We start from the raw sequence: 55,659 nt of genomic DNA on the forward strand, positions 1-55,659 counted from the left end.
CCCACCGGAAAATTGGTGCGGATAGCGGTCGCCCGCGTCTCCGCCCAAGCCCACCAGTTCCAGCAATTCACGCGCATCGCGCAGCGCGGTCTTGCGGCTTGCGCCAAAGGCGATGGGGCCTTGCGCCACCGCCTCGATCACGCGGTGGCGCGGGTTCAGCGATGCGTAGGGGTCCTGGAACACCATCTGGATCTGGCGGCGATAGGGGCGGAAGTCGCGCGGCCTCATGCCGACGAGTTCCTGGCCCTCCATACGCACGCTGCCGCTGTCAGGCGAGATCAAGCCGATCAGCGTGCGGCCCAAGGTGGACTTGCCCGAGCCGGACTCGCCCACCAGGCCCAGCGTTTCGCCCTGCCGGATTTCCAGCGAGATATCGCGCAGTGCGTCGACCCGGCGCCCGCCGGTGGCGAAGGTCTTGCACAGCTTGTCCACCACCATCAGCGCGGGCGCCGCGCCGGCCTCTTCCTTGCCCTGGGGTTTGTGCGGCACGGCGGCGATCAACTGACGCGTATAGGGATGCTGCGGGCGGTTCAGGATGTCTTGGGCGGCGCCCGCCTCCACCACCGCGCCCTTGCGCATGACGACAATACGGTCGGCAATGTCGGCCACCACGCCAAAGTCGTGGGTGATGAAGATGACGCCGATGCCCATGCGCCGCTGGATGTCCTTGATCAGCCCGAGGATCTGCGCCTGCGTCGTGACATCCAGCGCGGTCGTGGGTTCATCCGCGATCAGCACGTCCGGCTCCAGGGCCAGCGCCATCGCGATCACCACGCGCTGCCGCTGCCCGCCCGACAACTGGAACGGAAAGGCGTCGATCATGGCGGCGGGATCCGGCAGCAGCACCTGTTCGAACAATTCCAGCACGCGCTGCTTGCGCGCCGAGGCGCTCAGCGTGGTGTGGCGTTCGAGCACTTCGTCCACCTGTCGGCCCACGCGCATGATGGGATTCAGCGCGGTCATGGGTTCCTGGAACACCATGCCGAACGACTTGCCGCGCAAGCCGTACCAGTCGGTGGCCGACAAGCCGACCAGGTCGCGCCCGCCGTACAGAATTTTCCCTTGCGTGATACTGAGTTGATCGTCCGGAAGCAGACCCATAATGGCGTGCGCCGTCACGGATTTTCCCGAACCCGATTCGCCGACCACGCACATGATTTCATTGCGGTTGACGGTGTACGACACGCCTTGCACGACCGTGGGTCCCCCATGGGCAGCGGTGACGCTAAGGTCGCGGATGTCAAGCAGCACGCTGTTCTGGTCGGCACTCATTGCGTTGCCCTCCTGCGGGCCAATTTGGGATTCAGGGCATCGTTGAGCGCTTCCCCGATCAGGTTCAGCGACAACACTGTCACCAAGATTGCCACGCCAGGGAACACGCTCATCCACCACGCATCCCGCAACACGCTGCGCGACATCCCGATGATGTAACCCCACGTTATGGCATTAGGGTCGCCCAGACCCAAGAAACTGAGGGCCGATTCCAGCAGGATTGCACTTGCGATCATCAGCGAGCCCGAAACAATCACGGGCGACAAACTGTTGGGTAGGATCTGCGTCAGAATAATGCGAATGTTGGACTGCCCTGCCAGCATCGCGGCTTGCACGAATTCGCGGTTCTTCAGGCTCATGAATTCCGCCCGTACCAACCGCGCGAGCGGCGGCCACGACACCACCGCAATCGCGAAGATCACAGTCGCCATATTGGGGATCAGAATGGCGACCAGCACCACCGCCAAGAAGAAGCTGGGAATGGTCTGGAACAGCTCGATAAAACCCACAATGGCTTGGTCCACGCGACCGCCATAAAAGCCGGCCAACGCCCCCACCGTGATGCCCACCAAGATGGACACAACGGTGGACACTGCAGCCAGTAGCAGGGTCACGCGGGACCCGTAAGCGATGCCAGTGGCAATATCGCGGCCCAAGGTATCAGTGCCCAGCAGCGCACCGTCGGACAGCGGCGGCATAAAGGGGCCGTTGACGATGTCCCACGGGCTGTCAGGAAAGATCCAACCAGCGGTAATGGCCATCAAGGTGACCAGCCCCAGCACGATCAGGCCGATGATGCCGCCCTTGTTGCGGCAGAAAGATTGTATGAACGCATTCATTTCAGTTCGATTCTGGGGTCCGCCACCGTGTAAAGAATGTCGGTGACAATGTTGACTACGACCACGATTAACGAGGCCACGAAAAACACGCCCAATAGCACGCTGTAGTCGCGCTGCACCAACGCGTCAAAGGCCAGTCGCCCGATACCAGGCCACGCGAACACCGTTTCGACCAATAGCGACCCGCCGATGAGCCCGCCCGCCTGAATACCCGCGTAGGTGATGACGGGCAGCAGCGCGTTGCGCAACACGTGCCGTACGATGACCGTGCGTTCTGACAAGCCCTTGGCGCGTGCTGTCTTGACGAAGTCAAGTTGGCTGATTTCGAGAATGGACGCGCGCGTTAGCCGGGCGTAGACGGCCATGTAAAACATGCCCAACGTCAACGCTGGCAGCAGCAAATGCTTGGCCACGTCGGCCATGCGCGCCATTCCCGTCAAGTCGGCACCGACACTTTCATAGCCGAAGGCGGGCAGCCACTCTAGATTGACCGAGAACAGCAGCACTAGCATCAGTCCCACCCAGAACAGCGGCGTGGCGTAAGCCAGCATGGACAGCGTGGTGATGACAGTGTCGCCCCATTTGCCCACCCGCAATGCGGCCTGTGTACCGAGGCTGATCCCGGCCAGCAACGCAAAGGCAAACGCCGACAACGTTAGCAACAGCGTCGCTGGCAGATGCTGCAAGATCAAGCTGGAAACAGACGCCTGTTGGCGGTAGGAATAGCCTAGATCAAACGTGGCGACGTTCTTCAGGTAATGTCCCAGTTGCACGGGGATGGGCTTGTCCAACCCGAACTCCTGACGCAGCTTTTCGATGAACTCGGCGTCCACCGCACCCGATTGCCCGGCAAGAATTTCAGCCGGATCACCCGGCGCCGCGCGAACCAGGAAGAAGTTAAAGAGCGCGATCATCAGCAGAACCAGGGCGCTCTTGACCACCCGATTCGCCAGGAATTTACTGACCGCCTTCATTCTTTGGACAGCCAAGTGTCGCTTTGCGTATCAACTACGCCAAGCGCGGTTGTCACCGCGTCATGCACGCGCTTGTTCAGCAGCGTGGAGGATTTGGTGTCGGCCAGCCACAGGACCGGCACGTCGTCTACCAGAATGCGTTGGACTTCGCTGTACAACTTCTGACGCTCTTCGTCGGTAGGGGCGGTGGCGGCGGCGTTGAAGAGTTCGTCGACCTTGGGGTTGTCGTACTGCGAGGTGTTGCTGAACATCAGCCCCTTCTTAATGTTGCTGCCCAGATAGGTGCGCGCCACGCCTATGGCCGGGTCGCCGTACTGAAACACGCCGTTGGCGGCCATATCGAAATCCCAGTTGCCCACGCGGCTGGTCCACCCGCCAACGTCGGTGCTTTCGATATTGACGGTCACGCCGATCTTGGACAGATTCTGCTTGATGTATTCCGCAGTGCGGCGTGGCGTTTCGCCGTAAGGCAGCGGTATCAGGCCGATGGTGGCGCGCACGCCCTTGGCGTCGGGCTTCAGACCCATTTCATCTAGCAACGCAATGGCTCGCTTCGGGTCGTACGGATACTTTTTGACGTTGGCGTCATAGAAACGCGTGTTGTGGTGAATGGGACCAGTGGCCACCGTACCCGACCCGAACATGATCTTGTCAACGATGAACTGACGGTTGATGCCATACATCAGCGCCTGACGGAATCGTTTGTCCGAGAAGGGATAACGGCTGCCGTTGAGCTCGAGCCAGTGCATGGTCGACCAATACTCATATCCCTTGTGGGTTTGATTAATGGTCGGCAGCTTGGCCACGCGCGCCACATCGACGGGCTCGATGTCTTGCTGCCATGCTTGCAGCACCGTGCCTTGTTCCAAAGCCACGCGACGCGAAGCCGAATCGGGAATCACGCGGTACGTGATGCCGTCCAGATAAGGCCGGCCTTCCTTCCAGTATTGCTCGTTCTTGACCAGTTCAATATATGACCCGCGTTCCCAGCGCTTGAACTTAAACGGGCCGGTACCGATCGGCGCGTTGTTGTTCGGATTCCGGCCAATTGGCGTGTCCACGTCGTACAGGTGCTTGGGCAGGATGGCGCCGCCGCCGATATCAAACGCGTACAGAAACGCCGAGTACGGCTGCTTTAATTTGAAAACGACCGTATGTGCGTCCGGTGCCGACACTTCTTGCACGTTGGCCATCAGCGTGCGTGTGCGTGGAGTGCTAGCCAGCACTTTGGTGTACGTAAACAGCACGTCGTCAGATGAGAACGGCTTACCGTCATGCCACTGCACCTTGGGCTGCAAGTGGAAGGTATAGGTCAGGCGGTCGGCGGACACGTCCCAAGACTTGGCCAGCCCAGGTTGCGGCTTCAGGTCGAAGGAATAGGTCAACAGGCTTTCGAAGATCTTGCCGGCAACCAATTGTGTACTCGCGACTTGCTGCACGGCCACGTTTAAAGTCGGCGGCTCGGGGCTCAGGATGGCGGTCAAGACGCCGCCATACTGGGGCGTTTCAGCCGCTTGCAAGACGGGAACAGACAGCGTTAACAGGCTCGCGGTGGCGAGGGTAATGCGCGCTAAGGCGCACCGGGCGACAGGGAACGTCATGGCAGGAATTCCGTATGAAATGGAAAGCGGCGGAAGACGGCGGCGGAAGGCCCGCCACCATCAGGCTGAGGTTTGCAGCGGCTCCACGCCGCACCAGTCGTGCATAAACAGCGCCAGCGATGTCGCGACGCGCACCATGCTGTCTACCGAGACGCATTCGTTGAAGCCGTGCACGTTCTGCACCTTTGGGCCGTAGCAGGTGACCGGCACGTCCATCATCAGGCGGAAGTGGCGACCGTCGGTGGTGGCGGTCATCGCAGTGGGCTGCGGCGCTTCTCCAGCGACGCGGCGGTGGGCGTCGGCCAGCAGTTGCATGGCAGGCACGTCTAGGTCGTACTCGCAGCCGGGAGCGTGGAAGCCCTCGTAGCGGATGTCGATGCGCACGTCGCTCTCCCTCAATGCGTCTTCAACGGCGCGAATACGCTTCTCGACCAACTCCTTGGCGGCGTCAATGCTCATGTCCGGGTAGCAAGCGATCCGCATGCCCAACGTGCAGACACTAGGCACCGACGAATTCCAGTCCCCGGCGTGGATTTGACCCAAATTGAAATTGATCGGGTGCGCGTGTTCTCGATAAGCCGGATGCCGGTTTTCCGGCATGTTCCATTCGTGCTCCACCTTTTTCATTTCGTCGACAATACGCAGGCCGATTTCGACAGGGTTGACGCCCGAGGTCATGTTGGCCGCGTGCGCCGGACGACCCACGACATCCACGTACATCCAGTACACGCCTAATTGCGCGCTCATCATGCGTTCGTTCGTGGGTTCGGGAATAACTACCGCGTCGAACGCGCTAAGTTTGGCCGCAGCGATGGCGCTTTGCAGCGCAGATACGGTGGCCAGCGTGCCGTTGCCGGTGTTTTCTTCTTCCAGCACGCCGTTAAAACCCACTGCGCCCGCAGGCTGCACGCCCAATTCCCGCAGGGCCTTGAAAGCGGCAAGCGCGCAGATGATCCCGGCCTTCATGTCGCCCGCGCCGCGGCCATACAGCCAGCCTTCCCGCACTTCGCCGCTGAATGGCTTCGGATCCCAAAGTTCTTGCGGGCCGGTCGGTACCACATCAAGGTGGCCGTTGAAGAGCACGGCGCGGCCACCGGCGCTGCGCGGCTCGTGGCGTGCCAACACGTTGTAGCGGCCACCGTCCGGGCAGCAGGCGGGGGAATACAGCGGCAGGTTCTTGAGCTCTTCGGTGCGCAGCGCTATCCGCTCGGAAACGAGGCCCAGGTCCGCCAGCGCGGATTCCAGGAATTCCGCTGCGGGCATCTCTTGACCGGGCAGGCTGCGGCATTGCACGAATCCGGCCAGCGTGTCGATCATGTATGGGCGAAGCCGGTTGACTGCTTCTGCGATACGGGCCAGATCCAGCCTGGCTGCTACGGCACTGCTCATTGCACTCTCCTTGTCCACCACGGACTAAATCGCCTCTTAAGTATCATTTATTGATACTTCGATATCTATATGTGGAATGATAGGGGCCGTACAATTGCGAGGCAAGACGGAAAGCATGGGTGATTTCCCTAGCCCGGAAGAAAGCGAATTACTTCTATAGCGCGTATCCACGTACGGATATCGCCCGCCGAACCAACAGCAAAGACAAGAAGAAACTGGAGTACATCAACATGGCGACAACCGAGACCCGGTTCAACCAATCCCTGGCTAAAGGCTTCGGCATCTTGGAGGCGTTCTCCAATCACCCCGGCCCGCTGAGCCTGAACGAACTCGCGCAGTTATCGGGCCTCGACCGCAGCTCGACCCAGCGCATGTTGCATACGCTTGTGGCCCTTGGGTATCTGGAGCGCGGTAGTAACCAGCGCGGTTATGTGCTGGGGAAGAAGATCCTGGACCGAACGTTTGATTTCCTGCGCGGGCACCCCCTGCTGGAGCGCGCGACCCCCATCCTTGAGCAACTGCAGCAGGAATGCGGCGAGCGCGTGGATCTGAGCCTGTTTGACGACCTGACCATCGTGTATGCGCTACGTCGCCAGACCAAGCGCCAGACCTTCTACGCCACCCTGGTGGGTCGGCGCATGCCCACGTTCTCGTCCTCAGGCGGTCGCGCCATCATGTCGCATCTGCCCGATGACGAAGTCGACGACATCCTGGCACGCAGCCACTTGCGCCCGCTGACGCCTAAGACCATCACCGACCCCGACCTGATCCGGCAGCGCGTGCGCGAAGCGCGGGTGCAGGGCTACGCCATCTGCCAGGAAGAAAGCATGGTGGGCGAGATCGTGCTGGGCAGCGCGGTCGTCGACCACACCGGCCGCCCGATTGGGGCCATACATATCGCCGGCCTGCTGGCCGAATGGACGCTGGATTCCTTCTCGCAGCGCTTCAGTTCATTGGCGATTTCCGCCGCGCGGGCGCTCAGCGGCCGCCCCAACCGCAACTGAATGGGACGTCAAGGATCCGTAGGGTCCTTGACGTGCGCCCTCTTCAACCGCATCAAGGCCGACCCGCGTGCGGCACGTCCACCCGGGTCGTCAGGATGCAGCCTTCGGGCTTGGCGCGACGGTTGGCCTCGATGAAATCCGGGGCGGCGGCCATGAATAGCGTGCAGCCGTCCGGCCCGCCCAGGGCCGCCGCGAAGATGCCGAATTCGCCGGTGTCGATCTGCTCCAGGATCTGGCCGCCGCGCGCCAGCCGCACGATCCGCTTGCCGATGGCGTCAGCCACCCATAGCGCGCCTTCCGCGTCCAGCGCCCCGCCGTCCGGGCCGATGGCCGATGCGGCGATCAGCACCGACAGGGCGTCGCTATCGGGCAATGGCCCGAAGTTGGCCCAGTCGCGGCGCGGGCCCAGCGCGCCCGTGGGCAGGATGTCGAATTCCGAGATCCGGTTGCCGAAGGTTTCGTTGACGATCAGCGTCTTGCCGTCCGGCGTGATGAACGAACCGTTGGGAAAGCACAGCCCTTCGGCCACTGCCTGCGCCACGCCGTCCGTGTCCACGCGCACCAGCGTCGTCGTCGCGACCGGCTCGCCGGCCATCAGGTCAAACCCGAAATTACCCACGTAGGCCCGGCCCTGGTCATCCACCACCATGTCGTTGATGGGGCCGCCCGTAAGCGCCGACAGGTCGGCATGCACGGCCAGGGTGCCGTCGGCCTCGCGGCGCAGCACCTTGCGGTCTTTCATGGATGAGATCAGCAGGCGCCCATCGGGCAGCCAGCCCAGGCCCGAGGGCTGCTCTGGCACTCGGCAGATCTGTTCGATCTTGCCGGCCAGGTCCACGGCGATGACCTGCTCGGTGTAGAAGTCTGACGCCCACAGGCGGTCCTCGTGCCACCGCAGGCCTTCCAGATAGGTGTATCCGGACGCCAGCACGGACAGTTCGCGTTTCGGCATTGCTTGGTCTCCTTTTATGTTCCCGGTCGGGGCCGGTTCTTTATGTTCCCGGTCGGGCCGGTTTTTATTGATACGCCGTTTGGCGGCGGGCCCATTCTGGCACGCCGGAAGGTGTTACTGATACGTCCCCAGCATGACAACTGCGTGTCAGGAGTGCAGCGTTAACATCGCGCCCCAAGGGAAAACCCGCAGTTTGCAGGGTGCCCTGGCATACCCGTCACCGGACCGCTTTCCCGCCCCGTGCCGGCGGGCGCAGCCCCATTCCCCGGGGTCTTGCAGCGGCGGGCTCCTCGTTTTCCGTTTTGATCATGAATACAAAGAAGCTGACGCGCGCCATCGGCATCGCCATGGTGTTGGGCGTCGTGGTGGGCTACCTCTGCAACAAGACCGCGCAGGACGCCACAGAGGCCGCGCACATTGCCTCGTACTTCAGTCTGGTCACGGATATTTTCCTGCGCATGATCAAGATGATCATTGCCCCGCTGGTGTTCGCCACCCTGGTATCGGGTCTGGCCAGCATGAGCGACGCCAACGCCGTGGGCCGCATCGGCTTGCGCGCCATGGTCTGGTTCATTGCTGCTTCCGCCGTATCGCTGCTGCTGGGCCTGCTGCTGGTCAATCTGTTCCAGCCGGGCGCGCACATGAATCTGGCGATACCCGACGCGGGCTTCACCTCGGGCTTGAAGACGGGCGACTTCACGCTCAAGGCCTTCATTGCGCACGTGTTCCCCAAGAGCATCGCCGAGGCCATGGCCAACAACGAGATCTTGCAGATCCTGGTGTTCTCGCTGTTCTTCGGAGCCGCGCTGTCATTCATACGCGGCAAGGGCCACAACACGATATACACGATGATCGACGAGCTGGCCAAGATCATGTTCCGCGTCACCGACTACGTGATGCGCTTTGCGCCGCTGGGCGTGTTTGCCGCCATGGCCGCCGCCATCACCACCGAAGGCCTGGGCGTGCTGGTCAGCTACGGCAAGTTGATCGGTGAGTTCTACCTGGGTCTGGCGCTGCTGTGGGCCATTCTGTTCGGCGTCGGTTATCTGTTTTTGGGCAAGTCCACGCGCCGCCTGGGCGGGCTGATCAAGGAACCGACCCTGCTGGCCTTTTCCACCGCCAGCAGCGAATCGGCCTACCCGAAAACCATTGAAGCACTGGAACGCTTTGGCGTGTCCAAGCGCATTTCGGGCTTTGTGTTGCCGCTGGGGTATTCGTTCAACCTGGATGGCTCGATGATGTACCAGTCGTTCGCGGTGCTGTTCATCGCGCAGGCCTACAACATCGAGATGAGCTTTGCTCAGCAACTGACCTTGCTGCTGGTGCTGATGGTGACCAGCAAGGGCATGGCGGGCGTGGCCCGCGCGTCGCTGGTGGTGGTGGCAGCGACGCTGCCGATGTTCCATTTGCCCGAGGCCGGCCTGCTGCTGATCATGGGCATCGACCAGTTCTTCGACATGGGTCGCACGGCGACGAACGTGGTGGGCAACAGCCTGGCCACCGCCGTTATCGCCAAGCTGGAAGATAAGCGGGAAGACAACCCCGGCGACGCGGCCGCCGATGCGCCGGCGCGGCCGGCAACCGGCACGCCAGCGGTCGTGCGCGAAAACCAGGGGTAGTCGATTGGGTGGGGTCGACTGAACCGGGGCGACCCGATTCAGTCGACTGTATTCAGTCGTTCACCGAGCAGGACACCGGCGTGCCGTCTTCGAATTCAACGTCGTAGGTGTGGACCGGGTCCCAGGGCAGCGTGAACCAGAGTTCGTAGCCGTCGCCGTCTTCGTCGAACAGCCACAAGGCGCGCAGCACGGCTTTTTCGGCCATGGCTTCGGCGGTTTCTTCCTGCAGCAACTGGTCGTCTTCCAGACCCAGCTTCTTGTAGTGCTCGTAGGAATAGTTATCCAGCAGGAACTCGGCCGCTGCCAGGATGTGATCGTCCAGATTGTCGATGATGGCCTTGACCACCTTGGACGCGCCGCTGTCGGGCTCTTCGCCATCTGTCTGGATCATGACGTGGATGGGGGGACGGCCATCGCCGACGGGCACGTTTTCGGCCGCCCACAGATCGGGTTCTTCGGGGTCTTGGTTGAAATTGAATCGTGCCATCGCGCGCTCCGGAAAATTGGATGACGAGCCGGAGAAGGGCCGGCTGCGCCTTAGGCCGTTACGCCCTTCGCCATTTAACCAGATGCCGGGCGACCCGTCTTTGACCCGCAACGATGTTTTTGCCCCTACACCCGTTCCAGCGGAAAATGCGGCAGTGCGGGAAGCTCGGCCCGGATGGCGTCGCCGGGGCTGACCGCCCCGCCCTCCACCACGATCCCCATGACGCCGGCGCGGCGTTGCAGGCTGCCGTCGGGGTTGCGGCCCAGCACGGCGCCTGTCAAGCCCTTCTGATACTGGTCCAACTGCACGCAGGGGTTGCGCAGCCCGGTGATCTCGACCACCGCGTCGGCGCCGATGCGCAGGCGCGCGCCACGCGGCAAGGCCAGTAGATCGATACCCCGGGTGGTGATGTTTTCGCCCATCGTGCCTTCGGCGACGTTGAAACCGGCCAGTTGCAGCTCGTCATGCAGCTCGGCCTGAATCAAATGCACCTGGCGCAGGTTCGGCTGCGTGGGGTCGGCGCGCACGCGCGAGCGATGCTTGACGGTCACCCCCTGATGCGCGTCACCCTCCACCCCCAGCCCGCGCAACAACATGATCGTGGGCACTACAGGCTTGCTGAACGTGTGCGTGGCGCTGAGCGCAACGGCAATCACGATCGGATTCATCGCGGTTCTCCTGGAAGACATCGCCAGCGGCTCAGGCCGCCGCCCGTTGAGGCTGGGGCGCCGCCGCCACGTGGGTACGCGACGGCTGATAGTGCGTGGAGAATACCAGCCGGCCGGCCGACCAAGTGTGACTGATCAATGGCAAGGCGCCCACCTGCGCCACCGCCACCAGATCGGCCCGCAGGCCCACGGCGATGCGGCCCCGGTCCGACAGGCCGCAGGCATCCGCGGGGTTCGCCGTCACCAGCGCAATCGCCTGCGGCCAGCTCAGGTCGGTCTGCGCCGCCACCGCGTAGGCCGCGGCGATCAGCGTGGACGGCTGGTAGTCCGAACACAGGCAACTGGCCACGCCCGCGCGGATGGCGTCGATGGCCCGCATCGACCCGCTTTGGCTTTGGCCACGCAGCACGTTCGGCGCGCCCAGAATGGTGGGCAGGCCGCAAGACACCGCCGCGCGGGCGGTATCCAGCGTGATCGGAAATTCGCTCATTGCCACGCCCAGGTTGCGCATGGTGGCAATGCGTTGAACGGAGTCGTCGTCATGGCTGGCGGTGGGGATGCCCAGGGACTTCGCGTGCGCCAACAGCGTCTCTACCCGCGTCACCGCGCCATCTTTCGCGCGCGTCTTGGCGTGGGCGGCTTCTTCGGCCTGTTCCCGGCTCATTGCGTGGTTGCCCATCATGTATTGCAGATAGGACTCCAGCGTTTTGAACTGGCCCTGCCCCGGCGAATGATCCATGACGGACAACAGGTCCACCGCGCCCTCTTCCATCAGCGCGCGCAGCACCGGCACCGAGGTGTCGTCGGTGACTTCGTAGCGGCAATGCACGCGGTTATCCACCAGGCTGTGCGGGCGGAATGCGCGCAGCGTGCGCACCACTTCGGCCGCCGTCTGGTTGTTGCGCACCCCTAAATCCTTGTTCGCGAACGACAGCGCATGGTAGGGCGTGGTGATGCCGGCCGCGGCATTGCGGCGGTCGACCTGGGCCACGGCGAAGTCCAGGGGAAACAGCACGCGCGAGCGGGGCTCGGCTTCTTTTTCGATGGCGTCGCAATGCAGGTCGATCAGCCCGGGCAACAAGGTCTGGCCCTGTAGATCGACCACGCGATCCGCGCGCGCGCCGTCGGGCTCGATGGCGACGATGCGGCCGTCATCGATCAGCACCGCGCTGTTGTCCAGCACGCGATCGGGCAGCACCACGCGGGCGTGGGTCAGATAGGTGCTTTGCATGATTCCTCCGGTTGGGTCGACTCTGCCGTCTCAGCCGGCTCGGCCAACGCCGGCCGCAGCGCCAACGTTTTCGTGGCGACGGCGTCACGTACCTCGGCATCGTGAAAAATGCCCAGCAGGCAGCGGCCCGCCGCCAGGGCTTCGTGGATCAGCGCGATCACCACGCGGCGGTTGTCGGCGTCCAGCGATGCCGTGGGTTCATCCAGCAGCAAGATGGGATGGCGCGCGATGAAGCCACGCGCGATGTTCACACGCTGCTGCTCGCCGCCCGAAAACGTGGCGGGCGCCAGGCCCCACAGGCGCGGCGGCACGTTCAGGCGTTGCAACAAGGCGCCGGCCTGATCACGCGCGTCGTCTGCATCCACGCCCGCCATGCGCAGCGGCTCGGCCACCACATCCAGCGCGGACACGCGCGGAATCACCCGCAGGAACTGGCTGACATAACCGATGACGTCGCGGCGCAAGGCCAGAATGCGTTGTTCGGGCGCGCCCACCAGCTCGACCCATTCGTCGTTTGCGCGCACACGGATGCTGCCTTCGGTGGCCAGATAGTTGCCGTACAGGCAGCGCAGCAAGGTGCTTTTACCGGTGCCTGACGGGCCGGCCAACACCAGGCAATCGCCCGCGGCAGCATCGAAGTCCACCGCGTCCAGCACGGGCAGGCGGATGCCGCCCTGGTTATGCAGGGTGAACATCTTTCCGAGGCCCCGCACCTCGATCATGGGAGTAGTTGCGCGCATGTTCAGCTCTGCAAAATGGAAGACACCAGCAACTGGGTGTAGGGGTGTTGGGGGTCGTCAAGAATCTGGTCGGTCAGCCCGCTTTCGACCACCACGCCGCCGCGCATCACCAGCGTGCGATGCGCCAGCAGGCGTGCCACCGCCAGATCGTGCGTGACCACGATGGCGGCCAGGCCCAGGTCCGTGACCAACTGGCGCAGCAGGTCCAACAAGCGCGCCTGCACCGACACATCCAGCGACGCGGTCGGTTCGTCCATGAACACCAGGCGCGGATGCGTGACCAGATTGCGCGCGATCTGCAAGCGCTGCTGCATGCCGCCGGAAAACGACACCGGCGTATCGTCCAGGCGGCCCGCGTCGATCTCCATCTTTTGCAGCCAGTTGCCCGCCACGGCGCGCAGGTCACCGTAATGTCGGTCGCCCACGGCCATCAGTCGCTCGGCGATGTTGGCGCCCGCGCTGACCTGCATGCGCAGGCCGTCGCGCGCGTTCTGCCGCACAAAGCCCCAGTCGGTGCGCGACAACAGGCGCAGCCGCGCGCCGGGCAGCGCGGCCAGGTCGATGAAGCCCTGGTCTCGCGTGTCGTACCAGACGCTGCCGGCGTCTGGCTGGGTTTGGTATGACACGGCCGACAGCAAGGTGCTCTTGCCCGAGCCGGACTCACCGACCACGCACAGGACTTCGCCGGGAAACAGGTCAAAGCTGACGTCGCGGCAGCCATGCACGCCGTCCCAGGTGCGCGTCATGTTGCGCACGGAAAGCAAGGGTTGCGGGTGGGGTTGGGGGTTCATGCCGTGGCCTCGTCGTTGCGTTGTTGCGCTTGGCGGTGGTTGCAGTATTCCGTGTCTGAACACACGAAGCGGCGCGTGCCCGCGTCGTCCAGGATGATTTCATCCAGATAACTGTCGCGCGATCCGCACAGGTCGCAGCATTCGGTCCAGGTTTCCACGGTGAAGGGGTGATCGTCGAAGTCCAGGCTTTTGACGCGGGTGTACGGCGGCACGGCATAGACGCGCTTTTCGCGGCCGGCGCCGAACAGCATCAGCGCGGGGTTGCCGTCCAGCTTGGGGTTGTCGAACTTCGGGATGGGCGACGGGCGCATCATGTAGCGGTCGTTCACGATGACGGGGTAGTCGTAGGTGGTGGCGATGTGGCCGTGCTGCGCGATGTCTTCGTACAGCTTGACGTGCATGCCGCCGTATTCGGCCAGCGCGTGCATCGTGCGCGTTTCGGTTTCACTGGGTTCAAGCCAGCGCAACGGTTCCGGAATCGGCACCTGGTAGACCATCACCTGCCCTTCGCGCAGCGGCGTTTCAGGAATGCGATGGCGCGTCTGCACAATGGTGGCGTCCGGCGTGGATTCCGTCGTGGCCACGCCCGTGACGCGGCCAAAGAAACGGCGGATGTTGATGGCGTTGGTGGTGTCGTCCGAGCCTTGGTCGATGACCTTCAGCACATCGTCCTGGCCGATGATGGCCGCCGTCACCTGGATGCCGCCCGTGCCCCAGCCATAAGGCAGCGGCATCTCGCGGCTGCCGAACGGCACCTGGTAGCCGGGTATGGCCACCGCCTTGAGCAGCGCGCGGCGCAGCATGCGCTTGGTGGATTCGTCGAGATACGCAAAGTTGTAGTGGTCGTCGCGTTCGACCGTGGCGTGTTGGGCGCTCATTGGGAAACAGCCTCGTCGATCAGATCGTTGGGAGCGGCTTGGACGGTGGGTTGCAACGCGGCTTGGGTTGTGTCAAGCGGCTCGGCTTTTTTCGCAGCCCCGTCCGAGCGCAAGCGGCGCAGCAATTCCAGGTTCGCCTGGAAGTCCACGTAATGCGGCAGCTTCAAGTGCTGCACAAAGCCGGACGCCTCGACGTTGTCGCTGTGATACAGCACGAACTCGTGGTCGTTGGCGGGCGAATCGGCGCGTTCGCCCAGGTCCTTGGCCTTCAACGCGCGGTCCACCAGCGCCATCGACATGGCTTTGCGTTCGCCGTAACCGAAGGTCAGGCCGTAGCCGCGCGTGAACTTCGGGCCGGCTTCGGCGTTGCCCGCGAACTGGCTCACCATCTGGCATTCGGTGATTTCAATTTCGCCCACCGTGACGGCAAAGCCCAGCTCTTCGATGTGCATCTCCACTTCCAGCGTGCCGTAGCGGATCTCGGCCGCGAACGGATGGGTGTTGCCGTAGCCGCGCTGCGTGGAATAGCCCATGGACAACAAGAATCCTTCGTCGGCGCGCGCCAGGTTCTGCAGGCGGGCCGCGCGCGAGGCCGGAAAGTCCAGCGGCTGGCGCGTCAGGTCAAAGGGTTCGGGGTCGCCTTCGGGCACGGGTTTGGCGTCGATCAATTCATCGTGCGCCAACAGATCCGTCACGCGCGGCATGGCGCTGTCCAGCGCCTCACCGCCGGCGGGCAGCGCGTCGGCCTCGCGCTGCGCTTCCAGCGTGAAATCCAGCAAGCGTTGCGTGTAGTCGTAGGTGGGGCCCAGGATCTGGCCGCCCGGCACGTCCTTGAAGGTGGACGAGATACGGCGCTGCAAGCGCATGGCGCCCGTGTCGATCGGCTGCGTGTAGCCATAGCGCGACAAGGTCGTGCGATAGGCGCGCAGCAGGAACACCGCTTCGATCACATCACCCGCCGCCTGCTTGAGCGCCAGCGAGGCCAGTTGCGGGTCGTAGAGCGAACCCTCGGCCATCACGCGCGACACCGCCAGCGGCATCTGTTCGCGAATCTGGTCCAGGCTTAGCTCGGGCACCGCGCGGTCGCCGCGCCGGTAGGCGTCCAGCATGCGGTAGGAATTCAGGATGGCGCGTTCGCCCCCTTTGACGGCTACGTACATGTCAGTTCTCCACCCGCGTCGTGCGCGGCAGTCCACACATCCGCCGGTCTTGCGTCAGGAACACGTCGACGCCAAGCGGAAACAGTTGATGGTTCAGGCGCCAGTCGCGCCAGAAGCCCTCGGGCAGGCCCGTCACCGACAGCGCTTGCCGCGTCTGGATACCCGGGCCGGTCAGGCTGACCGCGTGGCCGTCGGCAAGCGAGCCCACTTCAAGCAGCAAGGTCGTAGACAAGTCCGGATACGCCGGGTCGCCCGGATGGCAGGCGGACAGCGCGGGTGCATCGCAACCCATCGGCACGGCGGCAAAGCGCGCCAGCGACGGCGATGGCACGATGGGGCAGCCGCAATGAAAGCGCAGGAAGGCCAGCGCGTCGGCGCTCACTTCCGGGGGCAACCACAAGGGCGTATCGCCGTCCACCAACGTCAGCAGCAGCGCCGTCATGGCCGGCGACAAGCCGGTGGGCACGCCGCATTGGGCAGTGATTTCTTCCACGCGCCCGGGATGCGCCAGGGCTTTAAGCGCGGCGCGAAAGGTGGTTTGCGCATCGTTGACCGGGTCGGAAAACCCCGGGATGAGGCCGCCGCGCGCGGCGGGCAACGTGGTGCTTGTCTGTGCTTGCATGTCAGTCCTCGCCCCGCACCATCGTGAAGAATTCAACCTTGGTCTGCGCCGCGACACGCGCCTGGGCGTCGACCTTATCGGCATGCTGGCGCGCCAGCGGCCGGATCAATTGCGCTTGCACGGTGTCGTGCCATTCCGGCAATTGCAGCAGCGCGTCAGCCACTGCGGCCTGTTCGGCATGGCGCAGGGAACGCCCTTGCACGTAGGCCACGCCCACCACGCCCGCGCCGGCTGTGTCCAGCGTCACCGCGCAGCGTGTCACGGTCATTTCGCCAAGGTTGAAACGCGCGCCGGTACCGCCGCTGCGCGCCCGCACCATGGCCATACCGGTTTGGGCCGGCCGCAGCATCTGGTGCTGGGGCACGCCATCCAAGCCACTGAATGCCCCTTCCAAGGCGGCCGGGTCCGCCAGGGACAACACGCGCATCCAGGCGGCGCGCCGGGTGTCGGGCGCTTGCTGCCCCGCTTGTGAGTGATCCATAATTTCCTCTACACGTCTAGACGACTGGATGAAGTATGATCGCTTGGAAATTGAAGTTCAACAGGCTGGCGTGAATTTTTGATGACAGTTGCGGTGCGTGTGCGGCGCCTATCCGGCGCGGCCCGCATCGGGCACAATCACAGCCATTCTTCATGAAGCTGATATGACAGCACGAGCAGACCCCATGGTTGAAAGAGGTTCCGGCATCGCCGTCTGGCGGCAAATTGGTGAGTCCCTGGCGGACGATATCCGCAACAAGCTCTATCTGGCGGGCGAGCAGTTGCCCTCCGAACCCGAGCTGGCCGCCAAGTTTTCGGTCAACCGCCACACCATCCGGCGCGCCATGGGCGAGCTGGAGCAAAGTGGGCTGGTCCGCATCGAACAAGGCCGTGGCACATTCGTGCAAGAGCACGCCATTGACTACGCCATCGGCAAGCGCACGCGCTTTTCCGAAAACCTGCGCAGCCAGGGCATGCTGGGCCACCAGGAAGTCCTGGGCAGCCAAACCTTGCGCGCGGCCGATATCGCCAAGCACCTGGGGCTGACCCGCACGGCCCCGCTATTGCGCGTGCAAATCGTGGGCAAGGCGGAAAACCGCCCCATCAGCGCCTCTGAGCACTTTCTTGACGAAAAGCGGTTTCCGGATTTTGCCGACCGCCTGACCGCGTTGCGCTCGGTGTCCAAGGTGTACGCGCACTACGGCATTGGCGACTACACGCGCAAATGGTCGCGCATTACCGCCGCGCTGCCCACGCCGGAAGTCGCGCGGTTGCTGGGCCAGCCCAAGACCCGGCCCATTTTGCAGATCGAGGCCTTGAACGTGGATCAGGATGGCGCCCCGTTGCAATACAGCATCACCCGCTTTGTGGGCGATCTGGTGCAACTGATGGTGGCGGACGACAGTTAAGCGGTACGGCCCTTCCCCGGGCCGAAAAGCGATTTAACTCATCTAGACATCTGGTTGTCATGCAAAATCGATAACGTCACACCATGAACTCACACGCCCCTTCGCCCTTGGCCGGTGTTACAGGCCAACGCATCCTGACGCCGCGTGGCGTCGAACAAGCCAGCCTGCGCTTTCAGGGCGGACTCATCGACGACGGCGGCGGCTCGCCCGCGCGTGGCGCGCCCTGGTTCGACGCCGGCCAACTGCTGGTGCTGCCCGGCATCGTGGACCTGCACGGCGACGCCTTCGAACGCGCCATCATGCCGCGCCCCAGTGTCACCTTCCCGTATGACAGCGCCTTGTTCGACGTAGACCGCCAATTGCTCGCCAATGGCATCACCACCGAATTCCATGGGGTGACCTTGTCCTGGGAAGGCGGGCTGCGCGGCGAGGCCTATGCCGAACGCATGTTCGATGCGCTGGAGCGCATGCAGCCGATGATGGGCGCGCGGCACTATGTGCATCTGCGCTTTGAAACGCACCATGTGGGCGGCGTAGAGCTTGCCCAGCAGTGGATCCGCGACGGCCGTGTGCGCTTTCTGGCGCTGAACGACCACTTGCCCGGCATGGCCCGCCGCCTGGGCGACGACCGCAAGCTGATGCAGTACGCCAACCGCGCGGAATGCGATCTGGACACCTTCCAGCAACGCATCCGCGCCGCCATGTCGGCGGCGGATTCCGTGGCCGACGCCATGCGCGAACTGACGCTGTGCGCGCAAGCGGCCGGCTTGAAGGTCGCCTCGCATGATGACCCCGACGCCGCCACGCGCCGCTACTACCATCAACTGGGCTGCGGCGTGGCCGAGTTTCCGCTGACCCGCGACGCCGCCTGCGTGGCGCGCGAACTGGGCAACTCCGTGGTCTTCGGCGCGCCCAACGTGGTGCGCGGCGGCAGCCATACCGGCGCGCCCAGCGCCACCGAGATGGTGCAGGCTGGCCTGTGCGACATCCTGACGTCCGACTACTACTACCCGGCGCCGCTGGCGGCCGTGATGCGCCTGGTGCAAGACGGCGTGCTGCCGCTGGCGCAGGCCTGGAACCTGGTGTCGATGAACCCCGCGCGTGCCGCCGGCTTGAAAGACCGTGGCGCGCTGGCGCCGGGCCTGATCGCCGACGCCATCGTGGTGGACGACAACGTGCCGGGCTTGCCGCGCGTGGTGGCGGCCATTGTGGGCGGCGAGCTGCGCTACGCCACGCGCGTGTTCGGCGACGGCCACAGCCAACGCATGGCGGCTTGATCATGCCGCTTGCCCACCGCTACGCCTTGTACCTGTCGCCCAGTGGACCGTGGCGCGAATGCGGCAGCCGCTGGCTGGGCCGCTGCGCGGACACGGGCGAACTGCTGCCGCCCTTGCCTGGTCAGCCCGACGCCGCGCGCGGCTGGACCGACGCGCCACGCCATTACGGCCTGCACGCCACCCTGAAGCCGCCTTTCCGCCTGGCCTCCGGCGCCACGCCGCAAGCGCTGGACGCGGCGGTGCGAACGCTGGTCGACGGCATCAGCCCTTTCAACCTGACGCTGGAATGCGAAACGCTGCGCGGCTTTTTGGCCTGGCGCATTGCGGACGCGGACATCCAAGGCCAGGCCCGCATCCAGGCGTTGGCGGATGCCGCCGTGCAAACGCTGGACGCCTTTCGCGCCCCGCCCACGCCCGAGGAAATCGCGCGGCGCCAACCCCATGCATTGACGCCCGAACAACAGGCGATGCTGGCGCGTTGGGGCTACCCGTATGTCTTCGACACCTACACCTTTCACATCACGCTGACCGGCAAGCTTGAGGGCGATGCGCTGGAGCAGGCGCAACGCAGCATCGCCGCCTTTGCCGACCCGCTGCGCAACCAGGCGATGCCCGTGTCCAGCGTCAGCCTCTTCGTGCAGCCTGAACCCGGGGCCGATTTTGTGGCGGCGCGCCACTACCATTTCGACGGCACGCAGTCCGACGCCGTCGGCGCGCCTGCCCTGCAAGGCCCCGCCGCGCCATGACCACGCCCGCCCCACCCTTGCCGCCCGCCGACGGTGCGCGCCTGATCTACCTGATGGGTGCATCGGGCAGCGGCAAGGACACTTTGCTGCGCTGGCTGCGCGCGCATCTGCATGCAGAAGAACCCGTGTTGGTGGCGCACCGCTACATCACCCGCGATAGCGGCGGCACGGAAGACGCGCTGGCCTTGACGCCGGAAGAGTTTGCGCGGCGCGCGGCGCTGGGTTGCTTCGCCCTGCGTTGGGCCAGCCATGGCTTGCAATACGGCATCGGCATCGAGATCGATACCTGGCTGGCCTGCGGCGCGGCGGTGATCGTGAACGGTTCGCGCGAGCACCTGGAGGCGGCGCACCAGCGCTACCCGGCATTGACCGCCGTGGAAGTCACCGTGGACCCATCCGTGCTTGCGCAACGGCTAGCGGGCCGGGGCCGCGAAAGCGCGGCCCAGATTCAGGAGCGGCTGGCGCGCGCGGCACAGGCCTTTGCGATTCCGCCGCACTGCGCCTACACGCGGATCAGCAACGATGCCGCGCATGACGTCGCGGCGGCGGCCTTGCTGGGCATTGCGCGCCGGGCGTTGGCGGGATGACGGGGCTGGCGCGGCTAGCCTAGCCAAAAGCGCTATCCAGGGTTCAAGCCGCCGCAGGCGCCCCGAAGCCCGCGCCCTCGGGCAGCCCCGCGTCAACACACAGCGCCAGCAGGATTTCCGAAAAGCGTTCTTCCGCCGCCAGCACCTGTTCGCGCTTGCGGCGGATCAGGTTGATGGGCGGCAGCTCCCACCCGAAATCCCAGGGCAGCATGCCCAGCTTGCCGCGCTGGCAAAGCTCGCGCGCGATGTCTTCCGGCACCACTGAAATCAGCGCCTCGTTCATGGTCAGCATGCCTTCGATGACATCCGTGGAATAGGCCTCCAGCACCGGCGACGGCGGACGCAGACCCGCGCGGATGAAGTGTTCAACAATCAATTGCCGCGTGGGTGTGTTGGCGGCCGGCAGCACCCAGTCCATGGCGGCCACCGCCGCCCAATCGGGCCGGCGCCGCGCCAGGCGTTGGGCCAGGCGGCTATGCGCAATCAAGCGCGGCCTCTGGCGGTACAGCACGCGGTGGATCAGGTCGTCCAGCGCCACCGTGGACGTGGCGCGGCTGATGATGCAGTCCAGCTCATGGCGGCGCAGCATGGGCACCAAGTGGTCCGTGGTGGCGCGGTGCAGCGTCAGCGTGACGCCAAAACGCTGGTGCAAGCGGCTGATGGCCGTGGTCAGCAACGCGCTGGACACATAGGGCACCACGCCCACGTTCAGATGCGCCGAATGGCCCGCGTGCAGGGCTTCGACTTCGCGCGCCCACAGGTCCAGGTCGCTCTGCATGTGCCGCGCGCGGACCAGGGCCAGATTGCCCAGCGCCGTGGGCAGCAGCCCGCGCCCGCTGCGCAGGAACAAGGGCCCGCCGAAAATATCCTCAAGCTCGGCCAGCGCCTTGGTCACGGCGGGCTGGCTGATGCCGGTGGCCGCCGCCACGCGCGTCAGCGAACCGTGCTTGGCGATGTTGGTCAGCAAGACCAGGTGGCGGTGTTTCAGGCGGTTGGACAGACGGGCAGCATCCCAGCTCATGGTTTTCTCTATAACCAAACAGTTATTGAATTATGCCAACAAAGATGATTCCAGTTATTTCACAACCCTATACTTCTTCTCGTCCCTTACCCACAGCCGCCCCGCCACCATGAGCGCCTCTTTCACCACCCGTCCTGAAATACGCGGCACCTTCGGTGTCGTGTCGTCCACGCATTGGCTGGCATCGCAGGTGGCCATGGGGGTGCTGGAACGCGGCGGCAACGCCTATGACGCGGCCGTGGCCGGGGGCTTCACGCTACAGATCGTGGAGCCGCACCTGAACGGCCCGGGCGGCGAAGTGCCCATTCTGTTCTGGAGCGAAAACGAACAACGCATGCGCGCGCTGTGCGGCCAAGGCCCGGCGCCCGCGCTGGCCACGCCCGCCGCATTTCGCGCACTGGGCGTGGAAATGGTGCCCGGCATCGGCCTGTTGCCCGCCACGGTTCCCGGCGCGTTCGGCGCCTGGCTGACGCTGCTGCGCGACTACGGCACGTGGGAACTGGCCGACGTGCTGCGCCCCGCCATCGACTACGCCCGCCACGGTTTCCCGCTGGTGCCGCGCGTGTCGCAGGCGGTGCTGGCCGTGCAGGCGCTGTTTCGGGATGAATGGACCACGTCGCGCGACGTCTGGATGCCCGATGACCGCGTGCCCGCGCCCGATTCGCTGTTTCGCACGCCCGCCATCGCCGACACGTATACGCGCATCCTGAATGAAGCGCATGCCGCCAGCAGTGATCGGATCGGCCGCATCGATGCGGCCATGGACTGCTGGTATCGCGGCTTTGTCGCCGACGCCATCGACACCTATTACACCGAAGCCGAAGTGCGCGACACCACCGGCCAGCGCAATCGCGGACTGCTGCGCAAGGCCGACATGGCCGACTGGCGCGCCACCTACGATGAGCCCGTCACCACGCAGTACGGCCGCTATACCGTGGCCAAGTGCGGCGTATGGTCGCAAGGGCCGGTGCATTTGCAGCAATTGGCGATGCTGCGGCATCTGGGCATGGAAGGCCTGGACCCCACATCGCCCGAATTCGTGCACCGCATTGCCGAAGCGGCCAAGCTGGCGTTCGCGGACCGCGCCGCCTGGTATGGCGACCCCGACTTCACGCCCGTGCCCTTGGCCGCGCTGCTCAGCGACGGCTATGCGCGCGAGCGCGCTGCCCTCATCAAAGCCACGGCGTCCACCGTGCTCCGGCCCGGCAGCCCCGACGGGTTGGCCCCCCGCCTGCCCGACTTGGCCGCCGCCGACCGCACGCTGGCTGCTTCCGACACGCGCTTTGGCGTGGGCGAGCCCACGTTCGCCGCCTTGCCGCCCGTGGCCGAGTGGGCCGCGCGCGAAATCTTCGTGGGCGACACCTGCCAGATCGACGTCATCGACCGCGACGGCAACATGGTGGCGGCCACGCCCTCGGGCGGCTGGCTGTCGTCCAGCCCCGTCGTGCCCGGCCTGGGCTTTCCGCTGACGACCCGCCTGCAAATGACCTGGCTGGACGACGGCGTGCCCGGCCAACTGCAAGCCGGCAAGCGCCCTTGCACCACGCTGTCGCCCGGCCTGGTGTTGCGCGACGGGCAACCCTATATGGCGTTCGGCACGCCGGGCGGCGACCAGCAGGACCAATGGACCGTGGCGTTCTTCCTGCGGCACGCCATGGGCATGAATCTGCAAGAAGCCATCGACGCGCCGTCGTGGCACATCGATCATTTCCCGGGCTCGTTCTGGCCACGCACGCAAACGCTGAACCGGCTGACGGTGGAATCACGCTTGTCCGAGGCCACCCTCGACGCGCTGCGCGCCGCCGGCCATGACGTCAAGGTCGGACCGGCCTGGTCCGAAGGCCGCATCAGCGCCTGCACGCGCGAACCTATCGCGGGCGGCGGCCTGCTGCTGCGCGCGGGCGCCAATCCGCGCGGCATGCAGGGCTACGCGGTGGGGCGCTGAATTTTATCGACAGACCCACATCAACATTTCCATCCAGCCGGCGTCCAGACCGGCACTTTCACAGGGGTAAACACCATGAAGCTGAATTTCCAACGATTGCTGCGCGTGTGCGCGCTGGGCCTGGCCCTGGCCACGCCCGCCTTGTCCCAGGCCGCCTGGCCTGAAAAACCCATCACGCTGATCGTGCCGTGGGCCGCCGGCGGGTCCACCGACATCCTGGCGCGCGTGCTGTCTGAAGGGCTGACCCAATCGCTCGGCCAGCCGGTCATCGTGGAAAACCGCTCGGGCGCATCCGGCAACATCGGCACCACCTTCGTGGCGCGCGCCAAGCCCGATGGCTACACGCTGCTGGTGGGCTCGATGAGCACGCACACGATGAACCAGGCGCTGTATTCCAATATGCCCTTCGATGGCGTCAAGGACTTCACGCCCATCGCTGAACTGGCCTTGGTGACGAACACGATGGTGGTACACCCCTCGGTGCCCGCCAAGAACGTGAAGGAATTCATCGCCTACGTGAAAGAGCGCCCCGACACCGTGGCCTATGCCTCGGCGGGACAAGGTTCGACCAACCACCTGAGCGCCGCGCTGTTTGAAAAAGCCGCGGGCGTGAAGATGATGCACATCCCCTACCGTGGTGGCGCGCCCGCCGTGCTGGACACGGTGGCCGGCCGCACGCAGGTGCTGTTCAGCGCCGGCACGCAGACCCTGCCGCACGTGCGCACCGGCAAGCTGACGCTGCTGGGCGTCACCGAAGAGAAGCGTTCGCCGCTCTTGCCCGAGGTGCCCACGGTGGGCGAAACGCTGCCGGGCTATGAATTGTCGGTCTGGTACGGCGCCTTCGGCCCCGCCGGCATGCCGCCTGAACTTACCGCCCGCCTGAACCGCGAGATCAACCTGATCTTGAAGCGTCCCGAAGTCATCAAGAAGATGGGCGACATGGGCGTGCTGTTGACGGAAACCACGCCGGAGCAGTTCGGCCAGATTCTGGCGCGCGATGCCGACAAGTACGGCAAGCTGATCAAGGAACTGGGAATTACCGCTGAATGAACGGCAAGCCGACTTCCGTAACGCCGGCGCTGGCCGGCGTGCAAGCCATCGCCCTGGCCTATGCCGCCGCCGACTCGGCGGCGGCCTTGCAGGCCATCGACGCCTACGCCCACGCCTCGCTGGAACACACGCTGTGCACCGTCAACCGCTTTGACGCCGACGCCATGCGCGTGGTGCGCCTGTACAGCTCCAACCCGCAAGCCTATCCACCGGGCGGCAGCAAGGACAAGCGCGACACGCCCTGGGGCCGCCACGTGTTGCTGGAACAGCGCGTGTTCGTGGGCGAAGGGGAAGCCGCCATCCGCGAATTCTTCAACGACCACGACGCCATTCGCAAGCTGGGCCTGCAATCGGTGATCAACGTGCCCGTCGTGTACAACGACGTGTGCCTGGGCACGGTGAATTTCCTGATGCCGCGCCCCAAGGTGTCGGACGCCGACGTCGACAACGCCCGCCTGGCGGGCTTGCTGGCGTTGCCGGCGCTGTTGGCGCTGTCATCCGCACAGCAGGCCAGCTAGATCACACTAGATCAACGCCCGCCGGATCCGCGAGGACAGCATGTCGATGGCCACCACGAAGGCCACGATGATGATCATCACCGCGCAGGTTTCGGCGTAGCGGAAGCTGCGGATGATTTCCCACAGCACGGTGCCGATACCGCCGGCACCCACGATGCCCACCACCGACGCCGACCGCACGTTGGATTCAAAGCGGTACAGCGAATACGAAATCCACAGCGGCAGCACTTGCGGAATGACGCCGTAGACGATTTCTTCCAGCGCATTGGCGCCGGTGGCGCGCACGCCTTCGACAGGGCGCGGGTCGATGGCTTCAACGGCTTCCGAAAACAGCTTGGCCAGCACCCCGGTCGTGTGCACCCACAGCGCCAGCACGCCGGCGAACGGGCCCAGTCCCACGGCCACGATGAACAGCATCGCGAACACCATTTCGTTGATGGCGCGGCACGCATCCATCAGGCGCCGCATCGGCTGGTAGACCCAGGCCGGCACCATGTTCGACGAGCACAGCAGCCCCAGCGGCACAGCCACCACAATGGCCAGGAACGTGCCCCACACCGCGATCTGCACGGTGACGATCATCTCGTCCAGGTACATGCGCCAGTCACGGAAGTTCGGCGGAAAGAAGTCGGCGGCAAACTGGGCCATGTTGCCCGAGTCGCGCAACAGATCCATGGGCCGCATGTCCGCGCCCTGCCATGACATGACCAGCAGCGCGAGAACGACGGCCCACACAAGCAGCACGGGCAACGACGAGCGCGGCGCGGTGGGCAGGCGGGGGGAATGAGTGGCAAGGTTCATGGAAGGGGCGGTCCGCTTGAAGGCGTTCAAAAAAGGCAGGGCCGACGCATCATCGGGCGATGCGTCGGCCATTCGCCGTGCTTATTGCTTGGCGGTGGCAGGCTGGCCCAGGCCGGCCAGCTTCTTGTCCAGGTCAGCCAGTTGCTGCTGCTTTTCAGCCTGGCCCAGCGTGGTGTCGGATTCGACCTTGGCCTTTTCGCGGGCAAGCTCGATCTGACGGATGGGCACCAGCTGCTGGTTGTCGGACGCGCGGAAGCCCTGATAGGTCAGCGCCTTCAGGTTGGCCATTTCACGCTGCGCGTCCTTGCCCTTGCCGTAATTGACGAAGAAGTCGCGGATGCGGCCCTTCAGGTCGGCGGGCAGGTCGGAACGCATGACCAGCGGGTCGGCCGGAATCAACGGCGACTTCCACAGCACGCGCACGCTGTCGTTGGCGTCCTTGCCCGTGTTCAGGCGGTAGCGCTCCAGCGCTTCGGTGTTGTTGACGGCCACATCCACCTGCTTGTTGATGACCGACAGCAAGTTGGTTTCATGGTTGCTGGAACGCATGGTCTTGAAGAAGGTCTTGGGTTCGATCTTGTTGGCGGCCCACAGGTAGTAGCCGGGCACGGCGGTGCCGGACGTGGAGTTGGGATCGCCCGCGCCGTAGCTCAGCTTGCCAGGGCTCTTCAACACGTCATCCAGCGTCTTCAGGTTGCTGTCCTTGTTGACGATCAAGAGCGACCAATAGCCGGGGTTGCCGTCCTTGTCGATGACCGAGGCGAACACTTCGCCCTTGGCGCGGTCCACGGCTTCGATGGCCGACTTGTTGCCGAACCAGCCCAACTGCACCTTGTTGAAGCGCATGCCTTCGATGATGCCGGCGTAGTCCGAGGCGAAGAAGGGCTTGACCGGCACGCCGATGGCGCGGCTCAGGTCGTCAATGACGGGCTGCCAGACGGACTTCAGGTTGGTCGACGACTCGGTCGAGATGATGCCGAAGTTCAAGGGCTTGGCCTCTTCCGCGTGGGCTTGCGTGGACAGGGCCGCGGCGGCGATCAGGGTAACGAAGGTTCTGCGTAGCATGGGTGGCTCCGGGTAGGAAGGGGCAGAGAGGTCGCGAAGAGCGGAATAAAAAAGGGATCAGGCGGCTTGCGCCAAGGTGGATAGCGGCGCCAGGGCCGGCATGGCCGGGGCCTGCTGCGTGTACTCGGGCAGCAGTTCGCTCAGTTCCGAGCCATACAGGTCGCGCAGCATTTCGGGGGTCAGGTCGGTGGCGCGGCCGTCATACACGACCTTGCCGTGGCGCAGCGCCACCACGCGCGGGCAGTAGCGCAAGGCCACGTCCACCTGGTGCAGCGACACCACCACCGCCACCTTGCGGCTGCGGTTGATCTGGGCCAGCGTGTCCATCACGCGGCGCGACGACTCGGGGTCCAAGGACGCGATGGGTTCGTCGGCCAGGATCACGCGCGCGTTCTGCACCAGCGTGCGGGCGATGGCGGCGCGCTGCTGCTGGCCGCCGGACAGCGTCGAGGCGCGCTGAAATGCATAGTCGTCTATACCAACTTGGGCAAGCGCTTCCAGGCCCTGGCGCACTTCGTCGCGCAGGAACCAGCGCGTCAGGCTGCGCCACAGCGGCACGCGCGGCAACATGCCGGTCAAGACGTTGGTGATGACCGGCAGGCGGCCCACCAGGTTGAATTGCTGGAACACGAAGCCGATGCCGGCACGCGCCGCGCGCACGTCACGGCTAAGGCGGCCGTTGCGCTGGATAAGCTGGCCATTGACCGTGACGCTGCCCGCGCCCGAATTGCCTGCATCACCGGCGACAAAACCCGCCAGATGGCGCAGCAGTGTGGACTTGCCCGAACCCGACGCGCCCAGCAGCGCCACCATTTCGCCGTCGGCCACTTGCAGGCTGACGTTGTCCAGTGCCTTGGACCCGGCCTGGAACGTTTTGCTCAAGGCATGTACTTCGATGGCGGTTGTCATCGCTTGATCCCCCTTGGATGTGGTCATTGCGGCATTCTGTTTTCGCGGCATGACAGCGCGATGACCCGCCAACCCAATCGCCAGGGATAAAAAACGGGGCCAGCAAGCAACTGAAAGATCACCGTCATAAACGCCCAGGCAGACGGCTTGGGGCCGCTGGCGGCGGGCGACGGGCGACGGGCGGCGCGGGTATATTCGAGGTGTTATCCCAATGCCTGGCGCTCATCATGATCAAAGGTTCCTGCCTGTGCGGCCGCGTGGCTTACGAGATCGACGGCCCCCTCACCGACGCCCTGAACTGCCACTGCGTCATGTGCCGCAAGTCGCACGGCGCGGCTTTTCGAAGCCGCGCCTCGGTGCAAGCGGTTGATTTCAAATGGACCAAGGGCGAAAACCACGTCACGTGGTATGCCTCGTCGCCGGGCAACTACCGGGGCTTCTGCGAAGCCTGCGGCACGCCCTTGCTAAGCCGCTTCGACCAGGCGCCCGACGCCTACGGCCTGCCGCTGGGCGCGCTGGACGACGACCCCGGCGTCAAGCCCGCCGCCCACTGCCATGTGGCCAGCAAGGCGCCGTGGTTCGACATCACGGATGATTTGCCCCAGTACCCCGACGACTTTCCCGCCGAAATCGAATCCCGCCAGCAAACCGTTACATAAGCCCGCACCCTGAAGCCCCCTCGCCCGAGCCCGCGCAATGCGGGGGTCTCGGGGCCGCGCCCCCGAACGCGGAGTCGTTCAGCAGCAACTATCACGCCGCTTGCGCGGATAAATACTGGCTAAGCGGCGCGCTTTGCAGTAACATCAGTCCGTGATTTTTCCGCAAAAACCGGGCTTCGGTCACTCTGCGTGCCAACCTGTACTCCTTCGGGCAACCCCCCAAGATACCCAGGCTGCTCCCGGTTTGGTTGAGATAAGCCACTGGATTACCCCCACGGGATGGCCCGGGTGGACATCACCGGGGAACCTCACGGATCAACCCACCGAGCGACCTCACCCCTGCCCCACGCGCCGCAACACATTGCGCCGCAAGGCATTGCAGCAAACGCTCCAACCCGCTTCTTCCGGAACCATGCATTTGCATGGCGTCGCGACCAAGCCGCGCCCCGCGCGCACATTGCCCACGCTGCGCGAGTATCCGTCATTTCAGACATCCGCTTCGGATGCCGTGGCCTTTACCCGCGCTTGCCCGAACGTTTTACGTTCAACCGCTGGACCTGGTTATCTGTGTCCAACGCGCATGCCGCTTCGTGCGGCGCGTCATGCCGCCGGCCTGGCTGCGCGTATTGATCAAGGAGTAGAGAATGGCTAAAGAAGAACTCATCGAATTGGATGGCATTGTTGACGAAGTGCTGCCCGATAGCCGCTACCGCGTCAAACTGGACAACGGCATCGAAGTCGGCGCTTACGCCTCCGGCCGTATCCGCAAGCACCGCATCCGCATCCTGGCGGGTGACCGTGTCACCCTGGAAATGTCGCCCTATGACCTGACCAAGGGCCGCATCAATTTCCGCCACAAGGACGAGCGCGCTCCCGCGCCCCATCGTCCCCAGCAATACCGCCGTTAAGCCAGGGCCTCAGGGCCGGCCTGTTGGCCGGCTCCCCCTGGTTTTTCGTCGCCTGCCCCAGGGCCCACCGCCCTTAAGGCCCCGGCGCGACATGCCGTAATGCGTGGAACGTCCGTTCGTGAAAAAATGGCAACCCGATCAGGCGCAATGTCTGACGGGAAACGCATGAAGCAAGATGGATTTCAAAGAAGAGTTGCAAGCCGCTGCTGACCAGCTTTCCCTGGCGCGAAGAAAATTCGCGAAAGGGGAGGAAGGGCTGCGCCTGCTGCACCAGTCGCGCGAGGCGTTCATCAACAGCCTGCGCAATACCGGCCTGACCTACGCCGAAGCCAAGATCAAGTACGACAACTGCCTGGACGAGCAAGAGGCCGCGCAGCACCATGTGCGCCAGCAGATGGATTATGCCGAGCGCATGCACCAGTACGTGTTGAACAAGATCGCGCAGCAGACGGCCACGGCCTGATGCGTGCGCCGGGCACGCCGGCCCGGCATTGAATCAGCGGAATCAGGGCTTGAAGGCCCCGATGAAAATGGCGGGATCCACCCGCGCATCATTCAGGCTGATATTCCAGTGCAGATGTGGACCGGTCGCGCGCCCCGTGGCGCCCACCTTGCCCACCACCCCACCTCGCGGCACCTCGTCGCCCACCTTCACGTCAACCGCTGACATGTGGCAGAACATGCTGATGAAGCCTTGGCCATGGTCGATGAACACGGTCTTGCCGTTGAAGAAATAATCCCCCACCAGCACCACCACGCCCGCCGCCGGCGCCTTGATCGGCGTGCCCGAGGGCACGGCGAAGTCCAGCCCCGAATGCGGATTGCGTTCCTGGCCGTTGAAGAACCGGCGCAGTCCGAACGGGCTGGACAGGCGTCCGCCGTTGACCGGGCGGTCCAGCAGCACATTGCTGGGCGTGACCCCGGCGCGATACGTCCGATAGGCAGCGACCTGCTCGGCCAGCTCGCGCTCGATGCGCTTCATGTCGTCCGGGTTGGGATCCACCTGACGCCGATTCTTCAGGGTGATGTGCTGCGCCACGTAGTCCTTGGCGCCCACCTTGAACGACAGCTTGCGTTCACCGTTGGCGTCGCGCACCACGGCGTACTGCTCGCCCGGCTTCACGCTCAGCGGAATCCCCACCATGGCGATCCATTGCTTGCCCTCTTCGCGCAGGACCATCACGCGCCGGTCCTGGTACGTGACTTCGGGCGCAACGTCGGCATCGCCCAGCGACAAGACGGCCACGCCACCCGGCACGGGAGCATTCAGCTTGCGCGAAATGAAGCCTTGCTGAGCGGCCGCGCGGCGCGGCAGGCCCAAGGCCAGGGCGGCGGCCGCCAGGCCCAGCCCCAGAACGGCGCGGCGCGGGTACAGGTTGCTTACAGGCACAGGTTCGCCGGCTCGATGATGCTTTGGTCGCGACGAGCGATGCGCGTGGACAGGCGCGCTTCGGTCTTGCCCTGCCAGGTGGTGGTGGTCAGCACGGCTTCGACGCCCAAGCTGTCTTCCTGGATCAATTCAAACCCATTGCGCACCGCCTTCTGCTGAAAGTTGACGCCCATGTTCTTCCAGGCGCTGGCCACGCAGGTCGTGTAGGCCTCGGCCGTGCGCTGGGTGGAACCGTAGAACACGGGGTCGCGATCACGCACGTCTTTGACGTTGGCGCAGGCCGACAAGGCAGCCAGGACGGTAAGGGACAGGGCAATGCGAACCTTCATGACGGGCGGACTCTCAAGCAGAAAAGTGGATGGGCGGCCAAAACTATAACGCAGCGTTATCACCTATCACGCAGCGCTATCACACGGCAGGGACTCAGGACTGGGGCGCGCGGCGGGCCGATTTGGGGCGGAACGCATCGATGATCTCGGGGCGCGTCTCTGCGTAAGGCCCGCCAATAAGATCAATGCAATAGGGGATGGCGGCGAAGATGCCCGGCGCGATGACGGCCCCGTCGTCTCCCTTCAGCCCTTCCAGGGTTTCTCGGATGGACTTCGGCTGGCCGGGCAGGTTCACGATCAGGGCCGCATGCGAAGGGGTTTCACGGATAACCGCCACCTGGCGCGACAGAATGGCCGTGGGCACAAAGCGCAGGCTGATCTGGCGCATCTGTTCGCCGAAACCCGGCATCTCTTTCGTGCCCACGGCCAAGGTGGCTTCGGGCGTGACGTCGCGGCGGGCGGGACCCGTGCCACCGGTGGTCAGCACCAGATCGCAGCCACAGATGTCGACAAGCTCAATCAAGGTTTCGGAAATGCGTGCCGGCTCGTCGGGAATCAGCCGGTCGACCGCCTGCCAGGGCGACACCAGCGCCGAACCCAGCCATTCGCGCAAGGCAGGCAGGCCCAGGTCCTGGTAGGCGCCGCTGGAAGCGCGGTCAGAGACGGACACCAGGCCGATGATCAGGTCGTCGGGATGGCGGCGGGCGATTCGGGTCGTGGTGTTCATGGCGGAGGCGTCAGAGAGGAAAGGGGGCAGTACCGACGGCCAAGCATGGCGCGCGGCGCGGTCAATCATGGAAATCCAGAAGATGGCCGCGATGTCGATGCTATCGCATTCTTTCCCCGGAGAATGGCGGCCGGCCGGTCCGCCTGGCCCGTTCGGCCCTGTGGCAAAAAAGCGAATCGGCTCAGTGGCCCCGTTTACCGCGCTTGTTGGGGTCACGGACGCTGGATAACATCCGCTAACAAAAATATTCCTGGCTGGCGCGTCACCCCTCCCCCTCTTGGCTTTCATGTTCAAACGACCGTTACGCCAGCATGCCCTGGCCGCCGCGCTGGCCTTGTCGACCGCCACCGCCGTGGGCGGGCTTGCCTGGCATGCGCTGGCCTTGAAGACGGAGCCCGTGCCCGCCGCGGCGCCCGGCATCTACCTACCCAACCTGGGCAACACGCTGCATGAGCAGACGCGCAACCTGTCGCGGCTGAGCCAGGCGCTGCGCACGGGCGACCGGCTGGTGATCCTGGGCTCGTCCGAACTGACTAGCAACGATTTGCGCTTCGTCCCCTATCGCTATCTGGCCGACGAACTCCAGATGCCCGTGCTGGCCTATGGCCATTCGGGCTTTCAGTCCCTGGGCATGCAATTGGTGCTGGCCGCGCTGGCCGATGACTTGTCGCCGGCCTCGCGCGTGGTGGTGATGCTGTCGCCGGGCTGGTTCGACGGCGACGGCGGGCTGGGCGCCGATGAATTCAAGGAACACGCCAACCCGCTACTGCCGCGCCTGGTGAAGCAGCCGGAAGGCCGCGCCGAGCTGGCCCGCTGGCTGCGCGACAAGGGCGACGCGGGCGTGGCCTGGTCCATGATGACCGAGCAGGCCTATGTATTCCGCCAACGCCTGGTCGACCTGTGGACGCCCGCGCATGCCGCGCCGGCCCCGGAGCGCGAACGCGAAGGCCCCGCCGCCGCCGCCCGCGTGGTGGATTGGGACGCGCTGGCGCAAGAGGCCCAACGCGCGGAACAAGATCAGATGACCGGCAACCGCTACGCGGTGCGCGACGAGTTCTTCAATAAATACCTGCGCGGTATCCCGGAAGGCGGCAAGACCGCTTATCAGCCGCAGCCCTTGACGGGCCGCGTCGAACTGCGCGAACTCACCGCCTTGATGGCGCTGCTGCACCAGCGCGGCGTGAATGCGCTCTTCGTGATGCAGCCGCTGCACCCGATGGTGTTCAAGGACCTGGATCGCTTTGATCCCGTGCAAAAGGAAGTTGCCACGCTGTGCCAGCGCTATGCAATGACCTGCCTGGACCTGTATGACGCGCCATACGAAGTGGGCATGCTGCGTGACGTGCAGCATCTGGGTGAACTGGGCTGGTTGCGCGTGAACCGGAAGATTGCCGAGGTATTCCGCCCATGACGCCAGCCCCGGCCCGCGAAGACGGGTTTTGCCGCCCCCCACTGGATTGACGCCCTCATGAAAAGAACGCTTTGGCTGTGCCTGCTGTATCTGGGCGTGCTGGCCGTGTTGCTGATCCAGGCGGACACCGCCGCCAACCTGGGTAAACCCATGGAGATCGAGTTCCAATACTCGAAATTCTGACGGTCGCGCCCGTCGGCGGGGCGGGATTTGGTTTTTCGACGCAACCAGGGCCCGGTCACAAATCTGCAATAATCGGCTCCTCACGCCGGAACCTCGCCACCCGCCTCCATGTTCGACCTCTTCCATGGCCTAGACCTCTGGGTCGGCCTCAGCCTTGTGCTGGCCCTGACATTCGTCCTGGCCTTCGAATTCATCAATGGTTTCCACGACACGGCCAACGCCGTGGCCACGGTGATCTATACCAAGGCCATGCCGCCGCATCTTGCGGTGGTGTTGTCCGGCATCTTCAACTTCCTGGGCGTGCTGCTGGGCGGCGTGGGCGTGGCCTATGCCATCGTCCACCTGCTGCCGGTGGAGCTGCTGATCAACGTGGACACCGGCCGCGGCCTGGCCATGGTGTTCGCCATGCTGGCCGCCGCCATCGCCTGGAACCTGGGCACCTGGTACTTCGGCATCCCCGCCTCCAGCTCGCACACGCTGATCGGCTCGATCCTGGGCGTGGGCCTGGCCAATGCCCTGATCACCGACCTGCCGCTGGCCGATGGCGTGAACTGGGGCAAGGCGATCGACATCGGCATGTCGCTGGTGGCCTCGCCCATCGCCGGCTTCCTGGTGGCGGGCGGCCTGCTGCTGCTGCTCAAGCGCTGGCTGCCGCTGTCGAAAATGCACAAGACGCCCGAGCAGCGCCGCGCCATCGACAACAAAAAGCATCCGCCGTTCTGGAACCGCCTGGTGCTGGTGTTGTCGGCCATGGGCGTGAGCTTCGTGCACGGGTCCAACGACGGCCAGAAGGGCATTGGCCTGATCATGCTGGTGCTGATCGGTATCGTGCCCGCCAACTTCGTGCTGGATACCACCAGCACCACCTATCAGATTGAACGCACGCGCGACGCGGCCAACCACCTGAACGTGTTCTACCACCGCAACGAAGCGATGCTGGGCGACTTCCTGGCGCTAAATCGCCCGGACGTCACCACGGAATTGCCGCCCACCTTCCGCTGCGACCCCAAACTGACCGTGCCGACCATTGCCGCGCTGCAAACCGACCTGGCCGGGGTCAGCAACTACGCCGACCTGTCGCCCGAAAAGCGTATCGACGTGCGCCGCTACCTGCTCTGCCTGGATGACACGGCCAAGAAGGTATCGAGCATCGAAGGGCTGCCCGCCCGCGAACGCGCCGACCTGCAACGCCTGCGGTCCGACCTGACGGCCACCACGGAATACGCGCCCTTCTGGGTCATCGTGGCGGTGGCCCTGGCGCTGGGCGCCGGCACCATGGTCGGCTGGCGCCGCGTGGTGCTGACGGTGGGCGAAAAGATCGGCAAGCAAGGCATGACGTACGCGCAGGGCATGTCGGCGCAGGTGACGGCGGTGGCCGCCATCGGGCTGGCCAACGTGTTCAGCCTGCCGGTGTCCACCACCCACGTGCTGTCCTCGGGCGTGGCGGGCACGATGATCGCCAACAAGACCGGCCTGCAAGGCAACACAGTGCGCAACATCCTGCTGGCCTGGGTGCTGACCCTGCCCGCCTCGATGTCGTTGGCGGCCGCGCTGTTCTGGATCGGCGTACAAATCTCCGGCTAATTCCAGACGGCCGCGCGGGCAATCTGCGCGGCCGGTGCAACACAGTGGCGACCGCGTCAGGCTTTTCTCGGCACGCGGTCCGCGTCTACCATGGCGCCATGGCTACCCAGACTCCCACCCCCGCTCCCACCCTGCATTACATCTTTGACCCGCTCTGCGGCTGGTGCTATGGCGCCGCCCCGCTGGTGGACGCCGCGCGCGGCGTTGCCGGCCTGCATGTGGCGCCCCATGGCGGCGGCATGATGACAGGCAGCAACCGCCAGCCCGTCACCGACGCGCTGCGCCGCTACGTCATGGCGCATGACGAACGCATCGCCAGCATGACCGGCCAGGTCTTCGGCAAGGGCTACTTCGACGGCTTGCTGCGCGATACCGGCGCCGTCTTCGATTCCGAGCCTCCCACCACTGCCATCCTGGCCGCCGAACAACTCGCCGGCCGTGGGCTGGACCTGCTCAAGCGCCTGCAACGCGCGCACTATGAGGAAGGCCGCCGCATCGCCGACCCCGCCGTCCTGAAGGAACTGGCTCGCGAGATCGGCCTGGACGGCGTCGCGTTTGACGCCGCCTACGATGCCGCCCAGGGCGCGGACACCGCCGCGCATATCGCGGCCAGCCGTCGCCTGCTTGCGCAAGTGGGCGGCAGCGGTTTCCCCACGCTGGTGCTCGAACAAGACGGTGCCTACACCTTGCTGGAACCGGGCCGCTACCTGGGTCGCCCGGAGCAATGGCAGGCTGATCTGCGCAGCCGCATCCAGGCCGGCGGCTGACCCATCAGGATTCTTCGATGTCGCCGTCGCGCTGCAAGGCCCGGTGCATGGCCGGGCGCGCGCCCAACCGTTCGAAGTAGGCGTTGAACACGGGCGATTCGGGTATCACCTTCACCTGCACCATGTATTGCAGTGACCCGCCCAACACGATGTCGACGGCCGAAAACGTGTCGCCCAGAAAATACGGCCGGGCCTGCAACACCCGGGTCAGCACCTGTTCAACCTCGTCGGCCGACCCCCAACCCGGCGCGCCGTCCTGGTGCGGGCGCTTGAAGGCGCGTTCCACCATGGCCGGCTCGAACACGCCGGTGGAATACGCCAGCCAGGTCAGATAGGGCCCGCGCTGCGCGTCGCCCACCAAGGGCCCTAGCCCTTTTTCGGGGAAAAGGTCCGTCAGGTACAGCGCAATGGCGGGGGTTTCGAAGATGGGCACGCCGTCGTGCACCAGGGCGGGCACCTTGCGGTGGGGATGGATGTCGATGTAGTCGGCGGGCATATGCCCCGCGCTGTCGGTGCCGCGAATGGACACCATTTCGGTGTCGTAGGGCACGCCCAATTCCTCAAGCAGCCACAACACCCTGAACGACCGCGAGCGCGGCGCATGGTAAAGCGTAAGCATGGTCGGCCTCCTCTGCCTTGGACACCGACCATTTTGCCTTGCGCCGCGCGCGGACGAAAGCCGACGAAGTGACTACTGATCCCCCTCGCCCAGGGCGCGCAATTGCGCTTTCAGGCGACGCACCTCTTGGCTCAGGTCCAGGATCAGCGCCACCGCGTCCAGGCTCGCGCCAAAGTCGTGTTCCAACCTGCGCGCGTGCAGGGCACGCTGCAAGTCCATGCTGTAGAAGCACCATTCCGCGGGTTGACGGCCCCGGGCATTGACGATGCCGACCTCAACCAGTTGGGCCACCCATTCCACTTCCGCGTGGCAGGCGCGGGCCAGGTCATCCGCGCTAAGCGGCTGCGATTTGCCCACGACGGTGGCACTGGTGATGACAAGTTTGCTCATGATCAGACCCCCATGTGGCGTCGCGGGTTGAACGGCGCGTCTTGTTGCAGCTTCCGGTAGGCCGCCTTGGCCGCTTCGCTATCAGCGGGCGGCAGCACCAGGTCCAGCACCAGGTACAGATCACCCGGCGGATCGCCCGGTATCCCGCGCCCACGCAGCCGCAGCTTGCGGCCATTGCCCGACCCCGGTGGAATCGATACTTCAACCGTGCCGCCCGGTGTGGGCGCATTCACCTTTGAGCCCAGCGCGGCTTCCCAGGGCGCCACCGGCAGCGTCATATACAGGTCGCGCCCTTCGGCGCGGTAGCGGGGATGCGGCTTGAAGCGCACCTCAAGATAAAGGTCGCCGTTTTCACCGCCGCCATAGCCGGGCATGCCCTGCCCGGACAGCCGGATGAATTGTCCTTCGCGCACGCCCGCCGGGATGCGCACGCTGAGCGTGCGTGTTTGCAGGTGCGGGCGGCCTTGTGCGTCCGTCTCCATGGCGCGCAGGCTGATGTCGCGCGTGGCGCCATGGATGGCGTCTTCCAGGTCAACCTCGATGGCGGCGTGATGGTCGTCGCCGCGCACGCGGAAATCCTGCTGGCTGGCGCCGCCTGGGCCGGCGCGATGGCCACGTTGGCCACGGCCCCCGAACAGCGACGAGAAGAATTCGCTGAACTGCGCTTCGTCGCCGGACGCCGCGCCCCGGTGGAATTCGAAGCCCTCGTCCCAGCCGGGAGGCGGCTGGAAGCCGCCCTCGGGTGACACGCCCGCCGCCAGGTTGTCGTAGGCCACGCGCTTTTCCTGATCGCGCAGCACGTCATAGGCTTCATTGACGTCGCGCATGCGAACTTCGGCGTCGCTTTCCTTGCTGACGTCGGGGTGGTATTTGCGAGCGAGCTTGCGGTAGGCGCGCCGGATTTCGTCTTCCGAAGCGCTGCGCTCCACCCCGAGAATGCTGTAGTAGTCCTTGAACTCCATATGCCAGCCCACCTTAAAGGTTTCGGCCGCCTGGGGCAGTGCCGCATCCGGCCTTGAATATCAACAAGATAGGGGTTGCGGACCGATTTTTCAATGCGCAATATCAGACCAAGCCGTGGATGCGGCATGTCATGCGAGTGGCGTAGTATCTGTTTCGCCGTATCTATTCTTTACCGGCGGCCAAACTTGCCGCCACCTACCTAAACGCAGGATCCACGATGAAGATGAGCAACATCCCCTTCGGCACCACGGATTGGTCCGAAGTCGAACGCACCGAACACGCCGGCGACACGGGCATGGCCTATTGGCGCACGCGCCAATTCGGCGACCTGCGCGTACGCATGGTGGAATACACGGCGGGCTACCTGGCCGACCACTGGTGTACCAAGGGACATATCCTCTTCTGTCTGGAAGGCGAGCTCCACACCGAGCTTGAAGACGGCCGCCAATTTGTCTTGACCCCCGGCATGAGCTACCAGGTGGCCGACCAGGCCGAACCGCACCGTTCGTCCACCGCCACGGGCGCCAAGCTCTTCATTGTTGACTGATGCGCCTGCGCCACACGGAAAATTGCCGTTGCGTTACGCTTTGCAAATCATGCGGCCCGGTGCCGCATGTCGATGCATTGCCGCATTGCCAGACCCCCGCCTGACCGGAGACTACATTGGGCGCCCCGATTACCCTATACGTCGATTCCCAGTTCCTTAGCCCCTACGCCATGTCGGTGTATGTGGCGCTGACCGAAAAGCAATTGCCTTTCGAAGTGCGCCCCATCGACCTCAGCGCGGGCGAGCAGCGGATGCAGCCCTACCAGTGCCGCGCGCTGACCGCGCGTGTGCCGGCGCTGACGCACGAGGACTTCAACCTGACGGAATCCAGCGTCATCACGGAATACCTGGAAGAGGTTTTTCCCGCCCCACAACACACCGCCCTGTATCCGCAAGCGATCCGCCCCCGTGCCCGCGCGCGCCAATTGCAGGCCTGGTTGCGCAGTGACCTGGCGGCGCTGCGCCAGGAACGTCCCACCGAAACCGTGTTCTACGGCGTAGCGGGCGAGCCCCTGTCCGATGCGGGGCACGCGGCCTCGGCCAAGCTGATTCGGGTGGCCAGCTACCTGATTCCCGTGGGCCAGGCCACGCTGTTCGACACCTGGAGCATTGCCGACCTGGATTTGGCGGTCATGCTCAAGCGCCTGGCCCTGGACGACCTGCCCGACCCGTTGCGCGCTTATGCCGACGCCCAATGGCAACGCCCGTCCGTTCAGAAATGGTTGGAACACAACGCCGCCGCGCGCGACTGACACCACGCCATGACCAGCCCGTCGACAACAATAAAAAGGGACGGCTGAATTCACTGCGGATTACCGAGTTTTAATCGCTGAAATGTTGCGGCGCAGCATTCGTTGCGGTGTAATGGTGAGGTCAACTTAGCCGGCTCCACTTGGGGCCGGTCCGACGGTCTTTCGCCGTCGGGCGCCACTCACAGGAGATCGCCATGGCCGATTCCGGCAACGATCGCGTCCCCACCCCGTCCTTCAATCCCTGGACGGCCGCCTACGAATATGCCGTGGATGCCTGGCAACGTGGCGTGCTTTACGCCGACGTGCTGCGCCAACGCGGCAACCAGTATCACGAACACATGGCCAAGCGCGCACCCAACGTGCTCAGCATGGAGTTCGAACTGGTGATGGATGGCCGCGAGCTGCCCCGCCCCGTCAACTACGGGCTGTTGCGCATCCAGCCGCCCGAAGGCGTGGAAACCGACCCGATCAAGCGCCCCTTCCTGGTGGTGGACCCGCGCGCCGGCCACGGCCCGGGCATCGGCGGCTTCAAGCCGGAAAGCGAGATCGGCGTGGCGGTCCGTGCGGGGCACCCCTGCTACTTCGCCACCTTCCTGCCGCAGCCCATGCCGGAACAGACCGTCGAAGACGTGATGATGGCCGAGGCGCGCTTCCTGGAAGAGATCATCGCGCTGCATCCCGACGCGGAAGGCAAGCCCGTGGTAGTGGCCAACTGCCAGGCCGGGTGGCAGATCATGATGACCGCCGCCATCCGCCCCGAATTGTTCGGCCCCATCATCGTGGCCGGCGCCCCGCTGTCGTACTGGGCGGGCTGGCGCGGCATGAATCCCATGCGTTATTCCGGCGGCCTGTTGGGCGGTAGCTGGTTGACGGCGATGACCAGCGACCTGGGCAACGGCAAATTCGACGGCGCCTGGCTGGTGCAGAACTTCGAAAACCTGAATCCCGCCAACACCTTGTGGTCCAAGCAGTACAACCTGTATTCCAAGGTGGACACCGAGGCCGACCGCTACCTGAGCTTTGAAAAATGGTGGGGCGGCCACGTTTTCCTGAACGGCCCCGAAATCCAGTACATCGTCGACAACCTGTTCGTGGGCAACCGCCTGGCCACCGCCGGCCTGGTCACGTCTGACGGCATCCGTATCGACTTGCGCAATATCCGCTCGCCCATCGTGGTGTTCTGCTCCAAGGGCGACAACATCACGCCCCCGCCGCAGGCGCTGGGCTGGATCCCGGATCTGTACCAGAACGAGGCCGAAGTGCTGGCGCACGGCCAGACCATTGTCTATGCCGTGCACGAAAGCATCGGCCACCTGGGCATCTTCGTGTCGGGCAGCGTGGCCCGCAAGGAGCATCAGGAATTCACGTCGAACATCGACATGATCGACGTGTTGCCGCCCGGCATCTACGAGGCTGAAATCGCCGACAAGACGCCCGACACGCCCAATGCCGACCTGGCGTTTGGCAACTACGTGCTGTCGTTCGAGCAGCGCACGCTGGACGATGTGCGCACCATTGTCGACCGCAAGGAAGAAGACGATAAGCGCTTTGCCGCCGTGGCCCGTATTTCGGACATCAACCTGGGCATGTACCGCAGCTTCATGCAGCCATGGCTGCGCGCGCTGGTCACGCCGCAATCGGCGGAATGGTCGCAGCGCCTGCATCCGCTGCGCTTGCCTTACGAGCTGATCTCGGACCGCAACCCCGCCATCGCCCCCATCGCCGCGGTTGCCGAACAGGTGCGCGAGCACCGCCAGCCGGTGTCCGAGTCCAACCCGTTCCTGATCGCGCAGGAAATGTTCTCGAACTGGGTCGAGAGCAGCCTGAACATCTGGCAGGAAATGCGCGATTCAGCGGACGAACGCACGTTCATGGGTGTCTACGGATCGCCGCTGGTGCAGGACCTGGCCGGCCTGGGCGCCCGTTCCGGCCCGCCGCGCAAGCACCCCGGCGTGTCGCCCGAACACCGCCGCTTCATGGAAGAACGCACCGCCGATCTGCGTTCGCTGTTGCAGGAAGGCGGCTTGCGCGTGGCGGCCATTCGCATGCTGCTGTATGTGTCCGGTGCCGAAGGTGGCCTGGACGAACGCAGCTTTGCGCTGATCCGCAAGGTGCGCGCCGAGTCCGACAACGCCATGACGTTGCAGGAATTCAAGGACACCATCCGCGACCAGGCCTTGATCCTGACGCTGGATTCCGACGCCGCCATCCAGGCCATGCCGCGCCTGTTGGAGAAGTCGCCCCCCGACGCCATCCGCAGCGCGCTGAAAACGATGAAGCACGTGTTGGAAGCCGCCGAACCGCTTAGCCCGGCCGCTCGCGAAAGCCTGACCGAAATGGAGCGCATCTTCGAGGCCGCCGAACGCCGTGCCCAGAAGCGCGCCCAGGCGCATGCGCCCGCCAGGCTGGAAGCCACGCCCGCTTCCACGGCCCCCGCGCTGAACCTGATCGACGCGGCCGCGCAAGTGCCGTCCAAGGTTGCCCGTCCGCACCCGGCCGCGGCAAAATCAGCGGCGAAGGTGGCGACGAAGGCAGCAACGGACGCAGCACCGAAAACCGCAACGAAAACCGCAACGAAGACCGCACCGAAGACGGCTAAGAAAGCAGCCAAGCCCGCCACGAAGCGCAGCACGAAAGCCGCTGCGCAACCCGCTGCACAACCCGCCAAGGCCAAGCGCGCATGACACTGCCCACGTCCACGCATTACGACACGCTGATCGCCCGCGCGCAGACGCTGGAGCCGGCCTTCTGCGCCATCGCCCACCCCTGCGACGAACCGTCCTTGTCCGCCGCGCTGGAAGCCCGCGACCTGGGCCTCTTGCATCCCATCCTGGTGGGCCCGGAAAAGAAGATCCGCGACACGGCGACCCAGTTCAATCTGAACCTGGGCGATGCGCGCATTGTTGACGTGCCGCATAGCCACGCCGCTGCCGAAACCGCCGTGGCGCTGGTGCGCAACGGCGAGGCCACGCTGCTGATGAAGGGCAGCCTGCATACCGATGAACTGATGCACGAAGTCGTCGCGCGCACCACCGGTTTGCGCAGCGGCCGGCGCATCAGCCATGTGTTCATCATGGAAGTGCCCACCTATGCCGGCCCGCTTTTCATCACGGACGCGGCCATCAATATCTTTCCAGACCTGGAAACCAAGGCCGACATCATTCGCAACGTGATCGACCTGCATCACGGGCTGGGCTTGGGCGAGCCGCGCGTGGCCATCCTGTCGGCGGTGGAGCAAGTCACGCCCAGCATACCCAGCACCATCGAAGCGGCGGCCTTGTGCAAGATGGCCGACCGGGGCCAGATCACGGGCGGCCTGCTGGACGGCCCGCTGGCGCTGGACAACGCCATCAGCCCGGACGCGGCGCGCATCAAGGGCATCCGCTCGCCCGTCGCGGGCGTGGCGCAGGTGCTGGTGGTGCCCGACCTGGAAGCGGGCAACATGCTGGCCAAGAACCTGACGTTCCTGGCCAACGCCGAAGCAGCCGGCATCGTGCTGGGCGCGCGCGTGCCCATCATCCTGACCAGCCGCGCCGACAGCCCGCGTTCGCGCCTGGCGTCGTGCGCGGTGGCGGCCATCTACGCGCACCATCTCAGCCAGTTGGCGGCCCGCCCCCTGGTCTGACGCGCGCCTCTCACCGCTACCGGATCCCAGAGCCATGAGCGAACCCCGCGACACCCGAGATACCAGCGACACCATCCTCGTCATCAACGCCGGCAGTTCCAGCATCAAGTTCTACCTGTACGACATCGACGGCAAGCAGGAACTGGCGCCGCGCCTGGGCGGCCAGTTGGAAGGCATCGGCACCTCGCATCCCAAGCTGCGGGTACGCGACGCAGCGGGAAAGACCTTGCTGGAACGCGATGTGGCGCCCAGCCACGCACCGGACGTGCGCGACGCCCAGGAAGTGGTCGGCACCTGGTTAAGCGGCCACCTGGGCGGCGCGCCGCTGGCGGTGGGGCACCGGGTGGTGCATGGCGGGCCGGACCTGTCCGAACCGGTGCTGGTGGACGATGCCGTGCTGGCCAAGCTGGATACGTTCACGCCGTTGGCGCCGCTGCATCAACCCAACAACCTGGCGCCCATCCGCGTGATTCGTGAACGCCGCCCCTGGATACCGCAGGTGGCGTGCTTCGACACCGCGTTTCACCGCAGCCATTCCGACGTGGCCGACCGCTACGCGCTGCCGGAATCGCTGTACCAGGAAGGCGTGCGCCGCTATGGCTTTCATGGGCTGTCCTACGAGTACATCGCGCAGCGCTTGAAGCAGGCGCTGCCCGAACTGGCAATGGGCAAGATCATCGCCGCGCACCTGGGCTCGGGAGTGTCCGCCTGCGCCATGCACGAAGGCAAGAGCGTGGACAGCACGATGGGCTTCACCGCGCTGGAAGGCTTGCCCATGGGCACGCGCCCCGGCCGGCTGGATGCGGGCGTGGTGCTGTGGATGATGGAGCGCGGCATGGACCACGACCAGATCGAGCACCTGCTCTATCACGACTGCGGCATGAAGGGCCTGTCGGGCATCAGCAACGACATGCGCGAACTGCTGGCCAGCGACGCGCCATCGGCCAAGCTGGCGCTGAAGTATTTCGCGTGGCGCGTGGCCGAAGGCATGCTTGGCTTGGGCTGCGCCATGAACGGCATCGACGGCATTGTGTTCACCGCCGGCGTGGGCGAGAACTCGCCCCAGATCCGCCAGATGATCGCTGACCATTGGGGCTGGCTGGGCATCAAGCTGGACCCGGAACGCAACGCCCATCAAGGGCCGCGCATCTCCAGCGACGACAGCCGCATCGGCGTGTATGTGGTCCGCACCAACGAAGAGCTGATCATTGCGCAGCACACGCTGGCCCTGGTTCGCCAACAATGAATGCGCCAAGAACGCCCCAACCGCGAGTGAGCCCACGATGAACGCCCCTACCTCGAACGCGGCGCTGCCGCTGGCCGGCAAGCGCGGCCTGGTGACCGGCATCGCCAACGCCGATTCCATTGCATGGGGCTGCGCCAAGGCGTTTCGCGCCATGGGCGCCGAACTGGCGGTGACCTATCTGAACGACAAGGCGCTGCCCCACGTCGAGCCGCTCGCGCGCCAAGTGGACGCGCCGTTGCTGATGCCGCTGAACCTGCTGAACGAGGGTGAACTGGAAGCGGTGTTCGAGCGCATCACGGCCGAATGGGGTCACCTGGACTTCGTGCTGCACTCCATCGCCTTCGCCCCGCGCGACGACCTGCATGGCCGCGTGACGGACTGCTCGCGCGAGGGCTTCCTGCAAGCCATGGACGTGTCGTGCTGGTCGTTCATCCGCATGGCGAAGCTGGCCGAACCGCTGATGACCAAGGGCGGCGCCCTGTTCTGCATGAGCTATTACGGCTCGCAGATGGTGGTGGAGCACTACAACATGATGGGGCCGGTGAAGGCGGCGCTGGAATCAGCCACGCGCTATCTGGCCGCCGAACTCGGCCCGCAAGGCATCCGCGTACATGCCATTTCACCCGGGCCACTGAAGACGCGCGCCGCGTCCGGCATTGCGGAATTCGACGCGCTGCTGGACCGCGCGCAATCCAAGGCGCCCGCGCGCAGCCTGGTGTCGATTGACGATGTGGGCGAAGCCACCGCGTGGCTGGCCACCGACGCCGCACGGCTCATGACCGGGCAGACGCTGTACATCGACGGCGGCTATCACATCATCGATTAGGCTCAGGCAAGAGTGTCCGGCGGCCCCTGGCGCCATCGCTCTATCGCTTCGACCGCTTGTTCGGCGCTGCCGAAAATCTTGTCGCGGCCAATTTTCTTGACCAGCCCCGAACGTTCAAGCGCCATGCGGAACTGGCCGTGGCCGCCCGCCACCAGCAAGCTGATGTGGCGCGCATCCAGTTCGCGCTTCAACTCATACAGTGCTTCGACCGCATCGGCATCGGCCTGCGTCATGGCTTCGGCGTCCAGCACGAACCAGGTGGCGTCACCCGCCTGATCCATGACTTCGCGCGCGCGGCGCCGGAAGGCATCGGCGTTGAAGAACCAGACTGACGATTCAAACAGCCAGATCACCACGCCCGGCACGGGCTGCGCGTCGGGGTTCAGATGCAGCTTGCCCAGCACGTACTCACCTGGCAGCCGGCCCAGCAGCGCGTCGCGCGGGTTGCCCGATACATACATGGCGTACAGCAAGGTCGCGCCCACCGACACCGCCACGCCTTGCAACACGCCGAAGCCCACCACACCTACCGCCGCCAAAATGCCGAAAGCCAGTTCGATGCGTGAAATGCGTGCCAGGCGCATGAAGGCCTTGGCATCGAAAAGGCTGGCCGCCGCCAGCAGCAAGATGGCCGACAGCACGGCTTGCGGCAGCCAATACAGCGGCGCACTCAACAAGCCCACGACGATCGCCAAGGCAACGGCCGCGCTGACGCTGACCAGCGGCGACGAGCCCCCGGCCACCAGCCCCACCGCCGTGCGCGAATCGGCCCCCGTCACGACAAAGCCCTGAAACAGGCCTGCCGCCACGTTGGCCGCGCCAAAGCCCACCAGTTCGCGATTGGGGTCCACGTGTTCGCCGGTGCGGGCGGCAAAACTGCGCGCCGTGACGATGCCGCTGGAAAAACTGACCACCAGCACCCCCGCCGCGCCCAGCAGCATGCTGTCCACGCCTTCCAGCCGTACGGGCAGGCTGATGCCCGGCAAGCCGGCGGGCACTTCGCCCACCACCGCGATGCCCAGGCTGGGAAAATCAAACAGCCACGACAACAGGCAGCCGCCCACCACCAGCAGGATCGGGCCGGGCCAGCTTGGCCGCCAGCGCTTGACGCCAATCAGCAACGCACACGAGGCCAGCCCTAGAAGCAGGGTCGGAATCTGAATTTCCTGCACGCGCCGGGACAGCTCCAGAAACGGATGCACCAAGCCGCTGTTGCGCAGCCCCACGCCCGTCAGCCCGCTCATTTGCGACACCGCCAAGGTAATCGCCACGCCGGCCATGTAGCCAATCAGGACGGGACGCGACAGCAGGTTGGCCAGCACACCCAGCCGCAGCACGCGGGCGATCAGGCAGCCCACGCCCACGGTCAGCGCAATGCCGGTGGCGGCCACCAGCCGGTCTTCGGGCGACGTCAGCGCCATGCCCGTCAAGGTGGCGGCGATGAGCGTGCAGGTGGCGGTGTCCGGCCCCACGATCAGGGTGCGTGACGAACCGAACAGCGCATAGCCCAGCATGCCGGCGATGGCGGCCCACAGGCCGGCGACGGGGGGCACGCCCATCATCGCGGCATAGGCCAGGCCCACCGGCAAGGCCACGGCCGCCACGCTTAGCCCGGCCATGACATCGCGCCGCGCCGAGTCTCGGGTGATGCCACGGAAATTGTTCAGGCCAGGGAAGAAGCGTAGGTTCATGATGCTGCGAGATGACCTGATGGATGATGTTGCGCGAGGGGGCACACAGACCGCAAAGGCTACACCAGACGATGCTCGTTGAACCCGATTCAAATCAACAAGCGCCCGTTATTCATTCCTTTTTAGAATGAAGATCGTTGCGTATTTGTCTCTTTTATCGAAAAGCCGGATTGCGTAGAGTCCCCCGCATAAGAACAGCGGCACCCCGCCGCGTGTATGACACACCGACATGGCCCGCCCGCATCGACCACCCGACGCGAAGGACGGGGCCGGCACTTCTGGAGACTTGATGTCCTACGCCTTCCTGCGTCGCGCCAGCCGCGCGCTTATCCTGGCCGCCTTTGCCGCGGGTGTTGCCCCGGCCGTGCATGCGCAAACCTATCCCGACCGCCCGATCAAGCTGGTGGTGCCTTGGCCTCCGGGCGGCGCCACGGACTCGTTGGGCCGCCTGTTGGCGCAGCGCTTGTCCGAACGGCTGGGCCAGACGGTGATCGTGGACAACAAGGCCGGCGCGGGCGGCAATATCGGCACGGCGTCTTTCGTGCGTGAAAAGGCCGACGGCTACACGCTCTTGATGGCCACCAGTTCCACCAACGCGGCCAATCCGCACCTGTATTCGCGCCTGGGCTTCGATGCGGCAAAGGATTTCGCACCGGTCGCCTTCGTGGCCGAGATTCCCAACATTCTTGAAGTGCCGAAGCAGTCGCCCTTTCATTCGGTCGCGGACGTGATTGCGGCCGCCAAGGCGGAACCCGGCAAATTGAATTACGGCTCGGGCGGCGTGGGCTCATCACAGCATCTGGCGGGTTCGATGTTCAAGCACCTGACGGGCGCGGATGTGATGCACATTCCGTACAAGGGCAGCGGCCCTGCGGTGTCGGACCTGCTGGCGGGACAAGTGGACATGATGCTGGACACCGGCTCGCTGGCCCAGGTTCAGGCCGGCGCCCTGCGCGCACTGGCGGTGGCCTCGCACCAGCGCCTGCCTGCCCTGCCGAACGTGCCCACCTTCGAGGAAGCGGGCGTGCCGAAGATGTTTGCATCGGCTTGGTACGGCATCGTGGCGCCCGCCGGCACGCCGTCGGACGTGGTGCAGCGCCTGAACAAGGAAGTCAACGCCGTCGTGGCCAGCCCGGACGTGAAGCAGCGCATGGAAAACATGGGCGCGCTGGTCCCGGCCGGTCAATCGCCGGAAGAATTCGGCGCATTCATCCAGTCGGAAATCAAGCGCTACGCAGAAATCGTGAAGATCTCCGGCGCAAAAATGGAATAAGGATGGTCGGATAAAAACCGATGTCCAATGGCACGTAGGATGGGTGCAGCGCGAGCCGAACAAAAAGAAGAACACCAGCCCCAAACGCGCGAAACCCATCAAGCAGCCCAGGCGCAATAGCTGAATCAGCCACATGCGAATGCCGCTTGATGGGTTTCACGCGATACCTTGCAGCGCCCTTGCAGAGACCGTCGCGCGCTACACCCATCCTACGATGGGATATTGCGCGATTGATCCATCATTTACGCCGCGCGCGCTTCCAGCACGGCCACCGCCGGCAGGGTTTTGCCTTCCAGGAATTCCAGGAATGCGCCGCCGCCCGTCGAGATGTAGCCGACTTGTTCGCCGATGCCGTACTTGGCGATGGCGGCCAGCGTGTCGCCGCCGCCGGCGATCGAAAAGCCGTCCGAGTCGGCGATGGCGCGCGCCACCACTTCGGTGCCGTTGGCGAACTGGTCGAATTCGAACACGCCCACCGGGCCGTTCCAGACGATGGTGCCGGCCTTCTTCAGGATCTCGGCCAACTGCGCCGCGGTTTGCGGGCCGATGTCCAGGATCATGTCGTCGTCGGCCACGTCCGTGGCGGCCTTGACGGTGGCTTCGGCGTCCGCGCCGAATGCCTTGGCGCACACCACATCCACCGGAATCGGCACGGCCGCGCCGCGCTGCTTCATGATGTCGATGACGGCGCGCGCCTGGTCCACCTGGTCGGGCTCGGCCAGCGATTTGCCGATGGACAAACCAGCAGCCAGCATGAAGGTGTTGGCGATGCCGCCACCCACCACCAACTGGTCGACCTTGTCGGCCAGCGATTGCAGGATCGACAGCTTGGTCGACACCTTGGAACCGCCCACGATGGCGACCAGCGGGCGCTTGGGTTCGTGCAGCGCACGGCCCAGGGCGTCGAGCTCCGCTTCCAGCAAGGGGCCGGCGCAGGCCACGGGCGCAAAGCGCGCGATGCCATGCGTGGTGGCTTCGGCGCGGTGGGCGGTGCCGAACGCGTCGTTGACATACACGTCGCACAGCGCGGCCATCTTCTTGGCCAGTGCTTCGTCGTCCTTCTTTTCGCCGACGTTCACGCGGCAGTTTTCCAGCAGCACGACCTGGCCGTGGTCCACTTGCACGCCATCGACCCAGTCACGCACCAACTGCACGGGCATGCCCAGCAATTCGGACAGGCGCTGGCCGACCTTGGCGAGCGAATCGGCGTCGGTCAGCACGCCTTCTTTCGGGCGACCCAGGTGGGACGTAACCATCACGGCGGCACCGGCGTCCAGCGCCAGGCGAATGCCCGGCACCGAAGCGCGGATGCGCGTGTCTTCGGAAATGCGGCCGGCGTCATCGAACGGCACGTTCAAGTCGGCACGAATGAACACGCGCTTGCCGGACAGGGCGCCGGACTTGGCCAGCGCGGACAGGGTATTGACCTTGGACATATTTGCTTTCCTACGATAGGCGAACAAAGGGGACGAACCCATTTTCCGCATTGGCGGAAAACAAATCCGTCCCCTATGGACTGACCGTGTTGCTTACTTGGCCGACATCAGCGCGACGGTGGTGTCGAGCATGCGGTTCGAGAAGCCCCACTCGTTGTCGTACCAGGACGAGACCTTGACCAGACGGCCCGAGACCTTGGTCAGCGACGCGTCAACGGTGCTGGAGGCCGGGTTGTGGTTGTAGTCCACCGAGACCAGGGGTTCGGTGTTGTAGTCCAGGATGCCCTTCAACTCGCCTTCCGACGCAGCCTTCAGGATGCTGTTCACTTCTTCGGCGGTCGTGTCGCGGCTGGCCACGAACGACAGGTCAACCAGCGACACGTTGATGGTCGGAACGCGGATGGCGTAGCCGTCCAGCTTGCCGTTCAGTTCCGGCAGCACCAGGCCCACGGCGGCGGCAGCGCCGGTCTTCGTGGGGATCATGCTCATCGTGGCCGAACGCGCGCGGCGCAGGTCTTCGTGGTAGACGTCGGTCAGGACCTGGTCGTTGGTGTAGGCGTGAACGGTCGTCATCAGGCCGTTTTCCAGGCCCAGCTTGTCGTTCAGCGGCTTGACCAGCGGGGCCAGGCAGTTGGTGGTGCACGAAGCGTTCGAGATGACCGTGTCGGTCGACTTCAGCACGCCGTGGTTCACGCCGAACACGATGGTGGCGTCCACATCCTTGCCGCCCGGGGCCGAGATGATGACTTTCTTGGCGCCGCCCTTGATGTGCGCACCGGCCTTTTCCTTGGTCGTGAAGAAGCCCGTGCATTCCAGGACCACGTCAACCTTGAGCTCGCCCCAGGGCAGTTCAGCCGGGTTGCGGTTGGCCAGCACGCGGATCTTGTCGCCGTTGACGACCATGAAGTCGCCGTCGACTTCGACGGTGCCCGGGAACTTGCCGTGGGCGGTGTCGTAGCGCGTCAGGTGCGCGTTCGTCTTGGGATCGCCCAGGTCGTTGATGGCGACGATTTCGATATCGTGCTTCTTGCCACCTTCGTAGTGGGCACGCAGGATGTTGCGGCCGATGCGACCGTAACCGTTGATGGCGACGCGAATAGTCATACTAAGCTCCTTTTTTACAAAACCTGTTTGACGGTCTCGGCCACCTTGTCGGCGGTCAGCCCGAAGAACTTGAACAAAGCGCCGGCCGGGGCGGACTCACCGTAGCGGTCGATGCCGACCACGGCGCCTTCCAGGCCCACGTACTTGTGCCAGAAGGCGGTCACGCCGGCTTCGACAGCCACGCGCGGCAGGCCCTTGGGCAGCACGGATTGTTTCCAGGCGGCGTCCTGCTTGTCGAACACGTCGGTGCTGGGCATGGAGACCACGCGCACGGCGACGCCTTCCTTGGCCAGTTGGGCTTGCGCGTCCAGTGCAATGGCCACTTCCGAGCCGGTGGCGATGATGACGGCGCGGGCGCCTTCGGCATCGCGCAGCACATAGCCGCCACGAGCGATGGCGTCGACGGTAGCCGCGTCACGCGGCACGAACGGCAGGTTCTGGCGCGACAGCAACAGGGCCGTGGGGCCGCCGTCGTGCACATCCATGCCGATGCTGGTCGGGCGCGTCACGGCGGCATTCCAGGCCACGGCGGTTTCGGCCGTATCGCAAGGACGCCACAAGGACAGGTTGGGGATCAAGCGCAGGCTGGCCGCGTGTTCGATGGACTGGTGGGTCGGGCCGTCTTCGCCCAGGCCGATCGAATCGTGGGTGAACACGTGCACGACGCGCTGCTTCATCAGCGCGGCCATGCGGATGGCGTTGCGCGAGTAGTCCGAGAACGTCAGGAACGTGCCGCCGAAAGGCAGGTAACCGCCATGCAAGGCCACGCCGTTCATGATGGCGGCCATGCCGAATTCGCGCACGCCGTAGTTGATGTGGCGGCCGAACTGGATGCCCTTTTCGCCAGCGCGAACGGCGGCAACGCCCTTCCAGTCGGTGAAGTTGGAACCGGTCAGGTCGGCCGAGCCGCCCAGCATTTCGGGCAGCAGCGGCGCCAGCGCGGCGATCGCGAATTGCGAAGCCTTGCGGGTGGCCACGGTTTCGGCCTTTTCCAGGGTCGAGGCCAGGAAGGCCTTGAACTGGTCGGCGTAGCCCTCGGGCATTTCGCCCTTCATGCGGCGCGTGAATTCAGCGGCTTCGGCGGGGAATGCGGCGGCGTAGGCGTCAAACGCGGTTTGCCATTCGGCTTGCGCGGCGGCGCCCGACTTGCGGCCATCCCAGCCGTCGTAAACGTCTTGCGGAATCTGGAACGGTTCCGACGACCAGCCCAGCGCGGCGCGCGTGGCGGCGATTTCGTCCTTGCCCAGCGGCGCGCCGTGCACGTTGTGCGTGCCGGCCATGTTGGGCGAACCCTTGCCGATGACGGTGCGGCAGACCACCAGCGTGGGCTTTTCCGATTGCGAACGCGCGGCCTTGATGGCGGCGTCCACGGCGGCGACGTCATGGCCGTCAACGCCACGGATCACGTTCCAGCCGTAGCCTTCGAAGCGCTTGGCGGTGTCGTCGGCGAACCAGTGTTCGACGTGGCCGTCGATGGAGATGCCGTTATCGTCATACAGCACGACCAGCTTGGAAAGCTTCAGCGTGCCGGCCAGCGAGCACACTTCGTGCGAGATGCCTTCCATCAGGCAGCCGTCGCCCGTGAAGGCGTAAGTGTGGTGGTCGACGATGGTGTGGCCGGGCTTGTTGAATTCAGCCGCCAGCAGCGCTTCGGCCAGCGCCATGCCCACGGCGTTGCCCAGGCCCTGGCCCAGCGGGCCGGTGGTGGTTTCCACGCCCGGGGTGATGCCCACTTCGGGGTGGCCCGGCGTCTTGGAATGCAACTGGCGGAAATTCTTGAGCTCGTCGATCGACAGGTCGTAACCCGTCAGATGCAAGAGCGCGTAGATCAGCATCGAGCCGTGGCCGTTGGACAGCACGAAGCGGTCGCGGTTGGCCCAGGCGGGATCCTTCGGGTTGTGGCGCAGGTTGCCCGTCCACAAGGCTTGGGCGATTTCCGCCATGCCCATGGGAGCACCCGGATGCCCGGAGTTCGCTTGTTGCACAGCATCCATCGCGAGGGCGCGGATGGCATCCGCCAAGGCAAGTTTAGGGGCGGTCGGATTGCTCATTCGGAAGGCTCTTTGAAGCTGGCGCGCCTACGGGAAATATAGGGGCCAGTTGAGTGGGTTGCGAAGCAGACGATTTTAGCATCAGGGGATTTCCCTCACGCCATCGCTCTTAAGCCCGATGTAATGAAGCGTATCGCCCCCGGGGAAATATCAGCGTAGCTCCCACAATTGCGGGAAAGTAGTCCGACATTCAGCATGGTGCCCTGTACCTCTCTGATGGAGTCCCCTACCATGGGCCTCATGCTGAATCTGACCATCCCCATCGAAGGCTTCATGGCCCTGCGAAATGCCGTGGGCGAAGAACGTGCCGTTGCCTTGGCGCGCGCCCTGGAGCGCGCCCAGATCAAGGGCGAAGCCGACCTGGCCGCCAAGCTTCAGCAAGACTGGCGCAACGAAATGGCCGCCATGATCGCCCCCTTCGCTCGCCGTGAAGAAATGGCCGCCATGATTGCCCCTTTCGCGCGCCGCGAAGAACTGGCCGAAATCCGCAATCAGATCGCGCAGTTGCCCACCCGCGAAGAATTCAAACGTTTCGCCACGCACGAAGACCTGGCGGCGCTGCGTACCCAGTTCATGCGCCTGGACAAGAAAATGACGGTGGGGTTTCTGACGCTGCTGGGCCTGAACCTGGCGTCCAGCGCCCCGACCTTCCTGGAATGGGGGGTCAAGGTGGTAGGCTACGCGCTCAAATAACCTGATTGCCCGCCCCCCGCGCCCGAAAGCCCATGTCCGCCCCCCGATTTTTCTGCGACATTCCCCTTGTTGCCGGCTCCCGTGTCGCCTTGCCCGACGCCCTGGCACACCATGCGTTGCGCGTGCTGCGGCTGAAAGCCGGCGAAACCGTTGTGCTGTTCAATGGCCTGGGTGGCGAGTACGACGCCGTGCTTGAGGTCGATGGCAAGGCAGGCTTTGCCACGCTCGGCGACTTCAACCCCCGCGAAGCCGAGCTTGCCGGGGGCATCACCCTGGTTCAGGGCTTGCCGTCGGGCGACAAGATGGATTGGGTGGTGGAAAAAGCGGTGGAACTGGGCGCAGTCCGCGTCAGCCCGATTGCCGCGCAACGCAGCGTGTTGCAGTTGTCCGGACCTCGGTTGGACAAGCGCGTGGCGCATTGGCACCGCATTGCACAATCCGCCAGTGAGCAGTGCGGCCGTAACCGCCTGATGACGGTGGATGCGCCGCAAACGCTGGCTGACTGGCTGGCCCAGCCGGCCGACGGCCTGCGTCTCTTGTGTCATCCGGAAGCCACTGAAGATCTGGCCGGCAAGCTGCGCGCCACGCCCGACTTACCGGCGCTGACCTTGCTGGTCGGGCCCGAAGGCGGATGGTCGGACAAGGAACTGGATCTGGCCCGCCAGGCGGGCGTACAGGCCGTGCGATTTGGCCCGCGCGTGCTGCGCACCGAAACTGCCGGGCTGGCCTTGCTGGCGGCCGTCAGCGCGTTGATGGGCTGGTAGCAGTTAGAACGCCGGGCGGCCACCAAGTGGTGACAAACCCGCGACAGACCCGCGACAAAGCAGCAACCAAGCAGCAACCCCCGCCGAACCGTAAAAGGCTCAGGCGGGTACGCCTTCAGTCGTTTTCGCCATAGGGCGCAGCCGCGACGCCGGGTTCCGGATCGGGGTGCTTGCCCGCGTGCTCAATGACGAATGCAAAAATACGACCGTTCTCGCGGGCGAAATCGGCCGCATCAGAACATACGGTTTCAATACGGGCGGCGTCTTCTTCCAGCACCGGGTCGCCGGAGTGCAACCGGTACAGCCACAACACGACGCCCGTCTTGTGATCCAGGACCGTATCGCACAGGCAGTCGTACAGGGCATCCAGGTTGCCGCCGAAGTATTCGGGAAAGTCCACTGCCTTGACGATGGCGCGCAGTACCGCGGAACGGCTGCGGGCGGGGTCGCAGTTGGCAACGAACAAGGACAGGCCCAGCTCGTGGGAGGCATCCACGACGGCCTTCTTGTCCAGCCCCTCATGAGGCAGCGCTCCCCCGCGCAGAAGCTGCTTCTGCAACGTAGATTGGCCATTGCGCGTCATGCCTGAGCCTCCTTGAAAAAGGCGATCACTTCTTCGTTACGCTGCATCGTATCGGCATAACCCAGTTCAATCAATCGCTTGGTGTAGCTGGATTCGAACAGCAGATACGACATCAGCGCACCGCCCCCAGGACGGCCTGGATCGGACGATACACCGAGTACGCGGAAAAGAGCACGCGCTTGTGCGGGCATGTCTTGCAGGTGCTCAAGCGCCATTGTGTCCAGCGACTGGCTGGGGGTGATGGTCAGCACCTGGATGCGGCGCACATTGACCTGGACACCATCCGGCGTGGCGTGCTCCATCAGGGCATTGATGCGCTCAAGCCGTTCCACATCCACCGACAGACCATCCAGGAAGATGCTGGACAGCGCATGGCCGCCCACCTGCGCCAAGGACGGATACGGCGGGGAATCTTCGCGGTTCTCGGGATGGGTATCGTCACGAAAGCCCGTGCCTATCACCATGACGCGGTGCGCGCCCAGATGAATGGCCGGGCTGATCGGCGCCAACTGCCGCATGGAGCCGTCGCCGCACCATTCGCCCTTGCCATGCACCTGCACCTGCCGCGCGGGGAACACAAACGGAATCGATGAAGACGCCATCAGATGGTCGATGCTGATGGGCGTGGGGATGGCCAGCCGCAGATAGCGGTGCCAGGGTTCGATGGGTGCGTGCGCCTGGTAGAAGGTCAGGTGTTCGCCGCTGGTGTAGCCCGACGCCGTGATGGCCAGCGCCGACAGCGCGCCGCCTTCCAGGTTGGCGCGCAAATGATCAAAGTTCAGCACCCGGCCCAGCAGCGCCTCCATGGGGCTGTTGTCCAACAGCGACTGCGGCCGTTTGCGCGTCAGCCCCGAATACATCCACCCCAGCGACAGCAAGCCCAGCCAGCGCACACCCGTGCGTATCAGGCCGGGCGCGTCGGCGCGGTAGATCATGTCGGTATTCAGCGACGACCACAGCCGGCGTATGCGGCGCACGCCCAGGTGCGGGCGGTCGGCGCGGCAGGCCAGTGCGGCGGCGTTGATCGCGCCGGCCGATGTGCCGCAGATGATGTCAAAAGGGTTACGGAAGCGGGACTGCCAGTCCGGGTCCAGCAGCTCCATGATGGCGCTGAGCACACCGACCTGGTAGGCGGCGCGCGCGCCGCCCCCCGTCAGGACCAGGCCGATCGGCGCGCGGGGGCACGCCGGACCCGCTGGACTCACTTCAACGTGGCGTGTTGACATCGACCACAGTCATCGCGGTCATGTTGACGATGCGGCGCACGGTCGAGCTGGAGGTCAGGATATGCACCGGCGCATTGCAGCCCAGCAGGAACGGGCCCACCGCCACGTTGCCGCCGGCCGCCGTCTTGAGCAGGTTGTAGGCAATGTTGCCCGAGTCCACGTTCGGGCACACCAGCAGATTGGCTTCGCCCTTCAGCGTGGACGACGGCAGGATGCGCATGCGCAACGCTTCATCCAGCGCGCAGTCACCGTGCATTTCGCCGTCGATTTCCAGTTCGGGTTCTTTCTCGCGCACGATTTCCAACGCGCGGCGCATCTTGGCGCCGGACGCCGAGCTGCCGGAACCGAAGTTCGAACGCGACAGCAGCGCCACCTTCG

Annotated in this window: 57 protein-coding genes (2 of these 57 only partly in view); 25 read left to right on the forward strand and 32 right to left on the reverse strand. The window is 64.8% G+C overall.

Translation table 11 applies throughout. The features are described from left to right. The 5 genes in view from M2361_RS12690 to M2361_RS12710 are tightly spaced (at most 60 nt apart) and all read right to left on the reverse strand, a layout consistent with a single transcriptional unit that may run on beyond the window. Positions 1–1,272, reverse strand: the 5' portion of a protein-coding gene (locus M2361_RS12690; protein ID WP_259249418.1) for an ABC transporter ATP-binding protein. Its footprint begins 372 nt before the window's first position; 1,272 of the gene's 1,644 nt are visible here — the first part of the coding sequence; its start codon is at positions 1,270–1,272; its stop codon lies beyond the left edge, outside the window. Continuing rightward, positions 1,269–2,111, reverse strand: coding sequence for an ABC transporter permease (locus M2361_RS12695; RefSeq protein WP_259249420.1), 843 nt, complete (start codon positions 2,109–2,111; stop codon positions 1,269–1,271). The genes M2361_RS12690 and M2361_RS12695 overlap by 4 nt, the downstream gene beginning before the upstream one ends. Continuing rightward, positions 2,108–3,085: an ABC transporter permease gene (locus tag M2361_RS12700; RefSeq protein ID WP_046804408.1), complete on the reverse strand. Its 978-nt coding sequence runs from the start codon at positions 3,083–3,085 to the stop codon at positions 2,108–2,110. Before M2361_RS12700 ends, M2361_RS12695 begins: the two co-directional genes overlap by 4 nt. Then, positions 3,082–4,686, reverse strand: coding sequence for an ABC transporter substrate-binding protein (locus M2361_RS12705; protein WP_259249425.1), 1,605 nt, complete (start codon positions 4,684–4,686; stop codon positions 3,082–3,084). Before M2361_RS12705 ends, M2361_RS12700 begins: the two co-directional genes overlap by 4 nt. 60 nt (positions 4,687–4,746) lie before the next feature. Then, positions 4,747–6,075, reverse strand: coding sequence for an ArgE/DapE family deacylase (locus M2361_RS12710; RefSeq protein WP_259251471.1), 1,329 nt, complete (start codon positions 6,073–6,075; stop codon positions 4,747–4,749). 230 nt (positions 6,076–6,305) lie between these two features. On the opposite strand from M2361_RS12710, the gene M2361_RS12715 reads away from it, so the two are divergent. Continuing rightward, entirely contained in the window at positions 6,306–7,079 is a 774-nt protein-coding gene (locus M2361_RS12715; RefSeq protein ID WP_046804494.1) for an IclR family transcriptional regulator, read from the forward strand. A 52-nt stretch (positions 7,080–7,131) separates the two neighbouring features. Here the strand turns inward: M2361_RS12715 and M2361_RS12720 are convergent, their stop codons facing one another. Further along, positions 7,132–8,031 (reverse strand): SMP-30/gluconolactonase/LRE family protein, encoded by a 900-nt coding sequence (locus M2361_RS12720; RefSeq protein ID WP_259249428.1) that lies wholly within the window; start codon positions 8,029–8,031, stop codon positions 7,132–7,134. A gap of 308 nt (positions 8,032–8,339) precedes the next feature. Between M2361_RS12720 and M2361_RS12725 the strand changes: the two genes are divergently transcribed. Continuing rightward, complete coding sequence (locus tag M2361_RS12725) at positions 8,340–9,650, forward strand: dicarboxylate/amino acid:cation symporter (RefSeq protein ID WP_259249430.1); 1,311 nt, start codon at positions 8,340–8,342, stop codon at positions 9,648–9,650. Positions 9,651–9,702: 52 nt separating this feature from the next. On the opposite strand, the gene M2361_RS12730 is transcribed toward M2361_RS12725, so the two are convergent. The 9 genes from M2361_RS12730 to phnG all read right to left on the reverse strand — a co-directional run bounded on the left by M2361_RS12730 (position 9,703) and on the right by phnG (position 16,708). After that, positions 9,703–10,137, reverse strand: coding sequence for a hypothetical protein (locus M2361_RS12730; protein ID WP_259249432.1), 435 nt, complete (start codon positions 10,135–10,137; stop codon positions 9,703–9,705). Between the two features lie 125 nt (positions 10,138–10,262). Further along, positions 10,263–10,805, reverse strand: coding sequence for an MOSC domain-containing protein (locus M2361_RS12735; RefSeq protein WP_259249434.1), 543 nt, complete (start codon positions 10,803–10,805; stop codon positions 10,263–10,265). Between the two features lie 31 nt (positions 10,806–10,836). Continuing rightward, positions 10,837–12,036: an alpha-D-ribose 1-methylphosphonate 5-triphosphate diphosphatase gene (locus tag M2361_RS12740; RefSeq protein WP_259249436.1), complete on the reverse strand. Its 1,200-nt coding sequence runs from the start codon at positions 12,034–12,036 to the stop codon at positions 10,837–10,839. Further along, positions 12,018–12,776, reverse strand: a complete 759-nt coding sequence (gene phnL, locus M2361_RS12745) for a phosphonate C-P lyase system protein PhnL (RefSeq protein WP_259249438.1) — start codon at positions 12,774–12,776, stop codon at positions 12,018–12,020. Before phnL ends, M2361_RS12740 begins: the two co-directional genes overlap by 19 nt. Positions 12,777–12,778: 2 nt before the next feature. Further along, a complete protein-coding gene (phnK, locus tag M2361_RS12750) occupies positions 12,779–13,567 on the reverse strand; it encodes a phosphonate C-P lyase system protein PhnK (RefSeq protein WP_100854869.1) in 789 nt (262 codons plus the stop codon). Next, complete coding sequence (locus tag M2361_RS12755) at positions 13,564–14,445, reverse strand: alpha-D-ribose 1-methylphosphonate 5-phosphate C-P-lyase PhnJ (protein WP_259249440.1); 882 nt, start codon at positions 14,443–14,445, stop codon at positions 13,564–13,566. The genes phnK and M2361_RS12755 overlap by 4 nt, the downstream gene beginning before the upstream one ends. Continuing rightward, positions 14,442–15,605, reverse strand: coding sequence for a carbon-phosphorus lyase complex subunit PhnI (locus M2361_RS12760; protein ID WP_259249443.1), 1,164 nt, complete (start codon positions 15,603–15,605; stop codon positions 14,442–14,444). The genes M2361_RS12755 and M2361_RS12760 overlap by 4 nt, the downstream gene beginning before the upstream one ends. A gap of 1 nt (position 15,606) precedes the next feature. Beyond that, positions 15,607–16,227 (reverse strand): phosphonate C-P lyase system protein PhnH, encoded by a 621-nt coding sequence (gene phnH, locus M2361_RS12765; protein WP_259249445.1) that lies wholly within the window; start codon positions 16,225–16,227, stop codon positions 15,607–15,609. Between the two features lies 1 nt (position 16,228). Beyond that, positions 16,229–16,708 (reverse strand): phosphonate C-P lyase system protein PhnG, encoded by a 480-nt coding sequence (phnG, locus tag M2361_RS12770; protein WP_259249447.1) that lies wholly within the window; start codon positions 16,706–16,708, stop codon positions 16,229–16,231. A gap of 184 nt (positions 16,709–16,892) precedes the next feature. Between phnG and phnF the strand changes: the two genes are divergently transcribed. The 4 genes from phnF (at position 16,893) to phnN (ending at position 20,225) form a co-directional block, all read left to right on the forward strand. After that, positions 16,893–17,615: a phosphonate metabolism transcriptional regulator PhnF gene (gene phnF, locus M2361_RS12775; protein ID WP_259249449.1), complete on the forward strand. Its 723-nt coding sequence runs from the start codon at positions 16,893–16,895 to the stop codon at positions 17,613–17,615. Between the two features lie 83 nt (positions 17,616–17,698). Further along, entirely contained in the window at positions 17,699–18,892 is a 1,194-nt protein-coding gene (locus M2361_RS12780) for an alpha-D-ribose 1-methylphosphonate 5-triphosphate diphosphatase (protein ID WP_259249451.1), read from the forward strand. A 2-nt stretch (positions 18,893–18,894) separates the two neighbouring features. Further along, the gene (locus tag M2361_RS12785; RefSeq protein ID WP_259249452.1) at positions 18,895–19,638 is read left to right on the forward strand and encodes a DUF1045 domain-containing protein; all 744 of its coding nucleotides are present in this window, start codon (positions 18,895–18,897) and stop codon (positions 19,636–19,638) included. Continuing rightward, on the forward strand, positions 19,635–20,225 hold the full coding sequence (gene phnN, locus M2361_RS12790) for a phosphonate metabolism protein/1,5-bisphosphokinase (PRPP-forming) PhnN (protein WP_259249454.1): 591 nt from the start codon (positions 19,635–19,637) through the stop codon (positions 20,223–20,225). Before M2361_RS12785 ends, phnN begins: the two co-directional genes overlap by 4 nt. A gap of 43 nt (positions 20,226–20,268) precedes the next feature. Here phnN and M2361_RS12795 read toward each other — a convergent pair whose 3' ends face one another. After that, on the reverse strand, positions 20,269–21,246 hold the full coding sequence (locus M2361_RS12795; protein WP_259249456.1) for a LysR family transcriptional regulator: 978 nt from the start codon (positions 21,244–21,246) through the stop codon (positions 20,269–20,271). A 109-nt stretch (positions 21,247–21,355) separates the two neighbouring features. Between M2361_RS12795 and M2361_RS12800 the strand changes: the two genes are divergently transcribed. The 3 genes from M2361_RS12800 (at position 21,356) to M2361_RS12810 (ending at position 24,759) form a co-directional block, all read left to right on the forward strand. Beyond that, positions 21,356–23,191 carry a gamma-glutamyltransferase family protein gene (locus tag M2361_RS12800; RefSeq protein WP_259249457.1) on the forward strand — a complete coding sequence of 612 codons (1,836 nt, stop codon included), beginning with the start codon at positions 21,356–21,358 and terminating at the stop codon, positions 23,189–23,191. Between the two features lie 75 nt (positions 23,192–23,266). Beyond that, on the forward strand, positions 23,267–24,241 hold the full coding sequence (locus tag M2361_RS12805; protein ID WP_259249459.1) for a tripartite tricarboxylate transporter substrate binding protein: 975 nt from the start codon (positions 23,267–23,269) through the stop codon (positions 24,239–24,241). After that, positions 24,238–24,759, forward strand: coding sequence for a GAF domain-containing protein (locus tag M2361_RS12810; RefSeq protein WP_259249460.1), 522 nt, complete (start codon positions 24,238–24,240; stop codon positions 24,757–24,759). Before M2361_RS12805 ends, M2361_RS12810 begins: the two co-directional genes overlap by 4 nt. Positions 24,760–24,765: 6 nt before the next feature. On the opposite strand, the gene phnE is transcribed toward M2361_RS12810, so the two are convergent. The 3 genes from phnE to phnC all read right to left on the reverse strand — a co-directional run bounded on the left by phnE (position 24,766) and on the right by phnC (position 27,534). Then, the gene (phnE, locus tag M2361_RS12815) at positions 24,766–25,560 is read right to left on the reverse strand and encodes a phosphonate ABC transporter, permease protein PhnE (protein ID WP_100854856.1); all 795 of its coding nucleotides are present in this window, start codon (positions 25,558–25,560) and stop codon (positions 24,766–24,768) included. A gap of 81 nt (positions 25,561–25,641) precedes the next feature. After that, positions 25,642–26,625 (reverse strand): phosphonate ABC transporter substrate-binding protein, encoded by a 984-nt coding sequence (gene phnD, locus M2361_RS12820; protein WP_259249465.1) that lies wholly within the window; start codon positions 26,623–26,625, stop codon positions 25,642–25,644. A 57-nt stretch (positions 26,626–26,682) separates the two neighbouring features. Beyond that, a complete protein-coding gene (gene phnC, locus M2361_RS12825; RefSeq protein WP_100857644.1) occupies positions 26,683–27,534 on the reverse strand; it encodes a phosphonate ABC transporter ATP-binding protein in 852 nt (283 codons plus the stop codon). 227 nt (positions 27,535–27,761) lie between these two features. Between phnC and M2361_RS12830 the strand changes: the two genes are divergently transcribed. The 3 genes from M2361_RS12830 (at position 27,762) to M2361_RS12840 (ending at position 29,564) form a co-directional block, all read left to right on the forward strand. Further along, positions 27,762–28,193, forward strand: coding sequence for a GFA family protein (locus tag M2361_RS12830; protein ID WP_259249469.1), 432 nt, complete (start codon positions 27,762–27,764; stop codon positions 28,191–28,193). Between the two features lie 644 nt (positions 28,194–28,837). Then, positions 28,838–29,101, forward strand: coding sequence for a translation initiation factor IF-1 (infA, locus tag M2361_RS12835; RefSeq protein ID WP_006221179.1), 264 nt, complete (start codon positions 28,838–28,840; stop codon positions 29,099–29,101). A 175-nt stretch (positions 29,102–29,276) separates the two neighbouring features. Next, complete coding sequence (locus M2361_RS12840; RefSeq protein WP_100854852.1) at positions 29,277–29,564, forward strand: hypothetical protein; 288 nt, start codon at positions 29,277–29,279, stop codon at positions 29,562–29,564. Positions 29,565–29,606: 42 nt separating this feature from the next. Here M2361_RS12840 and M2361_RS12845 read toward each other — a convergent pair whose 3' ends face one another. The 3 genes from M2361_RS12845 to mog form a co-directional block, all read right to left on the reverse strand. Next, entirely contained in the window at positions 29,607–30,476 is an 870-nt protein-coding gene (locus tag M2361_RS12845; RefSeq protein ID WP_404976409.1) for a peptidoglycan DD-metalloendopeptidase family protein, read from the reverse strand. Positions 30,477–30,481: 5 nt separating this feature from the next. Then, complete coding sequence (locus M2361_RS12850) at positions 30,482–30,820, reverse strand: hypothetical protein (protein WP_259249483.1); 339 nt, start codon at positions 30,818–30,820, stop codon at positions 30,482–30,484. 94 nt (positions 30,821–30,914) lie between these two features. Continuing rightward, positions 30,915–31,547, reverse strand: coding sequence for a molybdopterin adenylyltransferase (gene mog / locus M2361_RS12855; RefSeq protein ID WP_259251473.1), 633 nt, complete (start codon positions 31,545–31,547; stop codon positions 30,915–30,917). Positions 31,548–31,833: 286 nt separating this feature from the next. Here mog and M2361_RS12860 point away from each other — a divergent pair, with 286 nt between their 5' ends. The 4 genes from M2361_RS12860 (at position 31,834) to M2361_RS12875 (ending at position 35,492) form a co-directional block, all read left to right on the forward strand. After that, a complete protein-coding gene (locus tag M2361_RS12860; protein ID WP_259249485.1) occupies positions 31,834–32,958 on the forward strand; it encodes a D-alanyl-lipoteichoic acid biosynthesis protein DltD in 1,125 nt (374 codons plus the stop codon). A gap of 57 nt (positions 32,959–33,015) precedes the next feature. Further along, positions 33,016–33,141, forward strand: coding sequence for a hypothetical protein (locus tag M2361_RS12865; RefSeq protein WP_255696068.1), 126 nt, complete (start codon positions 33,016–33,018; stop codon positions 33,139–33,141). A 108-nt stretch (positions 33,142–33,249) separates the two neighbouring features. Further along, positions 33,250–34,725, forward strand: coding sequence for an inorganic phosphate transporter (locus M2361_RS12870; RefSeq protein ID WP_100854849.1), 1,476 nt, complete (start codon positions 33,250–33,252; stop codon positions 34,723–34,725). Positions 34,726–34,823: 98 nt separating this feature from the next. Further along, positions 34,824–35,492 (forward strand): DsbA family protein, encoded by a 669-nt coding sequence (locus tag M2361_RS12875; protein ID WP_259249492.1) that lies wholly within the window; start codon positions 34,824–34,826, stop codon positions 35,490–35,492. 4 nt (positions 35,493–35,496) lie between these two features. Here M2361_RS12875 and M2361_RS12880 read toward each other — a convergent pair whose 3' ends face one another. The 3 genes from M2361_RS12880 to M2361_RS12890 all read right to left on the reverse strand — a co-directional run bounded on the left by M2361_RS12880 (position 35,497) and on the right by M2361_RS12890 (position 37,463). Further along, the gene (locus M2361_RS12880) at positions 35,497–36,111 is read right to left on the reverse strand and encodes a glutathione S-transferase family protein (RefSeq protein WP_100854848.1); all 615 of its coding nucleotides are present in this window, start codon (positions 36,109–36,111) and stop codon (positions 35,497–35,499) included. A 72-nt stretch (positions 36,112–36,183) separates the two neighbouring features. Beyond that, positions 36,184–36,501: a chaperone modulator CbpM gene (locus tag M2361_RS12885; RefSeq protein WP_259249494.1), complete on the reverse strand. Its 318-nt coding sequence runs from the start codon at positions 36,499–36,501 to the stop codon at positions 36,184–36,186. A gap of 2 nt (positions 36,502–36,503) precedes the next feature. Then, positions 36,504–37,463: a DnaJ C-terminal domain-containing protein gene (locus M2361_RS12890; protein ID WP_259249496.1), complete on the reverse strand. Its 960-nt coding sequence runs from the start codon at positions 37,461–37,463 to the stop codon at positions 36,504–36,506. A gap of 218 nt (positions 37,464–37,681) precedes the next feature. Here M2361_RS12890 and M2361_RS12895 point away from each other — a divergent pair, with 218 nt between their 5' ends. The 6 genes from M2361_RS12895 (at position 37,682) to fabI (ending at position 44,460) form a co-directional block, all read left to right on the forward strand. Next, on the forward strand, positions 37,682–38,011 hold the full coding sequence (locus M2361_RS12895; protein ID WP_050448791.1) for a DHCW motif cupin fold protein: 330 nt from the start codon (positions 37,682–37,684) through the stop codon (positions 38,009–38,011). A gap of 116 nt (positions 38,012–38,127) precedes the next feature. Next, positions 38,128–38,763 carry a glutathione transferase gene (gene yfcF, locus M2361_RS12900; protein WP_259249498.1) on the forward strand — a complete coding sequence of 212 codons (636 nt, stop codon included), beginning with the start codon at positions 38,128–38,130 and terminating at the stop codon, positions 38,761–38,763. A gap of 194 nt (positions 38,764–38,957) precedes the next feature. Continuing rightward, the gene (locus M2361_RS12905; protein WP_259249500.1) at positions 38,958–41,447 is read left to right on the forward strand and encodes a DUF3141 domain-containing protein; all 2,490 of its coding nucleotides are present in this window, start codon (positions 38,958–38,960) and stop codon (positions 41,445–41,447) included. Continuing rightward, on the forward strand, positions 41,444–42,388 hold the full coding sequence (locus M2361_RS12910; protein ID WP_259249502.1) for a phosphate acetyltransferase: 945 nt from the start codon (positions 41,444–41,446) through the stop codon (positions 42,386–42,388). The genes M2361_RS12905 and M2361_RS12910 overlap by 4 nt, the downstream gene beginning before the upstream one ends. Before the next feature lie 34 nt (positions 42,389–42,422). Continuing rightward, a complete protein-coding gene (locus M2361_RS12915) occupies positions 42,423–43,634 on the forward strand; it encodes an acetate/propionate family kinase (RefSeq protein WP_259249504.1) in 1,212 nt (403 codons plus the stop codon). Positions 43,635–43,671: 37 nt separating this feature from the next. Further along, a complete protein-coding gene (gene fabI / locus M2361_RS12920) occupies positions 43,672–44,460 on the forward strand; it encodes an enoyl-ACP reductase FabI (RefSeq protein WP_259249506.1) in 789 nt (262 codons plus the stop codon). Positions 44,461–44,462: 2 nt separating this feature from the next. Here the strand turns inward: fabI and M2361_RS12925 are convergent, their stop codons facing one another. Next, positions 44,463–46,151: a SulP family inorganic anion transporter gene (locus tag M2361_RS12925; RefSeq protein WP_259249507.1), complete on the reverse strand. Its 1,689-nt coding sequence runs from the start codon at positions 46,149–46,151 to the stop codon at positions 44,463–44,465. A 289-nt stretch (positions 46,152–46,440) separates the two neighbouring features. Between M2361_RS12925 and M2361_RS12930 the strand changes: the two genes are divergently transcribed. Then, entirely contained in the window at positions 46,441–47,424 is a 984-nt protein-coding gene (locus tag M2361_RS12930) for a tripartite tricarboxylate transporter substrate binding protein (RefSeq protein ID WP_259249508.1), read from the forward strand. A 242-nt stretch (positions 47,425–47,666) separates the two neighbouring features. On the opposite strand, the gene M2361_RS12935 is transcribed toward M2361_RS12930, so the two are convergent. The 3 genes from M2361_RS12935 to tkt form a co-directional block, all read right to left on the reverse strand. Then, positions 47,667–48,860, reverse strand: a complete 1,194-nt coding sequence (locus tag M2361_RS12935; RefSeq protein WP_259249511.1) for a phosphoglycerate kinase — start codon at positions 48,858–48,860, stop codon at positions 47,667–47,669. 93 nt (positions 48,861–48,953) lie between these two features. After that, positions 48,954–49,964, reverse strand: a complete 1,011-nt coding sequence (gene gap / locus M2361_RS12940) for a type I glyceraldehyde-3-phosphate dehydrogenase (RefSeq protein WP_006221200.1) — start codon at positions 49,962–49,964, stop codon at positions 48,954–48,956. Between the two features lie 14 nt (positions 49,965–49,978). After that, positions 49,979–52,015 carry a transketolase gene (tkt, locus tag M2361_RS12945; protein WP_259249515.1) on the reverse strand — a complete coding sequence of 679 codons (2,037 nt, stop codon included), beginning with the start codon at positions 52,013–52,015 and terminating at the stop codon, positions 49,979–49,981. Between the two features lie 231 nt (positions 52,016–52,246). On the opposite strand from tkt, the gene M2361_RS12950 reads away from it, so the two are divergent. Then, complete coding sequence (locus tag M2361_RS12950) at positions 52,247–52,708, forward strand: hypothetical protein (protein WP_259249517.1); 462 nt, start codon at positions 52,247–52,249, stop codon at positions 52,706–52,708. 32 nt (positions 52,709–52,740) lie between these two features. Further along, positions 52,741–53,472, forward strand: a complete 732-nt coding sequence (locus tag M2361_RS12955) for a 16S rRNA (uracil(1498)-N(3))-methyltransferase (RefSeq protein WP_259249521.1) — start codon at positions 52,741–52,743, stop codon at positions 53,470–53,472. A 115-nt stretch (positions 53,473–53,587) separates the two neighbouring features. Here the strand turns inward: M2361_RS12955 and M2361_RS12960 are convergent, their stop codons facing one another. The 3 genes in view from M2361_RS12960 to M2361_RS12970 are tightly spaced (each overlapping or abutting the next) and all read right to left on the reverse strand, a layout consistent with a single transcriptional unit that may run on beyond the window. Next, positions 53,588–54,055, reverse strand: coding sequence for a barstar family protein (locus tag M2361_RS12960; protein ID WP_259249523.1), 468 nt, complete (start codon positions 54,053–54,055; stop codon positions 53,588–53,590). Further along, positions 54,052–55,281 (reverse strand): patatin-like phospholipase family protein, encoded by a 1,230-nt coding sequence (locus M2361_RS12965; RefSeq protein ID WP_083447501.1) that lies wholly within the window; start codon positions 55,279–55,281, stop codon positions 54,052–54,054. Before M2361_RS12965 ends, M2361_RS12960 begins: the two co-directional genes overlap by 4 nt. Continuing rightward, positions 55,262–55,659, reverse strand: partial view of an NADP-dependent malic enzyme gene (locus M2361_RS12970; RefSeq protein ID WP_259249531.1) — the end only. Its footprint extends 1,891 nt past the window's final position; 398 of the gene's 2,289 nt are visible here — the last part of the coding sequence; its start codon lies off the right edge, out of view; it ends in the stop codon at positions 55,262–55,264. Before M2361_RS12970 ends, M2361_RS12965 begins: the two co-directional genes overlap by 20 nt.

It is taken from the genome of Achromobacter sp. JUb104, assembly GCF_024806975.1.
GTDB classification, from domain to species: domain Bacteria; phylum Pseudomonadota; class Gammaproteobacteria; order Burkholderiales; family Burkholderiaceae_B; genus Achromobacter; species Achromobacter spanius.

Coding starts and splice junctions, on each gene's coding strand:
- M2361_RS12895 (WP_050448791.1), top strand. CDS start 37,682: ATGAAGATGAGCAACATCCCCTTCGGCACCACGGATTGGTCCGAAGTC.
- phnK (WP_100854869.1), bottom strand. CDS start 13,567: ATGAACCCCCAACCCCACCCGCAACCCTTGCTTTCCGTGCGCAACATG.
- M2361_RS12725 (WP_259249430.1), top strand. CDS start 8,340: ATGAATACAAAGAAGCTGACGCGCGCCATCGGCATCGCCATGGTGTTG.
- M2361_RS12695 (WP_259249420.1), bottom strand. CDS start 2,111: ATGAATGCGTTCATACAATCTTTCTGCCGCAACAAGGGCGGCATCATC.
- M2361_RS12870 (WP_100854849.1), top strand. CDS start 33,250: ATGTTCGACCTCTTCCATGGCCTAGACCTCTGGGTCGGCCTCAGCCTT.
- phnC (WP_100857644.1), bottom strand. CDS start 27,534: ATGACAACCGCCATCGAAGTACATGCCTTGAGCAAAACGTTCCAGGCC.
- M2361_RS12875 (WP_259249492.1), top strand. CDS start 34,824: ATGGCTACCCAGACTCCCACCCCCGCTCCCACCCTGCATTACATCTTT.
- M2361_RS12795 (WP_259249456.1), bottom strand. CDS start 21,246: ATGAGCTGGGATGCTGCCCGTCTGTCCAACCGCCTGAAACACCGCCAC.
- M2361_RS12715 (WP_046804494.1), top strand. CDS start 6,306: ATGGCGACAACCGAGACCCGGTTCAACCAATCCCTGGCTAAAGGCTTC.
- phnL (WP_259249438.1), bottom strand. CDS start 12,776: ATGCGCGCAACTACTCCCATGATCGAGGTGCGGGGCCTCGGAAAGATG.
- M2361_RS12950 (WP_259249517.1), top strand. CDS start 52,247: ATGGGCCTCATGCTGAATCTGACCATCCCCATCGAAGGCTTCATGGCC.
- M2361_RS12955 (WP_259249521.1), top strand. CDS start 52,741: ATGTCCGCCCCCCGATTTTTCTGCGACATTCCCCTTGTTGCCGGCTCC.
- M2361_RS12805 (WP_259249459.1), top strand. CDS start 23,267: ATGAAGCTGAATTTCCAACGATTGCTGCGCGTGTGCGCGCTGGGCCTG.
- infA (WP_006221179.1), top strand. CDS start 28,838: ATGGCTAAAGAAGAACTCATCGAATTGGATGGCATTGTTGACGAAGTG.
- M2361_RS12710 (WP_259251471.1), bottom strand. CDS start 6,075: ATGAGCAGTGCCGTAGCAGCCAGGCTGGATCTGGCCCGTATCGCAGAA.
- gap (WP_006221200.1), bottom strand. CDS start 49,964: ATGACTATTCGCGTCGCCATCAACGGTTACGGTCGCATCGGCCGCAAC.
- phnN (WP_259249454.1), top strand. CDS start 19,635: ATGACCACGCCCGCCCCACCCTTGCCGCCCGCCGACGGTGCGCGCCTG.
- M2361_RS12965 (WP_083447501.1), bottom strand. CDS start 55,281: ATGTCAACACGCCACGTTGAAGTGAGTCCAGCGGGTCCGGCGTGCCCC.
- M2361_RS12720 (WP_259249428.1), bottom strand. CDS start 8,031: ATGCCGAAACGCGAACTGTCCGTGCTGGCGTCCGGATACACCTATCTG.
- phnE (WP_100854856.1), bottom strand. CDS start 25,560: ATGAACCTTGCCACTCATTCCCCCCGCCTGCCCACCGCGCCGCGCTCG.
- M2361_RS12755 (WP_259249440.1), bottom strand. CDS start 14,445: ATGAGCGCCCAACACGCCACGGTCGAACGCGACGACCACTACAACTTT.
- M2361_RS12785 (WP_259249452.1), top strand. CDS start 18,895: ATGCCGCTTGCCCACCGCTACGCCTTGTACCTGTCGCCCAGTGGACCG.
- M2361_RS12865 (WP_255696068.1), top strand. CDS start 33,016: ATGAAAAGAACGCTTTGGCTGTGCCTGCTGTATCTGGGCGTGCTGGCC.
- M2361_RS12860 (WP_259249485.1), top strand. CDS start 31,834: ATGTTCAAACGACCGTTACGCCAGCATGCCCTGGCCGCCGCGCTGGCC.
- M2361_RS12925 (WP_259249507.1), bottom strand. CDS start 46,151: ATGAACCTACGCTTCTTCCCTGGCCTGAACAATTTCCGTGGCATCACC.
- phnF (WP_259249449.1), top strand. CDS start 16,893: ATGGTTGAAAGAGGTTCCGGCATCGCCGTCTGGCGGCAAATTGGTGAG.
- M2361_RS12960 (WP_259249523.1), bottom strand. CDS start 54,055: ATGACGCGCAATGGCCAATCTACGTTGCAGAAGCAGCTTCTGCGCGGG.
- M2361_RS12740 (WP_259249436.1), bottom strand. CDS start 12,036: ATGCAAAGCACCTATCTGACCCACGCCCGCGTGGTGCTGCCCGATCGC.
- M2361_RS12885 (WP_259249494.1), bottom strand. CDS start 36,501: ATGAGCAAACTTGTCATCACCAGTGCCACCGTCGTGGGCAAATCGCAG.
- M2361_RS12905 (WP_259249500.1), top strand. CDS start 38,958: ATGGCCGATTCCGGCAACGATCGCGTCCCCACCCCGTCCTTCAATCCC.
- fabI (WP_259249506.1), top strand. CDS start 43,672: ATGAACGCCCCTACCTCGAACGCGGCGCTGCCGCTGGCCGGCAAGCGC.
- M2361_RS12760 (WP_259249443.1), bottom strand. CDS start 15,605: ATGTACGTAGCCGTCAAAGGGGGCGAACGCGCCATCCTGAATTCCTAC.
- phnD (WP_259249465.1), bottom strand. CDS start 26,625: ATGCTACGCAGAACCTTCGTTACCCTGATCGCCGCCGCGGCCCTGTCC.
- M2361_RS12705 (WP_259249425.1), bottom strand. CDS start 4,686: ATGACGTTCCCTGTCGCCCGGTGCGCCTTAGCGCGCATTACCCTCGCC.
- M2361_RS12700 (WP_046804408.1), bottom strand. CDS start 3,085: ATGAAGGCGGTCAGTAAATTCCTGGCGAATCGGGTGGTCAAGAGCGCC.
- M2361_RS12800 (WP_259249457.1), top strand. CDS start 21,356: ATGAGCGCCTCTTTCACCACCCGTCCTGAAATACGCGGCACCTTCGGT.
- M2361_RS12880 (WP_100854848.1), bottom strand. CDS start 36,111: ATGCTTACGCTTTACCATGCGCCGCGCTCGCGGTCGTTCAGGGTGTTG.
- phnG (WP_259249447.1), bottom strand. CDS start 16,708: ATGGATCACTCACAAGCGGGGCAGCAAGCGCCCGACACCCGGCGCGCC.
- phnH (WP_259249445.1), bottom strand. CDS start 16,227: ATGCAAGCACAGACAAGCACCACGTTGCCCGCCGCGCGCGGCGGCCTC.
- M2361_RS12935 (WP_259249511.1), bottom strand. CDS start 48,860: ATGTCCAAGGTCAATACCCTGTCCGCGCTGGCCAAGTCCGGCGCCCTG.
- M2361_RS12780 (WP_259249451.1), top strand. CDS start 17,699: ATGAACTCACACGCCCCTTCGCCCTTGGCCGGTGTTACAGGCCAACGC.
- M2361_RS12730 (WP_259249432.1), bottom strand. CDS start 10,137: ATGGCACGATTCAATTTCAACCAAGACCCCGAAGAACCCGATCTGTGG.
- M2361_RS12890 (WP_259249496.1), bottom strand. CDS start 37,463: ATGGAGTTCAAGGACTACTACAGCATTCTCGGGGTGGAGCGCAGCGCT.
- M2361_RS12850 (WP_259249483.1), bottom strand. CDS start 30,820: ATGAAGGTTCGCATTGCCCTGTCCCTTACCGTCCTGGCTGCCTTGTCG.
- tkt (WP_259249515.1), bottom strand. CDS start 52,015: ATGAGCAATCCGACCGCCCCTAAACTTGCCTTGGCGGATGCCATCCGC.
- M2361_RS12830 (WP_259249469.1), top strand. CDS start 27,762: ATGATCAAAGGTTCCTGCCTGTGCGGCCGCGTGGCTTACGAGATCGAC.
- mog (WP_259251473.1), bottom strand. CDS start 31,547: ATGAACACCACGACCCGAATCGCCCGCCGCCATCCCGACGACCTGATC.
- M2361_RS12810 (WP_259249460.1), top strand. CDS start 24,238: ATGAACGGCAAGCCGACTTCCGTAACGCCGGCGCTGGCCGGCGTGCAA.
- M2361_RS12735 (WP_259249434.1), bottom strand. CDS start 10,805: ATGAATCCGATCGTGATTGCCGTTGCGCTCAGCGCCACGCACACGTTC.
- M2361_RS12840 (WP_100854852.1), top strand. CDS start 29,277: ATGGATTTCAAAGAAGAGTTGCAAGCCGCTGCTGACCAGCTTTCCCTG.
- M2361_RS12915 (WP_259249504.1), top strand. CDS start 42,423: ATGAGCGAACCCCGCGACACCCGAGATACCAGCGACACCATCCTCGTC.
- M2361_RS12930 (WP_259249508.1), top strand. CDS start 46,441: ATGTCCTACGCCTTCCTGCGTCGCGCCAGCCGCGCGCTTATCCTGGCC.
- M2361_RS12910 (WP_259249502.1), top strand. CDS start 41,444: ATGACACTGCCCACGTCCACGCATTACGACACGCTGATCGCCCGCGCG.